The sequence below is a fragment of the Marivibrio sp. genome (assembly GCF_040218065.1).
GTDB lineage: Bacteria > Pseudomonadota > Alphaproteobacteria > UBA8366 > Aestuariispiraceae > Marivibrio.
Genome location: NZ_JAVJQE010000015.1, coordinates 225,191 through 280,418, shown reverse-complemented (window position 1 = coordinate 280,418; position 55,228 = coordinate 225,191). Strand labels below are relative to the sequence as shown.

Genomic DNA, 55,228 nt, shown 5'->3' with positions numbered 1-55,228 from the left:
GTGCGGCGGCGTCCCGCCGGCGCGCCGGGCGCGAAAGGCTGAAAGGTCGGCGAAGGGCGGCAGATCGATCTGTCGGGCGGACGGCTTCATCACACGCGCGGCGCCCGGCCGGTCCGCTGGATTGGGCTGCAGGACGAGGTCGGCCGCGCCGATCGCCTCGGCCGCGGCCCGGGCGAAGCGCGCCCAGGGTCCGCTCAGACGCTTGGCCGCATGGCTCGCCTCCGCCAACGCGTAGGGCAGGCCCAAGGCGGCGGCGACCCGCGGACCGATCAGATCGGGCGCCTTGTAGTGGCAATGGTAGGTCAGCCAAAGGTCAGGCGGATCCGGACGGAGTTCGGCGGCGATCCGCGCCGCCTCCGCCTCCGCCGCGGCCGACAGATCGACCTGACGGGCCGCGTCGCCGGTCATGTCGAGGCTCTTGAACGCGCTCGGCCGCTCGACCGTGCAGCCGCCGGCCTCCAGCGCCGCCAGCAGCGCGCGCGCCATCCGCCGATCGCCGCTCGGTCTGGGGTCCTCCGGGGGCTTCATCGGGGCGTAGAAGGCGATGCGGGGTCCGGCGGTCACGGCGCCCTCCGCGCGCCCGACGCGGTCGGCGCGACGGGATCGCCGCCGGCCGCCAGACCGAAGCGCTGCGCCAGCGCGTCGAGACAGACGCCCGCCTCGAACCGAGCGGCCACCCGCGCGGCGCCGGCCGCGCCCAGCCGCCGGCGCTGCGCGGCGTCGCGCAGCAGCTCTTCCAGCGCGGCCGCCAGCGCCGGCGGATCCTGCGGCGGAACGAGCCGGCCCGTCTCCCGATCGAGGATCAGCTCCGGGATCGCCGAAACCGACGTCGCCAGCACCGGCAGGGCCTGGCTCTGCGCCTCCATCAGCACGTTCGGCAGACCGTCGCGGTCGCCGTCGGCGGCGATGCGGCTGGCCAGCACGAACAGGTCGGCGGCGCGCAGCGCCTCGAGCACGGCCTCTTGCGGCTCCGCGCCGCGCCACTCGATGCGCTCGGCGACGCCGGCGTCGGCCGCCCGGGCCGCGAGCGTCTCCCGCAAGGCGCCGCCGCCGATATGGACGAAGCGCCAGGCGAGATCCTGCGGCAGGCGCGCCAGCGCGTCGATCAGATCGTCGTACCCTTTTTTCTCCACCAACCGCCCGACGGACAGGATGACGACCGGCCCCTCGCCGTCGCGCGTCCGCGGCCCGTCCGGGGCGGAGGACGGCGGCGGGGGGAACCGGGAGAGATCGACGCCGTGATAGATCAGCGGCACCGCATCCGCCCGCGGCGCCAGGGCGCGCAGGCGCTCGGCGCCGCTTGCGGTGCAGGTCGCGACCCACTCGGCCTCCGCCAGCTTTTCGGACAGGTCCCACTCGGGCGTGGTCCAGATGTCCTTGGCGTGGGCGGAGCCGCTGAGCGGAAGGCTGCGCATGCGCGCCGCATAGCGCGCGACGCTGGCGGGCGTGTGCAGGAAATGGAAGTGCAGCCGCGCGACCTCCGCGGGCGCCTCCGCCGCCAGCACGCAGGCCTGGCCGAACCGCCGGGCGCGGCTTGCGCTGGGATCGCGCCGCAGGTCCTTCAGCCACTGCGCCCGCGCCGCCTTGTAGCCGGGCAGGCGCCGGGCGCGCCGCCAGCCGGCCAGCACGCGCGCCGGCTCGTCCCTCAGATATTCCGGCAGATAGAGGATCGGCGCGCGGATCTCGTCATGCACCGGATGGCGCGCGTCGTCCGTCGGATGGCGCAGGCTGACGAGGCGCACGTCGAGCCCGCGGCGCTCCAACCCCAGGATTTCCTGGGCGATGAAGGTCTCGGACAGGCGCGGATAGCCTTTGAGAACGAACGCGACCGCGGCCATCGAGAGAATCGCTCCGCTTGCAGAAGTCGGCCCCGGCCCGGGCGCCCGGGCGGGACGGATCAGGCCCGCCGCTCGACCACCTCGAACGAGGCGGGGCGGCGCGGCCGGTCGATGAGGCGGCGCGCGAGCCGGTCGACGTTATCGAGCCCGTCGAGCAGCCCCGGCACGATCCGGGTCGAAGGTTTGGCCTGTTGCGGCAGATGACGCAAGGCGGTCGCCATCCGTTGGGGGTCGGCCGCCTCGGCGTCCGGCAGCATCGCGACGAGGCCGAGTTCGGCCGCGCGGCTTGCGCGGATCAGCTGTTCGCGCCGCGGGGCGGAGCGCGGCACGATCAGCGCCGGCTTGTCGAACGACAGGATCTCGCAGAACGTGTTGTAGCCGCCCATGGCGACGACGCCGAGCGCCCGGTCCATCAGGCTTTCCATGTGCGCGTCGAAGGTCAGGCATTCCACGTCGGGCAACCGTTCGGCGCGGGTCACGAACTCGGCCTGTCGGTCGCTGTGCATGAAGGGTCCGAAGACGATCAGCGCCGGGTGCGGCAGGCCGCGGTCGCGCTCGTAAGCGGCGATCACCCCGTCGACCAACGCCTCGCCGTCGCCGCCGCCGCCCGGCGTCACCAGGATGTAGGGCGCCTCGATCTTGGCGGTCGGCGGCGGACCGGCGTAGTCGCGCGCCACCTTGCGCTCCAGATAGCCGGTGTAGCTCATCTTGCGGGTGACGGAGGCCGGAATGTCCAGGCCCGCCAGCGGCTCGCAGATCTGCGGCAGTCCGTAGACCCAGATATCGTCGTAGAGCTCGCCCAGCGCGGGCAGCGCGTTCTTGCGCTCCCACTCCGGCGCCAGCAGATCGGGGTCGTCCATCACGTCGCGCAGACCGAGCGCCCGCGGCACCCCGCGCGCCTTGAGCATCCACAGCGTCTCCTCCACCTCGCCGCGCAGGCCGAGCGGCTCCTTGTCGACGATGAAGAGGTCGGGATCGAAGGTGTCGGCCGTGTGCTGGATGATCGAGGCGCGCAGATCCAGCGTGTCCTCGATGTCGATATGGAGTTTCAGCGAGGTGTAGTCCCCGTTGCGCAGCTTGATGACGCCCGGGATGCGGACGAAGTCGACCCGCGCCCGGAAGTCGAAGCTGCCGATGATCGGGGAGCCGGACAGAATCAGGACGGAGACGTCCTTGTTGCGCTCGACCAGCGCATGCGCGATCGCGCGGCAGCGCCGAAGATGGCCGAGGCCGAAAGTGTCGTGGCTGTAGAGCAGCACGCGCGCAGCACCCTGCGCGCCGCCCGCGCCGCGGTCCCGTTCGGCCCGTCGGCCGAATTTTGTGAACCGCGTCGGTCCGGGGGGATGGGCCCCTCTGTCGGATGGCGCCGTCATGATCTGCCGCAGACCTCCCGAAAGACCTCCCGACCCGGCTTGCCGACCCGGCTTCCCGACCCGGCTTGCCGACCCGGCTTGATCGGACCCGTCGCGCCGGCCGCGACGGGGCCGTCGACGAAGGGGCGGCCGGCTCTCCCCGAAACCGGCCGAACGGCCGGACTATGGCACAGTTCCCGCGCCCGGCAAACGCGGATTGCGTTCACGTCCGGTTGAGCCTATGGCTTGGAGCCATGTCGCGCCTCGATTCCGTGATCCGCCGCCTGAAGGCCCAACGCGCCTGTCTCAACGCCGCCGCCGAGCGCGTCGCGGGGCGCGAGGGCGTCGTGCTTGAGCTGGGGCTCGGCAACGGACGCACCTACGACCATCTGCGCGAGATCCTGCCCGAGCGCCAAATCTTCGTCTTCGAGCGCGAGGTGCGCGCCCACCCGGACTGCATCCCGCCGGACGATTACCTCTATCTCGGCGACGTGCGCGACACGCTGACCCGCGCGGCGGCCGATCTGGCCGGGCGCGCCGTGCTGGTGCACAGCGACATCGGCACCGGCGAGGCCGCGCGCAACGCCGCGCTGGCCGCCGAGATCAGCCGGCTCTTACCCGGCCTGCTGGCCCCCGGCGCCGTGATCGTCAGCGACCAGGCGCTCGCGCTGCCCGGGACGCGCCCGCTCGACCCGCCCGAGGGCGTTCGGCCCGGGCGCTATCACATGGCGGTGAAGGGGTAGGCGCGCGCCGCCGTCCCGCCGTCCCGCCGGCCCGCCGTCCCGACGCCCCGACGCCCCGACGCCCCGACGCCCCGCGCGCTCCCGCGCCTCTCAGACGTCCAGATCGACCACAACCGGCGCGTGATCGGACGGCTTCTCCCAGCCGCGCGCGTCTTCGATCACCCGCATGTCGCGCAGCGTCCCCTCGAGGCCCGGCGACAGCCAGACATGGTCGAGCCGCCGGCCGCGATCGGCCGCCCGCCAGTCCTTCGCACGGTAGCTCCACCAGGTGTAGAGCCGCTCCGGCGCCGGGGTGTGGGCGCGCATCGCGTCGATCCAGCCGAAGGCCTCCTGCGCGGCGGTCAGCCCCTCGGTCTCCACCGGGGTGTGGCTGACGACCTTCAGCAATTGCTTGTGCGACCAGACGTCGGAGTCGAGCGGCGCGATGTTGAGGTCGCCGGCCAACAAGATCGGCCGCTTGGGATCGCGGGCGCCGGGGAACCAGGATTTCATTTCGCTGACGAAATCTAACTTGTGGCGGAACTTGTCGTTGACCTCGGGATCAGGTTCGTCGCCCCCGGCCGGGACGTAGAGGGAATGCACCTCGACCCCGTTCGGCAACGTCGCCAGCACGTGGCGCGCGTCGTCGCGCCCGACCCAGTCGCGCGTGTCGGGATCGCTGAGCGGATGCTTGGAGAGGATCGCAACGCCGTTGTAACTCTTCATGCCGCGGATCGCGCTATGCGCCAGACCTAATTCTGCGACCGCGTCATGGGGAAATTGCGAATCCTGCACCTTGGTTTCCTGGAGCAGAACGAGGTCGGGATCCGTCTCCTCGACCAGCCGGCGCAGCAGATCGATGCGCAATCGAATCGAATTGACGTTCCAGGTGACGACGCGCATGAGGCGAAATCCTTTTGTTTTTCGCACAACGGCAGACTAGGCTCGGGACCGGGAACCGGACGGCCTGCGCCGCCCGGTCGGGTCGAGGAAGCATGAGGGGAGCCGCCATGACAAGCAAACTCCGCAGTCTGGCGCTCGCCGGCTGTCTGGTCGCCTCCTCCGCGCTCGCGCCGCCGGCCGCGGCTGAAGAAGAAGGTCAACCGTCGGACGCCTATCGCGCCGAGGTCGCAAAGTTTCTCGACCTCGCAAACATCGCGCAGCTGTTCGACGAGGTCATGCTGCAGATGTGGGCGACGCAAAAGGCCGCAATCGAGGAGCTCGTGCGGCGAAACGCGGCGGCCGAGGGCGAGACTGTCGACGAGGAGCGGCTGTCCCAAAGGCTGTCGCGCTTGGGCGAACTCTTTTTGGCGGAATTCAGGAAAGCGGAACTGCCGCTGGTCGACCTCTACACGGCGCTTTACACCGATCACTTCACGTTGGAAGAGATCAAGTACCTGAATTGGGTCTACAGCCGGCCGACGATGAAGAAGTTCAATCGCCTGCAGCCGCAAATCATGCAGGAAAGCGGGCCGGCGCTCGGCGCCTGGGGCGCGCGGGTGGGAGAACAGGCGATGACGCGCGCCCTTGAGAGGTTGGAGGCGGAAGGGGCCGCCCCGTTGATCGAACAGCCGAGCTGACGCGGCCGCCCGCCGGGTCCTGTCACGCCGCGCGCGCGCCGGCGCGGTGGCGGGCGTAGACCCGGGCGGCCTCGCCGAAGGCCGCGAACATGGCTTTCGACAGGGGCCATTCCAGCGCCGTCTTGTGCTCCGGATGCCACTGGACGCCCAGCGCGAAGCCGGGCGCGTCCTTGACGCTGACGGCCTCGATGATCCCGTCGTCGCTGACGGCTTCGACGACCAGACGTTCGGCCGGGCGGTCGATGCCCTGGCCGTGCAGGCTGTTCACCATCACCTCGCCGGCGGCCCCGTTGATGCGGGCCAACAGGCCGCCTTCGCGGATCGTGATCGGATGCGCCGCGCCGTAGCGCGCGTCCATCGGCAGGTCGCGCTGCATGCGGTGGTCGCGCTTGCCCTCCAACTCCTCGACATGCTGATGCAGCGAGCCGCCGAGCGCGACGTTCAGCTCCTGATGGCCGCGGCAGACGGCGAACAGCGGCAGCCCGCGCTCAAGCGCGCCGCGGATCAGCGGCAGGGTGGTCGCGTCCCGCGCCGGGTCGCGGGCGACGCCGTCGCGCGCGGGCGGGCCGTCGTAATGATGCGGCTCGACATTCGACGGGCTGCCGGTCAGGAACAGCCCGTCCAGGCGGTCCAGCAGGCCCTCGACCTCCTGGGCGCCGGCCAGCGGCGGGATCAGCACGGGCATCGCGCCCGAGGCCTCGGCCACGGCGGTGACGTACTTCTCGCCGACGCGGAAATAGCGCCCGCCCTCTTCCGTCTCCTGCACGCAGGCGGAAATGCCGATCAGCGGCGCGGGCTGGGCGGGAGCGGCGTGGACGGGCGGCTGATGGGTCATGGCGTGGGTCATGGCGGCGGATCGTCCCGAGGTTCGAGCGCCGTCGGCGCAGGCGCGCGCGCCGCGGCTCACAAGCATTTGAGCGGGCGCGACCCTACGCCGCTTGCCGGGGGCCGACAAGCCGGCCATATGCTGACCCAGCCGTCGCCCGTCGCGTAGAGGAGCCTCGCCGTCTGATGGAAGAGATCGTGAAGCAACTGCTCGCCTTCAAGGGCGTCGCGGTCGCCTGTTGGGTGGCGCTGTTCTTTGCGGCCGAGCGGGTGAAGCCCGCGGCGGAGACCGAGCCGACCGGCCCGGCGCGCTGGCGGCGCCTCGCGCGCAACGGCGGGCTTTTCGGCGCCAACGTCGTTTTGTCGCTGGCGGTCGTGATCCCGCTGAGCGCGGCGGCCGCAGCGGCCGCGCCGGCCTGGCGGGACGCGGTCGCGCCCTGGTGGGACGGCTGGCTCGGCCTCGCGCTCGATCTCGTGCTGCTGGATTTTCTGATCTATTGGTGGCACCGGGCCAATCACGAGATTCCGTTCCTCTGGCGGTTTCACGAGATCCATCATCTGGACGAGCATCTCGACGTCACCTCGGCCTTGCGCTTCCACTTCGGCGAAGTGGCGTTGTCGGCGGCGGCGCGAGCCTGCTTCATTCTGGCCTTCGACATTCCGCTCGCGAGCGTGCTGGTGTTCGAGGCGATGGTGCTGTTCGCCGCGATCTTCCACCATTCGAACCTGAAGCTCCCGGCGGGCTTCGAGCGCGCGCTGTCCCGGGTGATCATCACCCCCGCCCAACATTGGGTGCACCACCACAAGATCCGCCGCGACACGGATTCGACCTACGGCACCACCTTCAGCTTCTGGGACCGGCTGTTCGGCACGACGAGCGAGACGGTGCGCTGGCCCGCCATGCCGATCGGCGTCGAAGGCTTGGCCGAGCGCGACCTGCCGCGGCTGATGCTGAAGCCGTTTCAACGCGGGCGCCCCAAGGCGGACCCGCCCCCCCGAGCCGCCTGACGGCGCTTAGCGGTCGTTTGAGTTCCTACCCGGGCCGTAGGGGTTGCTGAACTCGAAAGTTTCGGGATCGAACCGAACGCCGAAGCGCGGGTCGAGCAGCGTGACGCGCGTGAGCCGGCCTTGGCTGTCTTCGATCACCCATTGGCGCAGCTGCATCGGGTCGGCGTTCAGCGTCACGGTGACGGCGCCGACATCCTCTTCGCCCGCACGTTTCAGCGTCAAACGCACCAGCCCCGCCGCCCGGTCGACCGCATTCACCACGATTTCCTCGCCCAGGGTGAAATCGTCGCGCAGAAGCAGATGCGCCGGCGTGGCGTCGAGCGGCAGATAGGTCACCGACTCCAGCCGGTGGTCGACCAGAATGAAGAAGGTTCCGTCGGCGATCACCTCGAGGCCGCTGTCCGGCGCATATTCGATGTGCATGCGGCCTGGGCGTTGCAGCTTGATCGTCCCGTCGACATAGGAGCCGTCCGGATTGGTCTGCAGGAAGCGCGACTGCAGGGTCTCGATCTCGTCGAAATAGCGCTCGGCCCGCGCGACGAGGTCGGCCTCGCTCTCGCTCGGATCGCCCGTCTCCTGCGCCGCCGCGAAAGCGGCGGGGGGCAGAATCAACCCCGCCCCGGCCAACCCGGCCAACCCGGCCAACCCGGCCAGATCGAACGCCGCGCGCCGCCGGCCGCGATCGAGGGGGGCCTCGGCCTCACCGGCTGTGGTCGCCGACCAGGACTTCGCGCTTACCCACGTGATTCGCCGCACTGACGACGCCCTCCTTCTCCATCTGCTCGACGATGCGCGCCGCGCGGTTGTAGCCGATCTGCAGGTGGCGCTGGATGAAGGAGGTGGAGCATTTGCCCTCCCGCGCCGCCAGAGCGACCGCCTGATCGTAGAGCGACTCCTCGCCGCCGCCGCCTTGGCCGCCGAATCCTTGGGCGGCGCCGCTGACGTCGGTGTCGAAACCGCCCGTCATGTCGTCCTCGTCGGTCACCGCGTCAAGATAATCGGGCTCGGCCTGGTGGCGCAGATAGCTGCAGACCGCCTCGACCTCGCTGTCGTCGACGAAGGGGCCGTGGATCCGGGTGATCCGGCCGCCGCCCGCCATGTAGAGCATGTCGCCCTTGCCGAGCAGCTGTTCAGCGCCTTGTTCGCCCAGGATGGTGCGGCTGTCGATCTTGCTGGTCACCATGAAGCTGATGCGGGTCGGAAAGTTCGCCTTGATGGTGCCGGTGATGACGTCGACCGACGGGCGCTGGGTCGCCATGATCAGGTGGATGCCGGCCGCGCGCGCCATCTGGGCCAGCCGCTGGATCGAGGCCTCGATGTCCTTGCCGGCGACCAGCATCAGGTCGGCCATCTCGTCGACGATCACGACGATGTAGGGCAACGGGGTGAGGTCGAGGGGCTCTTCCTCGAAGATCGGCTTGCCCGTCTCCTGATCGAAGCCGGTCTGCACCGTGCGGGTGATCACCTCGCCCTTCTTCGCGGCCTCGGTCACGCGCTTGTTGTAGCCCTCGACGTTGCGAACCGAGAGCTTCGACATCGCGCGGTAACGATCCTCCATCTCGCGCACCGTCCATTTCAGCGCGACCACCGCTTTCTTCGGATCGGTGACGACCGGCGAGAGCAGATGCGGGATGTCGTCGTAGACGCTGAGCTCCAGCATCTTGGGGTCGATCATGATGAAGCGGCACTGCTCCGGCGTCAGCTTGTAGAGCAGAGAGAGGATCATCGCGTTCAGGCCGACCGATTTGCCCGAGCCCGTCGTCCCCGCCACCAGCAGATGCGGCATCGCCGCGAGGTCCGCGATTTCGGCCGCGCCGCCGATATCCTTGCCGAGGACCACCGGCAGCTTCGCCTTCGACCCCTCGTAGGCGTTGGCGGCCAGGATTTCGCGCAGACCCACCATCTCCCGCTTGCCGTTGGGCAGTTCGATGCCGATGACCGACCGGCCGGGCACGGTCGCGATGCGCACGGAGACCGCGCTCATCGAGCGCGCGATGTCGTCGGACAGCCCGATCACGCGGCTGGTCTTGGTTCCCGGCGCCGGCTCCAGCTCGTACAAGGTGACGACCGGGCCGGGGCGCACCTTCACGATCTCGCCCTTGACCCCGAAATCCTCCAGCACGCCTTCCAGCATGCGCGCGTTCTGCTCCAGACCCTCGCGGTTCTGGGTCTGCGCCTGGGCGTCGACTTCGACGTCCTCCAGCAACTCCAGGGTCGGCAGGTGGAAGGCCCCGTCGGTGGGCGGCAGATCGAGCGTGCGCTGGCGCTCCGCGCTTTGACGCTTGGAGGGGCGCGTCTTCGTCGGGCTTTCGACCCGATCGGCCCGGGTCGGGCGCGGCTCCGGCGCGACGCGCGGGCCGCCCTCGGCCGTCTTCGCCTTGGGCTTGGGGTCGAGCGTCGGCTCGACCCGGCCGTCGCCGCGTCCGCGCACCAGCGCCAACGCCGCCGGGGCCAGACCGCCGGCGCCGCGAATCGCGCCCCGCGCCGCCCCGGAGGCGGCGCCGACCCCGCCGGCCGCGCCGCGGCCAAGCCGCAGCCATTCGCCCGGCGTGATCCCCATCGCGTAGAGCAGCAGCACCGCCGCCGCCAGACCCAGGCCTGCGGCGCTCCACCCGAGCGTCGCCGGCGGCAGCAGGCCGGCCGTCCGGTCCAGCAGCAGCGATCCGACGAAGCCGCCGCCGCCCGCGCCGGTCGGCCACGTCTCCCAGCCGGCCGCCGAGAGCGCCGCGGCCGCCAGCAGCGCCATAGGCGGAACCAGCGCGAGGCGCAGCCAGATCCGCGTCACGCGCCGATCCACAACCAGCCGCCAGCCCCACGCGGCCGCCAGCGGCGCGAACAGCCCCGCCGCCGCCCCCAGGCTCTGCAGCGCCAGATCCGCCGCCGCCGCGCCCGGCGCGCCCAAAAGATTGCGCGGCGCCGCGTCGGTCGCGACATTGAGGGACGGATCGGCCGCATGGAAGGTCAGGAGGGCGGCCAGATAGGCGAGCGCGGCGGCGATGAGCGCCACCCCGCCGGTCTCGATCGCGCGGCGCTTCAGCGTGTCGGCGACGCCTTCCGGCAGGAAGGCGGGCTTGCGGCGGCTGTCGGCGGTCATGGCCTCGACCCTCTCGTCGTCATCTCAGGCGGCTCGTTCGGCCGCGGCGCGCGTCAGACAGGCGCGGATCCGGCGGCAGGCTTCGGCCGTCACGGCCTCCTCATGCACCAGGGCGATGCGGATGCAGCCGTCGCCCGGCGTCGCGTCGCCGCCCGAGCCGTCGGCCTGCGCCATGTATCGGCCGGGCAGCGCCTTCACGCCCTCCTCCGCCCACAGGCGCTTGGCCGCGGTCTCGCCGTCGCCGGCCGTCTCGCGGACGTCTAGCCACAGAAAAAAGGCGGCCTCGGGGCGCCGGTAGCCGGGCAGGCCGCCCAGCATATCATCCGCCAGCTCGACCAGCCGGCGGTAATGCGCGCGGTTGGCCTCGACATGCGTCTCCTCGCCCCACAGGCGCGCGCCGGCGGCCATCAGCGGGCCGGGCAGCGTCGCCCCGCCGTAGCTGCGCACCCGGGCCAGCGCGGCGATCAACTCCGCGTCGCCCGCGACGATCCCGCAGCGTAGGCCCGGCGCGCCGGAGCGCTTTGAGAGCGAGTTGAACGTCAAGAGCCCGCGGAAGTCGCTGTCGGGCCCGTCGAGCGCGACCGCGGCTTCGAGCCCGCCGGTGGGCGGCCGGTCGAACCAGATCTCGGAATAGCACTCGTCCACCGCCAGCACGAAGCCGTGCCGGCGCGCCAGCGCCAGCATGTCTGCCAGGTCCTGCGCGCCCGTCACCGTCCCCGTCGGATTGCCGGGGGTGCAGAGATAGACCAGCGCCGTGCGGTCCAGCACGTCGGGCGGCAGGGCCGAATAGTCGGGCGTGAAATTGTTGTCCGGGGTCGCGGGAACCGGGATCAGATCGCAGCCGGCCATCACGCCCGCCCCGAGATAGACGTGATAGTGCGGGTTGGGCGTCAGGATCGCAGGCCGCACGCCGTCGGCCAGCTGCGGCTCCTTCAACGCGGCCGCGACGAGCGCCGCCTGGAACAGCGCCTCGCGGCTGCCGCTGGTGGCCAGGATCTGCGTCGCCGGATTGATCGCTCCCGGCTTCAGGGCGTAGCGCCGTTCGGCCCAGGCGGCCGCGGCCCGCCGATAGGCCTCGCTGCCCGCCGGCGGCGGATAGCGCCCGAAGAGGTCGAGGTTGGCCGAAATATCGTCGAGCACGCTTGTCGGAACGGCCGCCTGCGGCTCGCCGATCTGCATCAGGATCGGGGCGCGCCCCTCGGGCGGCTCGACGCCCTCCAGCAGAGCGGCCAGCCGCGTGAAGGGGAAATCCCCCATCCGGTCCAATTTGCTGTCGGCCATGGGCGAGGGCCCTTCCGTCGAAACCGTTGCGCTCCGCACAGCTATGCAAGCCGCGCGCCGTGAACGCAAGATGTGGATAACTATACAGGATATAGCGGAGTCGCGCACGTCCCACACCCTCTATTCGCGTCACGCGCTCCGATAGACGGTCGCCCGAGAAACCCTCCGCACAAAGAAAGAGCCCGGAGGGACGAACCCTCCGGGCCAAGTTTGCGGGGTGGAACCGTGTCGGGTTCCGGTCTTCTTGTCAGCGGCGAGATTACATCCGCTGCGAGCCGGACCCGAATTCCGGATAGGCCTCCATGCCGCAGTCCGCCTTGTCGAGGCCGTCCATCTCGGACTCCTCGTCGACGCGGACGCCCATGATCGCCTTGATGATGAACCAGACCGCGAGGCTGGCGACAAAGGTGAAGACGCCGACCGAGACGATGCCGACGATCTGCGGGCCGAAGGAGGCGCCGTCGTTCGACAGCGGCACCGCCAGCGTGCCCCAGATGCCCGCGAACAGGTGGACGGGGATGGCGCCGACCACGTCGTCGATCTTCAGCTTGTCCAACAGCGGCACCGTGAAGACCACGATCGCGCCGCCGATGGCGCCGATGATGATCGCCAGACCGGGCGACGGGGCCAACGGCTCCGCCGTGATGGCGACCAGACCGCCGAGCGCGCCGTTGAGCGCCATCGTCAGGTCGATCTTCTTGTACAGCACCTGCGTCAGGATGGTGGCGACGACCACGCCGCCGGCCGCGGCCAGGTTGGTGTTGATGTAGATCGTGCCGATGTCGGTCACGTCCTGCATCGTGCCCATGGCCAGCTGCGAGCCGCCGTTGAAGCCGAACCAGCCCATCCACAGGATGAACACGCCAAGCGTCGAGAGCGGCAGGTTGGCGCCCGGCATCGGGTGGACCTTGCCGTCCGAGCCGTACTTGCCCTTGCGCGCGCCGATGACGATGGCGCCCGCCAGAGCGGCCCAGCCGCCGACCGAGTGCACGATGGTCGAGCCGGCGAAGTCCGAGAAGCCCATCTCGGCGAGCCAGCCGCCGCCCCAGCTCCAGGAACCCTGGATCGGGTAGATCAGCGCCGTCAGGATCACGACGAACAGGAAGAAGCTCCAGAGCTTCGTGCGCTCGGCGACCGCGCCGGAGACGATCGAGGCCGTCGCGGCCACGAACACCATCTGGAAGAACCAGTCGGAGCCGGCGGAGTACTCGCCGCCCTCAAGCGCCTCGGCCGCCGGGACGTCGCCCGCGCTCCAGAAGAAGCTGAAGCCGCCGAAGAACGGCGACGCACCGCCGTAGAGCATGTCGTAGCCCAGGAAGTAGAACATGATGCCCGCGATGGAGTAGAGCACGATGTTCTTCAGACACTGCGCCGTGGTGTTCTTCGTGCGCACGAGACCGGCTTCGAGCATCGCGAAGCCGGCGGCCATCCACATGACCAGGAAGCCGTGCATCAGGAAGGAGAGCGTGTTGAAGATGTATTGCGATTCAAGCGACGGGGCCGCGACGGCCGGCGTCGCGACGAGCGCGACGGCGCCCGCGCCGCTTCCCAGCAGCAGGACGCGCTTCAGCGCGGTGAAGGACAGCAAGGATTTCATGACCATCTCCCTCCTCAAAGCGCCTCGCCGTCGGTCTCGCCGGTGCGAATGCGCACCGCCGAAGCGACGTCGATGACGAAGATCTTGCCGTCGCCGATCCGGCCGGTGGCGCCGGCCTTCTGGATCGCCTCGACGACCTTCTCGGTCATCCCGGCGTCGACCACGACTTCGATTTTGACTTTGGGCAGGAAGTTCACAGAGTACTCCGCCCCTCGGTAGATTTCCGTCTGCCCCTTCTGACGGCCGAAGCCTTTGACTTCGCTGACCGTCAGGCCCTGGACGCCGAGCCCGGTGAGGGCCTCGCGCACGTCGTCGAGCTTGAAGGGCTTGATGATCGCCATAACGAGTTTCATCGCATGGGCTCCCCTTTCGTTGCGTCACATCGCGAGCGTCGATCCGGTCTTCCGGCGACGGCTCGCGACACCCAGTCGGCCCGGCCGCTCGCCGCCGCGCGGCTCCCCCTACCGCACCGCTCCGACAGGCGCTGTGCTGTTGTGCGATGCACAAACACCCGGCTCTGTTAGATCAAGATGCGTGCCAGAGTCGCGACTGGCATATTTTTCTATTTAAAACAGAAGGTTAGGAGTTTCGCCTCCTTCGGGCGCCGTGGTGCCGGTTTATTTTTTTGCCCAAAAAATAATCATGGATCCCGAAACGCCTAAATTTTAATCAAGTCTTAACCCATTCGGTCAGAGGGCGGGGCGGTGCGTCGAAACGCGCCCGAACGTCCGGCGCCGCGGCCTGGACAGACCGGCCCGATCGACCGATCTTTCCCGGCGACGTTTCGTTTTTTCGCAGGAGACGCCCGATGGCCCGCCCCGACGACCTCGCGCCCGCGACCGCCGGATCCGCCGCCGACCCGACCGATCCCGGGTCGCGCGCGCCGACGGCTCGCGCGGACGTGCTGTTCGCCGGCGGCGGCATGGTCGGTCTGACGTTGGCTTGCGCGCTGGCCCGCGCCGGCCTTGAGGTGGCGGTGATCGACCGCGAGACGCCGGCGGAAGTCGCCTCGCTCTCCTACGACGGCCGCGCGTCGGCGATCGCGCTCGGCTCCAAGCGGGTGTTCGAGCAGATCGGGTTGTGGGCGCGGATCGAGGAGGAGGCCTCGCCGATCTGGGACATTCGCGTGGCGGACGGCCATCCGTTGCGCGGCGTCTCGCCGCTGTTCCTGCACTACGATCATGCGGAGGTCGGGACCGACCCGTTCGGCTGGATCATCGAGAACCGCGTGATCCGCCAGGGGCTGCACGCGCTGGCCGCCGATCTTTCCCGGCAGACGGGGCGCCTGCACCTCATGGCGCCGGCCGGCGTGGAGCGGATCGAGCGCGGACCGGCGGTCGCGCGCGCGCATCTCGCCGACGGCCGGGTGGTCGCGGCCGATCTGGCGATCGCCGCCGACGGCAAGTTTTCGCGCCAGCGCGAAGCGGCGGCGATCAAGACCACGGGCTGGACCTACGACCAGGTCTCGATCGTCTGCACCGTGCGCCACGAGCGCAGCCATGAGGGAACGGCGGTGGAGCTGTTCCTCCCCGGCGGCCCCTTCGCCATGCTGCCGATGACGGAGAACCGCTCGAACGTCGTCTGGTCGGAGAATAAGGACCTCGCCCCCCGCTTTCTGGCGATGGACGACGCGGCCTTCCTGTCGGAGTTGAAGACCCGGTTCGGCGACTGGCTGGGCGAGATCGAGCTCGCGGGGCCGCGGTTCTCCTATCCGCTCAGTCTCAGCCACGCCGAGACCTACACCGCCCGGCGTTTCGCGTTGATCGGCGACGCGGCGCACGCCATCCACCCGATCGCGGGTCAGGGCCTCAACATGGGGCTGCGCGACGTCGCCGCGATGGCGGAGGTGCTGGTCGACGCCCGCCGGCTCGGCCTCGATGTCGGGTCGGCCTCGACGCTCAAGGACTATGAGCGCTGGCGGCGCTTCGACAACGTGCTGCTGGCGGGCGTGACCGACGCGCTGACGCGGCTTTTCTCCAACGACGTCGCGCCCTTGCGCCTCGCCCGAGACGTCGGGCTGGCGGCCGTCGACCGCACCCCGCCGGCCAAGCAGTTCCTGATGCGCCACGCCATGGGCGTCGTCGGAGACCTGCCGCGCATGGTGCGCGGCGAGCCGCTCTGAGGGCGCGCGCCGGGGCGCCCGGTCACGGCGTCTCCAGCTGCGCCGGGGTCTCCAGATCGAGAAAGGCGCCGTTCCAGCGCCGCACCCAGCCGCGCACCCGCACGACCCGCCCCTCAAGCGCGTCGAGATCGACGCCCGCGCGCTCGAAGCGGCGCGCGGCCCCGGCGTCCAGGCCGGCGGTGAAGTCGCGGCGCCAATCGGCCCCGAACTCCAAGAAGACCCGACGACCGGCGCGCCCGACCCGCGCCACCACCCCCTCCACGATCGCAAAACCGTCGAGCGGCCCGTCGTAAGGCTCGGCGGCCGCGACGCGAAAGAAGCCGTCCCGCCAGAAGCCGGCGCCGGCCGCCCGCGCCTCCGCTTCCGCCGCCAACAGCGCGGCGAGGCGCGCCGGCGGGGCGTCGGGCTCCGCCAACGTCACGGCGCGCCCGGCGGCGAGCATCGCGACGGCCAGGTCCGTCCCGTCGGCCAGGCGCAGACGCCCGCGCAGCCGAGCGTATCGGTCGCGCGCCGCGGCGGCGAGATCGACCCGCACCGTCGCGCCCAGCGTCCGATCGGCCAACGCCGCGGCGGCGGCCCGCTCGGCTTCGATCGCGCCCGGACGCCAAAGACCGGGGGAGAGCAGATGCGGCAGGACGAACTCGCGCCCGCCCGCAAGGCGCACGCGGTCGACGGCGATCGCGGCCTCGACGCGGGCCTCGAAGCTTTGCGGCAGGCCCGCCTGAAGATCGAGCGGGGAGGAGGCCTCGTCCTCGGGGGGCGGCGCGGGGGCGGGCGGCGCGGCGGCGTCGAGTTCGAGCGGCGGTTCGGGCGGCGGTTCGGGCGTCTGGGCGCGCGCGTTCGGCCCCGGCGTCCCGCCGCAGAGCGCCGCAAGCGCGAGCGCGCCGGCCCAGACCCCCGCCCTCGCCGCGCGCCGTGCGATCATTCCTCTCCTCCTCGCTAGCCTGCGGAAAGCGCTGGCCATTTCCGCTTTGCGCGCGCCGGGCTCGCCCCGCATACTGCCGGACGGCGGCGCGACCGCCGCCAGTTGCATCTTAACCGAAGGCGCGATCATGCCGCGAGACCGGCTTTACCCCACCCTCGACGCCCGCGCCAGCGGCCGCCTCAAGGTAGAGGCCCCGCACGAGATCTACTGGGAGGAGGCGGGCCATCCGGGCGGCGTGCCGGTTTGCTTCCTGCACGGCGGGCCGGGCGCGGGCTCCAGCGCGGGCCATCGGCGTTTCTTCGATCCCTCGCATTATCGCATCGTGCTGCACGATCAGCGCGGGGCCGGACGCTCCTCGCCCCAGGCCGAGATCGAAAAAAACGACACCCAGCGCCTGATCGCCGACATCGAGGCGCTGCGCGCGCATTTGGGGATCGAGCGTTGGATCGTCTTCGGCGGCAGTTGGGGCTCCAGCCTCGCGCTCGCCTATGCGCAGGCCCATCCGGAGCGCGTGATCGCGCTGGTGCTGCGCGGCGTCTTTCTGTGCCGCCAGGCGGAGGTCGACTGGTTTCTGCACGGCATGGGCCGCTTCTTCCCCGAAGCGGCGGAGGCCTTTCTCGGCTTCCTGCCGGAGGCGGAGCGCGGCGATCCGCTGGCCGCCTATTACGCGCGGCTGTGCGATCCGGATCCGGCGGTGCACGGTCCCGCGGCGACCGCCTGGAGCCGCTACGAGGCCGAATGCTCCACCCTCATGCCCAATCGCGAAAGCGTGCAGTCGCTGACCCGATCCGACGTGGCGCTGCCGTTGGCGCGGCTCGAGGCGCATTATTTCGTCAACCGGCTGTTCCTGGAGGAGGGGGAGCTGCTGGCGAAGGCCGAGCGCCTGCACGGCATTCCGGGCGCCATCGTCCAGGGGCGCTACGACGTCGTCTGCCCGCCGCACTCGGCCCATGAGCTTGCGGCGGCTTGGCCGGACGTGCGCCTGACGCTGGTCCCCGACGCCGGCCATTCCGCCACCGAGCCGGGGGTCGCCATCGGCCTGGTCAACGCCATGGAGCGGTTCAAGACGCTCGGCGCGTAAGGCGCCGAGCGGGGGCGCGGCGCCCGCTCACCCCTCCGCCCGCACCCGCCGCGGGAACAGCCGGCGCACCCCCATCGGGGCCAGATAGCCGACGAAGAAGCCGACGAAAGCGTGGAACAGCCCGGAGAGGCTGAGCGGCGCGGCCGGGACGTAATCCTCCAGCGCCGCCGAGGCGACCTCGGGCTCCAGATTGAGGACGATCTGGACGACGTGCAGATAGGCCGGCGCGTCCTCGATCCGCGCGATCGCCGTCTCCAGCCGCCGCTTGCGGCTGACCAGATCCAGCAGCGCCTCGCCCTCGCGCACGACGATCGGATCGGGGTTGCCCAGCAGCCGGCGCAGATACGCGTAGCGCTCCAGACCGGCGGCCTGCGCGCGCTCGTCGAGCGCCGCCACCTGGCGCGTCACCTCGTCGAGCGCCCCGCCGAGGCGCTGCAGATACTGTTGACGGAACTCCGGAACCTGCGAGGCCAGAAGGGCGACGATCAGCGCGAAGGCGGTCAGCAGCGTGCGTTTCATGGGCGCGGCCTCGTGTGACGGAACGGACGCTCAGGCGTCGGCCTTCAGCGCCTGGTCCAGGAAAGACGTCGTCCGATCCCAGGCGCGGGCCGCCGCCTCCGCATCATAGGCCGGGTCGGCCGGGTTGGCGAAGGCGTGATCGGCGTCATACCAATAGACCGTGAGCGCGCCGCCCGCCGCCGCCGTCGCGGCGATGAAATCCGCCACCATCGCGCGGTCGATAAAGGGGTCGCGCTCGGCGAAATGGCCCAGCACGGGGCCTTGCAGCGCGGCGAGCTCCGCGGTCGGGCGGTTGACGCGGCCGTAATAGACGACGCAGGCGGCGAGCGGCGCGGCGAGCGCCGTCGCCAACGCCCATCCCCCGCCGAAGCCCCACCCGAGCGCGCCGACCGGCTCGCCGGCCGCCGGACCGCGCGCCAGCCAGTCGGTCCAGCCGATCAGCGCCTCCCGCGTGCGCGCGGGATCCAGCCCGTCGATCAGGGCGCGCGCCGCTTCCGGCGTCGTCGGCCGGCGCCCGTGCGTCAGATCGACCGCCAACGCCGCATAGCCCCGCGCCGCCAGATCAGCCGCCGCGGCGGCGACGGCGTCGGTCAATCCCCACCATTCGGGAAGCAGCAGCACCCCCGGCGCGGGCGCGCCGTTCGCCGGCCGATGCAGCAGCGCCGCGACCTCGGCCCCGTCGGAAAGGGTCAGCGTGACGCGCTCTCCCGACGGCGGGGCGGGCGCCTGCGCCGCGGCCGAAGCCGATCCCCCGCGAACGAGGGCCGCCGCGCCCAGCGCGGCGCCGGCCAGCGCGCCCGCCGCCTCCCGGCGCGAAAGGGGGCGCGAAAGGCGGGATCGGGCGCTCACTTCGTCCCGAACAGCCGGTCGCCCGCGTCGCCCAGGCCCGGGACGATGTAGGCGTTTTCGTCCAGCTTCTCGTCGAGCGCGGCGGTGTAGACCGCCACGTCCGGGTGCGCGTCGGCGAAGACCTTCACCCCTTCCGGCGCGGCCACGAGGGAGAGGAAGCGGATGTTCTGCTCCTCCGCCCCTTCGCGCACCAGCACGTCGACGGCGTGGGCGGCCGAATGGCCGGTCGCCAGCATCGGATCGCAGAGGATGAAAAGGCGGCCGCCCGGCGCCGGCAGCTTGACGTAATACTCTTTCGGCCGCTTGGTCTCAGGGTCGCGGAAGAGGCCGATATGGCCGATGCGGGCGGAGGGCATCAGCTCCACCAGCCCGTCCGCCATGCCGAGGCCCGCGCGCAGGATGGGCACGATCGCCGGCTTGCGGCCGGCCAGCACCGGCGCGTCCATGTCGGTGAGCGGCGTTTCGATGGACTGCGTCGTCATCGGCACGTGGCGGGTGATCTCGTAGCCCATCAACAGCGCGATCTCGCGCAGCAGGCCGCGGAACATCGCGGTCGGCGTCTCCTTTCGCCGCATCCAGGACAGCTTATGCTGCACCAGCGGGTGGTCGACGATGTGCAGCGTGGGGAAGTCAGGGTGGCTTCGCATGGCGGGGACGGCCTCTCGATCTTATTTCGCAGCGGGCGCAGCGTCTGGCGGTGCGGCGGAAGGCGCGCCCGCGCGCGACCTCGACCGGCGCCGCCGGCCCGGGATCGGGCGGGGACGTCGCGCGGCGCGCTCGGTTTCGCTTTCTCGCTAAGCCGCCACCATAGACGCGGCCGCCCCGCCCCACAACGCCGCAGGCGCGCCGCCGACCGCCTTAAGCGGCTGCACCGGCGGCGGAATCGGGGTAAGGTCGAGCCTTCACCGTCAGCGCCAGACCGACAGGACGCCCATGACCGCGAAAGTGACCCGCCTGCCCTCCGCCGACCGCCCGCGCGAGGAGGTTCGAGCCGAGGAGATCGAGGAGGCGCGCCGGCGCGCCGATCGCCGCGCCAGGACCGCCGGCTGGATCGCCGCCGCCGCCACCGGCGGCTGGGTCGCACTGTGCGGTTGGTATTTCCAGACCATGGGCGGGCTGATGCTGCTCGAAGCCCTGCTGCCGCACGAAATCGGCGCGATGCTGGCGGGCGCGCTGTTCCCGGTGCTGCTGGTCTGGCTGATCGCGCTGTACGTGCGGCGGGCGGAGGATGTGCGGCTGCACACGGAGACGCTGCGCCGACAGCTGGCCTTGCTGACCTATCCGGCGGACGAGCAGGACGCGCGCGTGCGAAGCGTGGCCGACGCCCTGCAGCGTCAGACCGACCGGCTGACCCAGGCCGGCGACGTCGCGGCCGCCAATCTGGGCGAGCTGGCCGAGACGCTGCGCCTGCAGATCGAGGCGCTGGAGAGCGCCAGCGGCTCGACCGAAGGCCGCGCCAAGAGCCTGCGCGAACAATTGAGCCACCAGACCGACCGGCTTGAGGCGATGGCCGACCGCCTGGAGCGCCATCAACGCCAGGTCGAAGCCTCGGCGGAGGAGACGGCGAAGGCGCTGGGCGAGGCGAGCGAATCGGCCCTCGCCCGCGCGCATGAAATCGAATCCGCGCTGCACGCCCAGGCCGAAGATTTGGTCCAGGCGGCCGCCCGCGCCGCCGAGCAGGCGGATCTGTTGGGCGCCCGTTTCGAGGAGAGCGCCAAGCGGCTCGACGTCGCCGGCGCGACGAGCCAGGGCAAGGCGGAGGAAATCGCGGCCAACCTGAAAGCCGGCGCCGCGAGCCTGAGCGAGGCCGGCGGCGCGGCCGAGGAAAGCGCCCGGCGCATCGCCGAGCGCTTGCGGGCCGAGACCAAGCGCCTTTCGGACGCCCTGTCCCAAAGCTTCGGCGAACAGCAGGGGGCGCTTGACCAGTATCTCGCCGACAGCCGCCAGCGGATCGAGCGGATGAGCGAACTGCTGGCCGAGCGCAGCCGCATGCTGGGCGACGGCGTCGCCGATCGGCTGAACAGCCTGACCGAAGGGCTGGAGGAGAGCTTCCAAGGGGCCGATCGCACGGCCGACCGGCTGGGCGAAAAGTTGGAGGATCAGGCCGAACGCTACGCCGGTCGGCTGGACGAAGCGCTGGAGGCGCACGGCAAGGGGTTGGAGCGGGCCTTGGAGCGGAGCGCCGAAGAGGTCGCCGCCATCGTCGAGCAGTTGAAGAGCCAGACCACGGCCCTGGAGACCGCCAGCGAGCGCTCGGCGACCCAGGCCTCCGTCGTGCGCGGCGCGGTGGCGCGGCAGGCCGAGGATCTGGCGGCGCTGGCGGAGCGCCTGACGCGCCAGACCGACGCCTTGCAGGCGGCCCAGGGCGCCAACGCCGACGCGCTGGCCGAGACCGCCGAGACCGCCGGCGCCGAGATCCGGCGGGCGAGCGCCGCCCTGATGCAGGAGGCCGAGCAGCTGGGCGACGCCGGAAGCGACGCCGCGAAACGCGCCGACGGCGTGCGCGCCGCGCTGGCGCGCCAGACCGAGGCGTTGATGCAGGCCGCCGAGGCGACCGCGGCCCAGGCCAGCGCGCTGGACCGGCAGATCGAAGACCGCCTCGGCCAAGTCGCCCAGCGTCTGCAGGAGGGCGGCGCGGCCCTGACCCGGGATTTGGATCCGACGCTGGGCCGCGCGGAGGAGACCGCCAAGAGCCTGCGTCAACAGTCCGAGGCGCTGCGCGCCTCGGCCGAATGGAGCGCCGAGCGCGCGCGCAGCGTCGGCGCGGCCCTGGCCCGCGACGGCGAAGCCCTGCGCCAGGCCGCGGACGCCGCCGCCGAGGGCGTCGGCGCGGTGCGCGCGGCGCTGGGCGAGGGGACGGAGGCTTTGAGCGTCGCGAGCGCGGAGGCCCGCGGCGCGGCCGAGGGCGTGCGCGAGCGTCTGCGCGCCGACGCCGACGCGCTCGCCGCCCTGGCGGGCCAACTGAGCGACCAGGCCGAGGCGATCGACCGCGCAGTCGAGCGTCAGACGCAGTCGTTGGCCGGCGCGGCCAAAGCGGCGGTCGACGGCGGCGCGGATTTGGACGCGACCCTGACCGCACGCGTCGGCGAGCTGCGGCAAGCGGCGGATCAGGTGGCCGAGCGGCTGGCCAAGGCCGGCGGCGCCTTCCGCGCCGAGCAGGGGGCGCTTCAGACCGCGCTGGAAAGCGCGCTGAGCCTGATCGAACAGGTCGGCGCCAAGTTCGCCGAGCAAAGCGAGAAGGTCACCACCGCCTCCGTCCAAGCCGGCATGCAGGTCGCCGACAACCGCGACCAGCTCAAGGCTCAAGCGGCGGGGCTGGCAGCCGCCGCGGAAGAGTCGGAGAAGGCGCTGCGCCTGGTCTCGGACGCCTTCGCCGCCCAGGCGGCCCATGTCGACGGGCAGACCGCGACCTCAGGCGAGCGGATCGAGCAGCTGATCGAACTCTTGCGCAAGCAGGCGGGCGAGGTCGCCGCGGCCGGCGATCTGGCCAATCAGCAGATCGCGACCGTCGGCAAGACGCTGGACGAGCGGCTGGAGGCTTTGGAGAAGGCGGCCGGGGTGGCCGACGGCGCGCTCAAGGGCTTCGCCGAGCGGCTGACCGACAAGGCGGCCCAGCTGGAGAGCGCGAGCGAGACCGCCCGCGCCAAGACCGAAGCCGCCGGCGCCGTGTTCGACGACAAGGCGGAGCGCCTGACCCGCGCGGCCGACGCCGCCGCCGAACAATCGAAACAACTGGCGCAAAAGGAGATGGAGGCGCGGCGCAATCTGTTCCTGAAGACCGCGCGCTTCATCGTGGAGGACCTGAACTCGATCTCGATCGACTTGACCCGCATGTTGCAGGGCGAGGTGCCGGAGGCCGACTGGAAGCGCTACGTCAAGGGCGACCGGGGCGTCTTCACCCGCACCCTGCTGCGCCAGAAGCAGGGCGCCGCGGTGCGCCGCATCGCCGAGAAAGTCCAGGAGGATCCGGAGGCCCGGAAATACGTCACCCGCTACGTCGATCAGTTCGAGCGGCTCTTGAGCGAATCCGAAAGCGCCGATCCGGAGCACCTGCTGCACTCGACCTTCATGACGGCCGACGTCGGCAAGCTCCACATCCTGTTGAACCGCGCGCTGGGGCGCGAGGACTAGCGCGGGCGTCGCCGGGTCGCGTCACCCCTCGTCCAACAGCTTGGCCATCAGGATCTCGTCGATCAGGCCGCGTCCGGGCAGCTCGACCGAGCGCCGCTTGGTCCCTTCGCGCCCGTAGCCCAGCCGCTCATAGAGCCGCTGCGCCCGGTCGTTCGGTTCGAAGACGGTGAGCTCGAGCCGGATCAGGCCGGCGGCCTGCGCCCGCCGCTCGACCGCCGCCATCAGCGCCCGCCCCAAGCCGCGGCCCCAATGCGCGCGCAGCACGCCGACGCCCACCACGGCCGTTCGTCGGGTGCGTTGCAGACGGCCGGGAATCAGCACGCCTTCGCCGACCGGCGGCCCCTCCGATCCGTCCGCCCGCACGACCCAGGCGTTCATCATGGCCGCGCCCGACGCCCCCTCGAAGCTGCGGATGACGCCGGCCATCTCCGCGTCGTCGGCCGCCCGCTCCTCGGGGCCGCGCAGAAAGAAAGGGGTCTCGTCCAGCAACTGCGCGCCGAAGCGGCGCAGGACGGCGGCGTCGGCCGGGCGGGCGGGACGAATGCGATAGCCGGGCGGCGCCGGATCCTGATCCGCGCTCACGGCCGCGCCTCCCGCTCGAACACCGGCGCGAGGGCGACGGTCACCCGCACCGACCCGATCAGCCGGAAGCGCGCGGCCAACGCGTCCAACGCCTGGAGATCCGCCGTCGCCGCCTTCAACAGCAGCGAGCCCGCCCCCGCGATGCGGTGACATTCCAGGATCTCCGGCGCGCCCTCCGCCGCGGCGAGCGCGGCGCGCATCCGATCGCCGGGGACGTCGATCTCGAGGAAGGCGGTCACCCGTCCGCCCAACGCCGCGCGATCCAGGCGCGCGGCGTAGCCGCGAATGACGCCCGCCCGCTCCAATCGACGCACCCGCTCCGCCGCCGCCGGGGTCGACAGGCCGACCGCCTTCGCCAGGGCGCGAAAGCTCAACCGCGCGTCCTGTTGCAGGGCGACGAGCAGTTTGCGGTCGAAAACGTCAAAGGTGCTTTCCATTTGTAAATTTTTATATCAGTTTGCCTTCTAAATAAAGTCTCAACCGCCCGGCGGCGGGGCGGCTGCGCCCGTCCGACCGACGGCGGCGGCGAGACTTTCTCATGGCCTGCCCCGTGCGGGCGCCGTATCGTGCGGAAAAGCGTCGGGTAAGACCAAAGTCGGTGGAGGGAAATCGCGGCCGGGGGCGGGGGGCTCCACGGCCTCGTCCACCGTTTTCTGCGGGGCCGTTCGATGAGCGAGGCGCATGCGCGCGACGGCGCGAGCAAGCTTCCTGAAACCTTTCAGCAGCGCGGGATCGCCGCGCCTTTCACGACGCGGATTCTGAGCTTCGCGCGCTACCGCCGGTCGCACGGAGCGGCGGACATTCTGGTGCCGGGGCTGGGCGCGGGGACGGAAGTCTACGTGATCCCCTTCAAGACGCTGCCGGGCGTCTTCTCCATGACCGTTTTCGACCGCGCCCTGCACGAACAATTGGGCCGTCTGCACATGGTCACGCCGCTGGCCATGCGTCAGGCGGCGATGGAGGTCGCCGCGACCGGTCTCGCCGGTCCGCAGCCGATGCGCCGCGCCCGCAGCTGGCGAAACCGTCAGGGCGCGCTGCGCAACAAGGTGCTGTTCGGTCTGATCAAGTCGGCGGTCGAACAGCTCGGCGGGGCGGGCGAAGAGGCCAAGACCATGGACGAGCGCGCGCTGATGACGCCGGAAGGTCTCGCCGCCGCCCGGCGGGCGTTGCGGGGCTTCGCCGAGCAGGCGGGGGTCAACGGCGGCGAGATCATCAAGCGGCTGGAGATCTGGTCGGATCTGGTCACGCCGGTCGGCGCGCACGAGGGCGACGGGCTGGAAGGCCCGCTCGCCGAGCGCGTCGCCGCGGTCGAGGACCTCGCCGCCGACCTGTCGAAATGGCTGATTCCCGAGCCCCCCGACACCGCCGAAATGGCCCAGCGCACCGCAACCGCCGGCCGGGCCATGGCCAAAGAGGCCCGCAGCGTCATCGATCGTCTGCACGGGATGGCCCGGGCCATGAGCGGGCCGTTGCACGATTGGGACAAGGCGAAGGTGCAGATCAACCGCCGGGTCGAGCGGATCGCCTATCTGACCGACGGCTGGCGGCGCATCCTGGACATGTGGGAGATCGCCCAACGCTCGGACCGCAACGAGCAGCGCGACGTGCTCGAGACCTTCGCCCAGCACATCCCCATCCTGCCGTTGGAGGCCGTCGGGGCGGACGCGCTGTGGATCGAGTTGCGCGAAAGTCAGGCCCGCTGGATTCGAAACAGCCGTCAACGGGTCGATTCCGATCTCGACGACGACACCCGCGACAAGCTCAATCAGTTCCGCCAGGAGGCCGCATGAGTGCGGACGCGGGCGAACAGTTGCAGCAGTTCGTGCAATCGCTGCCGGAGCCGTCGCTGAAGAAGCTGGCGGCGACGATCGAACTCGATCGCGGCGAGAACCGCTACGGCCTGCCGCACGACGCCATCATGCAGATCCTGCGGCCCCGGCTGGCGGAAGTCCGCGCGCCGCGGGTCTTCACCGCCCAGCGCATGCTGTGCGTGCCGTTCGAGGACATGCTGGTCGTCAAGGATCCGGGCTACAAGGAGACGGGTCACATCCTGCGCCGCTCCATCATGCCGATGTGGACGCTGCTGACCGAGACGCTGATTGCGGATGATTGGCCGCCGCTCGCCGACGCCTTCACGGCGGCGCAGAAAGCGGGCGACGAGGCCCGCGCGGCCGCCGCCGCCTCCGACATCTGGTCGACGGCGGCCGACGCGCTGATCGCCTGGCTCGTCGAACAGGAGGCCGATCCGGACCAGCTGCGCAAGGCGGCCAAGCGGCTCGGCGGAACCCGCGCCCTGGAGGACGCGAAGGAGATGGCCTACACGCTGCGCATCGCCGACATCCTGGAGTCGGCGAAGGCCAGCCTGCCGCGCAAGCCGATCTTGAACCTCAATCAGGAGCAGGTGAACGTCCTGAAGCGCCATTACGATCAAGTAGCCGAACAGCACTCGGGCTTGGAGCTCTATTTCCTGACCGCGATCATGGGTCGGCTGTTGCAACCCTTCCCGATCTTGAAGCTGGTCCGCGCCGTGACGCCCAAGCTGGACGACACGCTGGCCAGCCGTCCCGACCTGGCCACGGCCGGCAATATGGTGATCCGCGCGTTGGAGGCCGACGCCGAACGGGTCTCCGCCGTCGCCGAGGAGGAGGGCGCGACCGAGGAGGAGATGATGAGCCGGGTGCGGCGCTTCGCCGCCGCCTTCAAGGGCATCACCAGCGACATCGGCGTGCGCCGGGACGGCGAATGGGGCCGGCGCATGTTTCAGTGCCGGGCCCAGGTTTCGGATGCGGTCGAGCGCATGATCTTGCGCGACGCGGATCAGGTCGTGCTGCTGGTGCTGCCGAAATCGGGGACGCGGCCGGTGGCGGATTTCTCCGACCTGCCCGACGAGGCGCGCTTCGACCGCTCGGAGCGCCGCGCCCGGGCGCTGGGCGAGACGATGGCGATCGCCGAGGAGATCGGCCTGCAGTCCGCCTGCGCCTCGACCATCAACTCGCTGCGCAAGGACCTCGACAATTACGCGGCCCGCATCATCGCAAAGCTGCCCAAGGCCGAGAGCGAAGACGAGATGGAGCGCGCCCGCGCCCATCTGGCCGCCGCCGTGCGGTTGATCGAACTGATCTCCAACTCCGACGAAGCCGACCTGCTGCGCCGGCGCGGCAACGCGGCGCTCGACCGAAAGGCGATGAGTTGAGCGCTTCCGCCGCCCCCCGCCGCCGCGCTAGACTGCAGCCATGATCGGCAAGATTCTGCGCTTCGCCTTCCTGGAGAAGGACGCCCGAAAACGCTGGGAGGAGTCCGCGGCGAAGAAGGCCGCGGCCGGAAAGCCGGCCGGAAAGCCGGTCGGAAAGCCGGTTGGACAGCCGATCGGCAAGGCGGCCGCCCGAAAAGCGGACGCGCCGCGCGGCCCGGGCGCCGTCGAGCGTGCCGGCGACGAGGGCGCCGCCGGGGTCGAGGGCGCCGCCGGGGTCGAGGGCGACCTGCAGGCGATCCGTCAGGCGATTGACGCGGCGCACGCCGAGATGACGCGCGGCGCAGCGGCCGGGACCCCCGCGCCGAGCGGCGACGGCGGGCGCGCGGCCGAACGCCGACAGTTGATCCGAAGCGCGCTGACGGTGCATAAGCTGAAGCAGTCGGCGCTCGACGATCTCGACCCGGAGCAGCGCGCCCAGCTGCGCCTGATGGCCGAGAAGATGTTGGGCGTCGACAAGCGCGGGCGTTGACCGGCCTGTCGCCCGCCCCCCGCCACGCAAGCGTCGGAGTCCCATGCCCCGCCCGATTCCCACCGCCGAGGAGCTGGCCGACCGACTGGCCGCGGGCGAACGGCGGGCGTTGGCCCGCGCCATCACATTGGTCGAAAGCGCGCGCGCCGACCACCGCGCCGTGGCCGAGGACCTGCTGGCCCGCCTCATGCCCAAGACCGGGGCCAGCCTGCGCATCGGCCTGTCCGGCGTTCCGGGGGTGGGCAAGTCGACCTTCATCGAAGCCTTCGGCCGCACGGTGACCGAGCGCGACCGCAAGCTCGCCGTGCTGGCCGTCGATCCGTCGTCGAAACGCAGCGGCGGCTCGATCCTGGGCGACAAGACCCGGATGGAGGAGCTCGCGCGGAACCCGGCCGCCTTCATCCGCCCCTCGCCGGCCGGCGGGACCTTGGGCGGCGTGGCGCGGCGCACGCGCGAATCGCTTCTGCTGTGCGAGGCGGCCGGCTTCGACGTCATCCTGGTGGAGACCGTGGGCGTCGGCCAGTCGGAGACTGCGGTCGCCGAGATGACCGATCTGTTCGTGCTGATGCTGCTGCCGGGCGGCGGCGACGAGCTGCAGGGTCTGAAGAAAGGCGTGGTGGAGATCGCCGATCTGTTGCTGGTCAACAAGGCCGACGGCGCGCTGGAGCGCGAGGCGCGGCGCGCAGCCGCGGAGTATCACGGCGCGCTGAACCTGCTGTCCGGCGGTCCCGATCGGGTCTGGGCGCCGCCGGTGCAGACGTGCTCGGCCGTCACCGGCGCCGGGATCGAGGAGGCCTGGGAGACCATGCGCCGCTTCGAAGAGACGATGCGCGAGGCCGGCCGCTTCGAGGATCGCCGCGCCGAGCAGGCGAAAAGCTGGCTGCATGACGAACTCGCGGCCGGTCTGATCGAGGCGCTGAAGCGCGATCCCGCCACGGCCGACCGTCTTCCGGCGGTCGAGGCCGAAGTGATGGCGCGCAAAAGCCCGCCGACGGTCGCGGCCAAGCGGCTGATCGAGGCGTTTCTGGCGGGCGGGCGGTAGCGATCGGTCGCCTCTAGCCGTCCACCGGCGCGCCGACGCCGAGCCCGAGCGCTTCGGCGGCGGACCCCTGATTGACCGCGATTTCGGCCAAACCCGCCGAATTCTCGTACCAGAAGAGCTCGCCCGCGCCCGCCTCCGCGAAGGTCCGCCGGCGCGCGAAGTCGAGGTGCGCGCGCTCGGCGCGCAGCCCGGTCATGCAGTTGCCGTAGGCGTCGACATAGACGATCTCCGCCAGATCGTCCGGCCAGTCGAGGCCGACAGGCGCGGGGCCGTCGAGCGGGCGGCTCTCCAGCGGATCGCCCGCCGCCCAGCGCGCCGCGGCGGGCGCGAAGAGATCGCGGCCGTGGAAACTGGCGCTGAGACGCGGCGGGACCCAGACGATCTCCCGCCAGGCGGTCCGGGTCGCCCGCTTGGCGACGATCGCCAGCAGCCCGTTGTCGGGGCCGACCAGCTTGCGCCCGTCCGCCTCCAGCATCAGCGCGCGCCGCCCGGTCCCGACGCCGGGGTCGACGACGGCGCACAGCGCGGCGTCGCGCGGCAGAGCGGGGGCCAGCGCCGCGAGCAGGTAGGCCGCCGGCTTCGGCCGGAAGGCGGGCGCGTCATGCTGCAGATCGACGCGCGCGAGGCCGGGCGCGACGGCCTCCGCGGCCGCGTGCAGTTGACCGACATAAGGGCCGGTCGCGCCGAAATCCGTGAAGAAGCACAGCATCGCCATGACGCGCACTATGGCGCGTCGGGCCTCCCGGCGTCCACCGCCGGGGCGCCGCTCAGCCGATCTCCTTCAACAGGTCCGGAATCGTGCGCCGGTCGCCTTCGCCGGGCCGCAGACACAAGACGCGCTTCGAGCCGGTGCGATGGGCGTCCTGCTCCTTCAGACACTGGGCCTCGGTCGCCTGGTAGAAATTGTAGCTGATCGGCGCGAACTCGCCGTCCACCGGCGAGGTGAAGCCCACCAGCACGATCATCGTCAGCAGTTGAGCCGTCTCCATCGGTTCGTCCCTTCGGTGCGACGTTTCATGACGAATCGATGAAAGCATGGCGCACACTGTGCGCCCTGTATAGCCCTTATGTGCACAAAGTGCGCTTTTGACGCGTCGCCCGCCCCGTGGTTGCCGCCGCCGCCGCGTTTTCCTAAAGTGAAACACGCTGAAGGCGAGCGGCGACGGGGCGCAGACATGGACGACGGGGCGACGCCGGGCGCGGGCGCGGGCGCGGCCCAGGGCTGGGACGCGCTGGCCGATTTGGCGGCGAACGAGGCCGTCGCGGCGCTGTTCGACGATGCGGACGCGCGCGCGACCCTCTTGGCCGCGATCAAGGACGCGGGCGCGCCGGCGCCCCTTCATCACATCGTCTTCTTTTGCTTGAAAAAGGCGGTTTTCGGCGCCGCCGGCTTCCTCGGCGGCCGGGCGACCGCGCGGCTGGCCGCCTTCGCCCAAAAGTTCCCGGCCCTCAGATCGCTGCGCGACAAGCTGCTGGGCCTGGCCGAACAGGCGCGCAGCCGGGGCGAGGCGCGCGCGGCCCTGCGCGCCGGCCTGTCGGCGGAGGCCCTGGCGGGCGCGGGCGAGGACGCGGATCTTTCCGTCCTGCAAGCGCTCTATCTGAACGAGCGGCTCGACGATTTGGTCGACGAAGAGGGCCTGCGGGCTCTGCTGGACGAAATGCGCCACGGCGTGCGCGACGACCTAAAGCAGGCGTTGGACGCGCGCGAGGAGCCGGCGCTCGCATGGGTGATGCAGGAGAACGCCGCCGCGTCGGACAGTCCGGTCGACCGCATCACCTACACCGCCGGGATCTTTGACCTGCACGGCCGCGAGGATGTGCTCGCGCTGTTGCACGCCTTCCTCGGCCGGCCGGCGGCGGCGATCGGGACGGACGGCTTCCGCTGGCTCCTGATGACCGGCGAGGCGGGGGAAGGCAAGACGCGCCTCGCCGTCGCGCTGACGCAGCAGGCTCGAGACGGGGGTTGGGCCGCCGGGCCGCTGACGCTAGACGATCTGGCGCGGTTCCGCGCCGATCGGTGGCGGCCGTCGCGGCCGACGCTTTTGATCATCGACTATCCGGCGCTGGCGGCCGGGCGCTTGAACCGCTTGCTCATCGATCTGACGCGCCGCGCGCGGGACTTCGATTTTCCGGTGCGCCTGCTGCTGCTGGAGCGCGCGGCCGACGGCGAATGGTTCAAGGCCATGCTGCCCGCGGACGCAAGCCGCGCCTCCCTTATCGAAACCGCCTTCGCCGTCGAGGGGTCGCCGCGGCCGAAGGAACAGGGGCTGGCGCTGCCGCCGCTGGCGCACGCGGCGATCGTCGCCCTGATGCAGGAGCGGCTCGACGCTTTGGGAGCGCCGCCGCCAGACGACCCGCGTGCGCTTGTTGTGGCGGCGCACCGCGTCGATCCGCGCCGGACGCCGCACGACGACGGCGGCATTCCGATCCCCCGCGCCCTGTTCGCCGCCGCGGCGGCGGAGGTCGTGGGCAAAGCCATGGTCGAGGAGGGGCTTTCCTTCGATGAGGCCGCGGCGCGGTTCGGCGCGCAGGAGGACATCCTCGCCTATCTGATCGAGCGCGAGCGGGAGAAGCGCTGGGCGCCGGCCGCCAAAGGCAAGCACCCGCACACCCTGCCGGCGCATGAGGCGTTGTTGGCCCTCGCCACCGCCTGCCTCGGCCTGCCGCACGCCGACCTCGCCAAGGCCGACGCGGACCTCTGGGCGGCGGCGCGACTGCCGCAGGAGGCGTTCGGAGCCCCGGTCCCGCTGGATGACGGTCTCTACAACGTCATGGCCGGCGCGGACGCGACGGCCTTTCCGGCGTTGGAGCCGGATCTGCTCGGCGAATATTTCGTCCTCGATACGCTGCAGCGCCTCAAGGCGGGGGGCCGCGCCCCGGCCGCCCAGGCGCTGATCGACCTCGCCTTCGCCCTCGGCGGCGATCGAACGGCCGTGTTCCTGCTGCGCTGCCGACGCGATCTGCCGCAGCGCCTTGCGGCTTTGGATCATCTGGCGCCGTCCCCCGCGGGGGGCGCGGCGACCACGTTCTTCTTCGCGCGGGCCGCGGTGGATCTGGCGGCCGCCCTGGCTAAAGGCGCCGACTGGTCCGCGATCGACGCCGTCATGGCGCGCCTCGCCGCGTTACAGGCGGCGTCCCCGCAGGCCGCCGACATCGCGCTGACGGAAGCCGAGGCCGCCTTCAACGTCACCAGCGCCGCCGGCGCCGCCGGCGACTGGCCGCGGGTCGAGGCCATGCTGGACCGCCTGGACCGCCTGCGACGCGCCTTTCCCGACAGCGCCGACATCGCGCTGGAGGAGGCCGCGGCCGCCTTCAACGTCACCAGCGACGCCGGCCGCGCCGGCGACTGGCCGCGGGTCGACGCCATGCTGGACCGCCTGGACCGCCTGCGACGCGCCTTCCCCGACAGCGCCGACATCGCGCTGAGGGAGGCCAAGGCCGCCGTCAACGTCACCCACCACGCCGGCGCCGCCGGCGACCGGCCGCGGGTCGACGCCATGCTGGACCGCCTGGACCGCCTGCGACGCGCCTTCCCAGACAGCGCCGACATCGCGTTGGAGGAGGCCAAGGCCGCCGTCAACGTCACCCACCACGCCGGCGCCGCCGGGGACCGGCCGCGGGTCGAGGCCATGGCGCGGCGGAGCGCGGCGCTGGAGACGGCCTTTCCGCAAAGCGCGGAGATCCACGCGTCTGTCGCGGCGCAGCGGGTGGCGGCGCATCACCATCGCCGGACGCAGGGCGAGGACGCGACCGCGGCGGCCGGCGCCGCGGCGGCGCAGGCGGCCGGCCGGCGGCTGGCGGCGTCCCAGCGCGAGGGGTCGGACTTCGCGGTCGGCGCGTGCCTGATGATCATCAAGGACGCGCGGCGGCTGGCGCCGGCGGATGCGGACGTCGCGGCGCTTTATGCGGCTTTAGAAAAAGCGGGCGTCGATTTCGCGCAGCTTCCGGACTATCCGGACGCCGCGTGAGGCGGCGGCGCGGTCGGCGTCCGCCCTCAATGCCGGAAATGGCGCATGCCGGTGAAGACCATGGCGACGCCGGCCTCGTCGGCGGCTTGGATCACCTCCTCGTCGCGCATCGAGCCGCCGGGTTGGATGGCGGCCGTCGCGCCCGCGCCGACCGCGGCCATCAGGCCGTCGGCGAAGGGGAAGAAGGCGTCGGAGGCGACGACGCATCGGTCCGTCCCCTGATTGTCGCCGGCCTTGGCGGCGGCGATCTTGGCGCTGTCGACGCGGCTCATCTGCCCCGCGCCGACGCCGACGGTCGCCTGGTCGCGGGCGTAGACGATGGCGTTCGACTTGACGTGCTTGGCGACCCGCCAGGCGAACATCAGGTCGGCGAGTTCCTTGTCGGTCGGCTGGCGCTTGGTGACGACCTTGAGGTCCTGCTCCGTCAGCACGCCGTTGTCCCGGCTTTGAATCAGCAACCCGCCGGAGATCGAGCGCACGATCGTCCCCTCGTCCGCCGGGTTCGGCATGGCGCCGGTCGCCAACACGCGCAGGTTCGCCTTCGCGCTCAGGACCTGCTTGGCCTCGTCCGTCACCTCCGGCGCGACGACGACCTCGAGGAACAGTTCGGTCAGCTTTTCGGCGGTCTGCGCGTCGAGCGGCCGGTTGACCGCGACGATGCCGCCGAAGGCCGAGACCGGATCGCAGGCCAGCGCCGGGCCCCAGGCGTCGACCAGCTTGGGCGCGCTGGCGACGCCGCAGGGATTGGCGTGCTTGACGATCACGACGCTCGGCTCCGTGAACTCGGAGGCCAGTTCGAAGGCGGCGTCGGCGTCGTTCAGATTGTTGAAGCTGAGCTCCTTCCCCTGGAGCTGCTCGGCCCGCGCGACGCCCGGACGGCGGTCTCCGGCGCGGTAATAGATCGCGGCCTTCTGGTGCGGGTTCTCGCCGTAGCGCAACACCGACTTGCGGCGCGAGGCGACCGTGATCCGCTTCGGCCAATCCTCGCCCTGCTGCTGGGCCAGCCAGTCGCTGATCGCGCTGTCGTAGGCGGCCGTGCGGGCGTAGGCCTCGCGCGCCAGGAATCGGCGCAGCTGTTCCGAACAGGCCCCGGCGTTGGCGTCCATATCCTCCAGCACCGACTGGTATTCCGCCGGATCGGTGATGACGGTCACGTGGGCGTGGTTCTTCGCCGCGGCGCGGATCATGGCCGGACCGCCGATGTCGATGTTCTCGATGCACTCGTCATAGCCCTTGCCGGAGAGCATCGTCTCGACGAAGGGGTAGAGATTGACAACCACCATGTCGATCGGGGCGATGTCGTGGCTTTCCATCGCGACGCGGTGCTTGTTGTCGTCGCGCTTGGCGAGGATGCCGCCGTGGATCGCAGGGTGCAGCGTCTTCACCCGCCCGTCCATGATCTCCGGGAAGCCGGTATGGTCGGACACCTCGGTCACCGCCAGGCCGGCCTCCTTCAACGCCTTGGCGGAGCCGCCCGTCGACAGGAGACGCACCTTGTGGCGGGCCAGCCCCTGAGCGAACTCGACGAGGCCGGTCTTGTCGGAGACCGAGATCAGGGCGCGGGCGATCGGCGTTTCAGCCATGGAGGATCCTTCTGTCAACGTCGAGACGGTGGGTGACGGGACGCGGCCGGCCTACTCGGCCGCGTCGGAATTCGGCGCGGCGTCGGCGCGCGCGGCCTTGAGCGTTTCCGGATCGGGCGTGAACTCGGGCACCAGCGCCGCGAGCCGGGCGAGCGCGTCGGCGCGCGCGCGGCCTCGGGCCGCAGCCTCCAGCGCGTCGAGCGCCGCGCCGAGTTCGAGCGCGTCGCCGGCGCGCGGCGCGGCCAGCGTCATGCCGGGCGCGCGGGTCGGCAGCTGCGATTCCTCGTCGTGCAGCAGTTCTTCGAACAGCTTTTCGCCCGGGCGCAGGCCGGTGAACTCGATCCGCACGTCGCGGTCAGGCTGCAGCCCGGCGAGATGGATCATCTGTCGCGCGAGATCGAGGACCTTCACGGGCTCGCCCATGTCGAGGACGAAGATCCGACCGGCGGCGTCCTGGTCCTCCACGCCGACGACGGAAGCCTGGAGCACGAGCTCGACCGCCTCGCGCACCGTCATGAAATAGCGGGTCACGTCGGGATGGGTGACGGTCAGCGGTCCGCCCGCGGCGAGCTGGCGTTGGAACAGCGGCACGACCGAGCCGGTCGACCCCAGCACGTTGCCGAAGCGCACGACGACGAAGCGGGTGGCGCCTTCGCCGCGGCTCACAGGGTCGAGGGCCTGGATATAGGCCTCGGCCAACCGTTTGGTCGCGCCCATCACGTTGGTCGGGTTGACCACTTTGTCGGTCGAGATCTGCACCATGCAGGCGACGCCCGCCTTGCGGCAGGCGTCCGCGACGATGCGGCTGCCGAGCGTGTTGGTGAGGATCCCCTCCAGCGGGTTCGCCTCCACCATCGGCACGTGCTTGAGCGCGGCGGCGTGGAACACGAGCTCAGGCGCCAGACGCGTCATGACGTCCTCGATCCGCCCGCGATCGCGCACGTCGCCCAGGACGACGTGGCGGGGCAGATCCGGCGCGCGCTCGGCCGCCTCCAAGTCGATCAGGTAGAGCTGGTATTCGGACGCGTCGAGCAGCGCGATCTCCGACGGCCTGAAGTCCAGGATCTGGCGGACCAACTCCGAGCCGATGGTCCCGCCGGCCCCGGTGACCAGAACCCGGCGGCCTTCGATCAGCCCCTTCATCGCCGCGCGGTCCAACGGGATCTGCGGGCGCCCCAGCAGATCCTCCACCGCAATCGGCCGCACCGAGAGCGCGCCGCCCGAGAAACCCCCGGCCTTCAGCTCCGAGAGCTTGGGCAGCCGCGCCAGCGTCAACCCGTGCGTCTCGCCGATTTCCAGCACCCGGCGCACGGCCGCGCCGTCCAACCGCTCGCGCGTCAGCACCAGGCGCTCAGGCCGGCCGTCCTTGCCGCGCCAGCGCTCGAGGATCGCGTCGAGATCGTCGATCGACCCCATGACCGGGACGCCGTGCATCTCGCGCCCGACGCGTCCGCCCTTCTCGTCGATGATGCCGACGGGCTTGTAGGGCGCGCCGGGATCGCGCTGCTGTTCGCGAATGAAAAGCTCCGCCTCGTCGGCCGCGCCGATCAGCAGCACAGGCACGCGCCGAACGCCCTGACGGGAGAGGACGTTGCCGAGATGGCGGTCCTTCATGATGCGGTAAAGGAAGCGCGGCCCCCCCAGCATCGCGATCAGCAGGAACCATTGGATGATCGGGGCCGAACGCGGCACCATCTCAAGCCGCGTCAGCAGAAAAAGCAGCGGCACGAACAGCAGAACCGCCAGCGTCACCGCCTTCGTGATCGCCACGAGATCGTTGAGCGAGGCGTAGCGCCAGATGCCGCGATACATCGGCACCGTCGAGAAGGCGAGCGCCGCGCACAACGCGAACAGCGCCGTTCCCTCCCAGAGATAGTCGCGGGTGAAATAGGGCGTCGCGTCGCCGAGGCGCAGATAAAGCGCGAGCGGAAACGACGCCGCCGCCATCGCGACGTCGTGCAGGAACGCCACCCGCGCCCGGCGCACTCGGAGAAGCTGCGTCATGGCTGCTGTTTAATCCCGGGCGGGGCCGCGTGCAAGCGCGCGCCCCGCAGCGCGCGGCCCGGAAGGCGGGGCTATCCGCGCCCCGCGACCGTGCGCGCCAACCCCTCGTCGGTCGAAATCGGCGGCCGCCAGCCGTCCATTTCGCCGTCGACGCTCAGACTCTGGGTCAGACGCTCCACCTCGGGATAGCGACGCGTCAAGATTCCGGCCGCCTTCAGCGTCCAAATCGGGGCCGGGAACAGCCGCGCCGGCCGCCCCATGGCCCGCGCCAGCCGGCGAATGAGCTCCGGCGTCGAAAGATCTTCCGCGTCCTTGGGGTGGAAGGTGTCCGGACGGCACGTCAGCGCGTGGCGCACGGCGTCGGCGAGATTTTCGACGTAGATCAGGCTGCGTTCATTGTCGATCGAGGCCAGCGGCAGCGGCGTTCCGCGCGCGACCAGACGCATCAGACGGGCGAAGTTCCCCGTCACCCCCGGCCCGTACACCAGCGGGGGCCGCAGCACGACCGCGTCCATGTCGGGTCCTTTGAGATCGCGCAGCGCCAACTCCGCTTCGATCTTGCTGACCGCGTAGGGGTCCTCCGGCATCGGCTCGGCGTAGGGATCGAGCTTCCAGCCGCGATCGCCCATCACCTTGATGCTGCTCATCAGCACGAGCCGGCGTACGCCCGCCGCGCGCGCCTGGGTCGCCAGGGCCGCGGCGCCGTACAGATTGACCTCGCGAAAGGCCGCCGCCGGATCGGGGCTGCGATCGTCCATGACGTGAACGCGGGCCGCCAGATGCACCACCGCCTTGGCCCCGTCGAGGACCTGCGACCAGTCGGTGCCGCGATGGATCTCGCCGACCTCCGCCCGGCCGACCGGACGCACCCGATAGCCGGCCGCCTCGAGCGCGGCGACGGTGAAGCGGCCCACGAAGCCGGTCGCGCCGGTCACCACGACAGGCCCGTCGCCGACCGGGCGGCCGGCGCCGTCGTGATTGGGCTCGGGGCGGGGACCCCCGCCCCCGGTCAGGCGCGCGTCATCCATACCAGCAACAGTCCCACGATCCCGGCCGCGGCGCCAAGCGCCGGCCAAGGGTGCAGCGTCGCAGCCAGAGCGGCCGCGACCAGGCCGGCGTTCGCGAGGGCGACCGCGCGCGCCACGGCCGCATGGTCGCCCCGGGCGGCCGCGGCGCGCTGGTAGAAATGGCTGCGATGCGCTTCCCACACCCGCTCGCCCTTGAGCAGGCGGCGCAACAGCGTGATCCCGGCGTCCGCCAGGTAATAGAGCGGCAGGATCACGGCCGAGGCCCAGAAGCCGGCGCCGGCCAGCGTCAACAATAGACCGCCGAGCAGAAAGCCCAGCGGCACGCTGCCGACGTCGCCCAGGAAGATTTTCGCAGGTCGCCAGTTCCACAGCAGGAAGGCCGCGCCGGCGGCGCCCAGCGCCGCCCCGGGGCCGAGCCACACCCACGCGCCCGAGAGCGCGCCGATCGCCGCCAGCCCGAGGCCGATCGCCGCCGTCTCCACCCCGGCGATCCCGTCGATGCCGTCCATGAAATTGAAGAAATTGACGAAACCGATCCAAACAAGCGCCGCCAGGCTCAGATCCAGCCAAGCGGGGAGCAGGCCTTGGAACGCCGGGCCGGCGGCCGCGATCGCCGGCAAGGCCGCCAGCACCGCGATCGCCTGCGCGCCCAATCGCACCGCAGCCGGCAGCGGGCGCACATCATCGCGAAAAGAGATCGCCGCGAGCATCAACGCCGCCGCCAGCCAAACCGCGGGCAGGGCGGGCGGGGCCGGGCCGAAGGCCGCGGCCGCCGTCATCGCCGACAGAACCGCGAGCGCCGATCCGACCACCGCGATTCCGCCCCCGCGCGGGGTCGGCGCCGTATGGCTGGAGCGCGCGTTCGGATGATCGATCACCTGGCGACGCAGCAGGATCGTCCGCACGACGCCGGTCAGCGCCGCGCTGCCGAGCGCCGCGGCGAGGGCGGCGAGCCCCGCCTGAGCCAAGACGACGCCGGAGGCGGCGACCTCAGGAAGCGGCACGGATCTGGTCTCCGCGCACCCGAACCGGGACCTCGCGCCCCAGAAGGCGCATCAGCACGACGACCCGTTTACGACCGTCGGCGGCCTGGAACAGCCCGTCCGCTTCGGCCAGCGGTCCGTCGGCGATCGCCACCCGATCGCCGGGCTTGTAGCGCGCCGCGGCGTCGCCCGCATCCAGTTCGACCAGCCCGTCGGCGCCTTCGCGGGCGCGGACGCCCTCGATCACGCCGTCGGGCAGCGGGGAGGGGCGCGGCCCGAAGGAAACCAGCCCGATCGCCCCGATAGTGCCGTTGATCGAACGCCAGGCCTGGCGGGTGACGTCCAGCTCGACGAACAGATAGCCGGGGAACAACGGAACGGGGACGGTGATCCAGCGTCCCCCGCCAGCCTTACGGCGGCTTTTCAGCCGCGGCAGGTAGGCGCGATAGCCCTGGCGCAGCAGATTGGCCTCGGCCGTCCGCTCCTGACCCGGCTTCGCTTGGACGACGTACCAGCGTCTCATTCCGAACGCGCCTCCCGGCCCGACGGGAGCGGCGCCGGCGAGGCGGCCGGGCGCGGGTTCGGATTGACGTGCAGCAAGGCGGGCGCGAAGACCCGCTCCGCCCCGTAGCGCGCGACAAGCCGGTCATAGACCTGCTGGGCGCGTTTAATGTCGGTCACCAGCAAGGCGTCGTGCTTCGGCAGGCCGGCGGCGTCGGGCGCCACCTGGACGCCGGCGAAATGGCGCGGGCGCACGCTCGGCTCGACGATGCCGACGACGCTCACCTTCGCGTCGCTCTGGCACAGGATGGCGATTTCGGCCAGTTCGCTGAGGCCGGCCAGGGCGATCGTGCGATAGCCGCGGGCCTGGGCCTGCGCCATCGTCTCCGCGCATTGCGCGCGCGCGCGCCGGTAAAAGGTGAAGGAGCCGGAGAGATATTCCCCCGTCAGCCGCGCCTTCTCGGCGAAGCCGTGCGGCGTCAGGTAGTACGCGTAGCGGTTCGGCGGGATCTGGTTGACCTTGATCAGCCCCTTGCGCACGCACCGCTTGAGATAGGAGTTGGCCAGACCGAGCGCGATGCCGAGCTCGTTGGCGAGCGTGCGCTGCGTCAGCGGCTCGCCGCGCTCGACCGCATTGAGCAGACCGAGCGTAATCGCGGTCTCCGAATCAACCGTCTCGTCCATCTTGCCGCGATCGTCCACGCCGAAGCCCCCTCGCCGGCCGAACTCCCGGTCCAGCCCTGCTGTTCACGGCGCGAACATAGTCCGTTCACAAAATGAACGTCAACCCTTGCGAGGGCGTCTCAGGGGCGCGCGGGCGCGTCGGTCGGGTCGCTCGGGTCGGCGTCGTCCGACGCCAGAACCTCGTGCAGGAAGGTCGTGAGATCCTCGGTCACATGATGGATGTAGGGGGCCGGGGCGCCCTCGTCGGCCGCATCCGCGTCCGCGACGCCGACGCCCGGCTTGGACCAGGCGTGTTCGGTGCGCACCCACACGGTGCGCATGCCCATGGCGTGCGGCGTCTCGAGATTCTGGGCGATGTCCTCGACCATGACGGCGGTCTCCGGCGCGACCGCGAAGCGCTCCACCATCGTGCGGTAGGGGGCGGGCTTCGGCTTGGGCGTGTAGTCGGCGGCGTGGATGTCGAAGATCTCGGCGAAGTGACGCTCGACGCCCAGCCGATCGATCACCGACTGCGCGTGCGCGACCGTGCCGTTGGTGAAGATCACCTTGCGCCCGGGCAGCCGGTCGAGCGCGTCGGCGAGCCGCAGATCGGGCTCGATCGGCGAATAGTCGATGTCGTGCACATAGGCCAGAAAATCGTGCGGATCGACGTCATGCCGCGCCATCAGGCCGCTCAGAGTCGTGCCGTAGTCCCGAAAATAGCGTTTCTGGATCACACGCGCCTCGTCGTGATCGACCGACAGCGCCTCGGCGATGAAGCGTCCCATGCGCTGGTCGACCTGATCGAACAGATTGCAGCGCGCCGGGTAGAGGGTGTTGTCGAGATCGAAGATCCAGGTCTGCGCCTGCGCCAACAGTCGCGGGTGATTGAGGTCGGACCCCGCGCCGGAGCCGGGCGCAGGGTCGGAGGCGGGGGTCTTCGGAGTGGTCATGAGCCGTCGGCCTGTCGTTTCGAGGGCGAAGCGACGGGGCTCGCCCGCAGCGCTTCGCCTGATTCGCGGCGCCAGATGTGCGTCGCCTGATGCGCGGCGCCTGAGTCGCGCCGCCTGAGTCGCGCCGCCTGAGCCGCGCCGCCTGAGTCGCGCCGTATGGTGCGCGCGGCGACGGGCGCCGGCGCGCTCTCGCGCTGCGGGGAGATTCACGCTATTGTCAGCGACCGGGCGGCGCAAGCGTCGCCGGCGCGTTTACCAGTTGGTAAGGCCCGTAGCCGATAGTGACGTCTGACGCGGGGAGACGGACGACGCGTTCGATCGCCTCGCGGCGCCTGGAACGCGGGCGCCCGGGAAAACTGCGTGAGCGGCGATGACAAAGGTCAAGCAGACCGCCGGAGGCGGAGACGACGACCGGGACGACGCGGCGAGCGGCGCCTTCGATGAGGCGCTGGCGCTGATGCGTCGTCTGTTCGCGCACCATCCGGGCCCGGCCGTGCTGTTCGATCGCGCCGCCGTCGGGCATGGTCTGAACACCGCCGGCGAGCGCCTAGCGGATCAGCTGGGCGGCGACGGCGGCGTCACCATGATGCCGCAGCTGGTGCAGCTGGCGGTCAAGGCCCGAATCGCCGGCAAGGGCATGGCGCGCGAGGTGCCGATGCCGGGCGGGCGCGCACGGCTTGAGGCGACCGTCCTGCCCCAGGCCGACGGCACGCTCTTGATGCTCGGCCGCGACGCCACGCTGGACGCCAGCATCCGCACGGCGCTCGCTGAATCCCGCACGCGCTTCAAGGATCTGGTCGATCTGGCCGCCGATTTCGCCTGGGAGACGGACGAAAGCGGCGCGCTCACCTTCGTATCGGCGCAGGGCGCGCTCGGCTACCCGGCGGAAACGTTGATCGGCCGCGATCCAAGCGATCTGCTGGTCGATCCGGACAGCGCCCCGACGCCGCTTCCCTTCGCCGCCGCAGAGCCGGCGCGCAATGTGGAGCTTTGGATGCGCGCGGCCGACGCAGAGAGCCGCTGTCTGTTGGTTTCGGCCGCCCCGGTGCGCGCGGCGGACGGCCGACGCACCGGCGCGCGCGGCATCGCCATCGACGTCACCCAGGAACGCCGCCAGCAGACCGAGCTGGCCCAGCTGAAGACCCGCGAGCAGTTGGTGCAGTACATCCTAGACGCGCTGCGCGGCGAGGTCGAGCCGGCCGACATGCTTCATGCGGCCGCCGCCGCGCTCGCCCGCGCGGCGTCGGTGGGGGCCTGCGCGCTCACCATCCTCGAAGGGGAAGGCCAGATGCTGGAGGCCCATTTCGGGGTCCCGCCGGACGCGGCCGCGATCGACGCCGTCAGCCGCCGTCTGCTTCGCGAGGCGGGGCTGGCGGAAGGCTCCACCGAGGATCGGCGCTGGCTGGGCGTCGCCGCCCGCCACGGCGGCGAGATGGTCGGCGCGATCACGCTGTGGCGCGACGCCGACGCCGGCCCGTGGAGCGAGGACGACCGCCGCCTCTTGGAGGCGGTCGAGCGGCATTTCGGCATCGCGTTCCGCCAGATTCTGGATCAGCTGCAGCTCGAAAGGCTCTCCCGCACGGACGAGCTGACCGGGCTGATGAATAGGCGGGCCTTCTTCGAGGACATGCGCCGCAGCCTGCAGCGCTGCAGCCGGCGCGGGGAAAGCGGCGCGCTGCTCTATATCGACCTGGACAACTTCAAGCCGATCAACGACACGCTCGGTCACGAGGCCGGCGACCGACTGCTGCGCCAGCTGGGCGAGCGGCTGCGCGGGGCGACGCGCGGCTACGACCTGACCGCGCGGCTCGGCGGGGACGAGTTCGCGGTTTGGCTGGAGGGCGCCGACCGCGCCATCGCCGAACGGCGCGCCCGCGAAATGCAGCGCGAGATCGCCGATCTGGCCGAGCCGCCCGCCGCCGGCGCCGATCCGCTGGGCGCGTCGGTCGGAATCGCCATGCTGGAGGCGGGTCGCGACGGCGCCGGGCAGCCGATCGAACAGCCGGACGTCGGGGATCTGCTGGCGGCGGCCGACGCCGCCATGTACGGCGCCAAACGCGCCGGCAAGGGCGGCGTGCGGTTCGCCGACCAGGGCGCGAGCGCGGCGGAGGACGAAGGGTGAGCGCGCAGGACTCGACCATGCCGGCGAACCGTCCGGCGCCGCACGTCTTGCCGGAGCGCTTGAGCTACGAGCAGACGCGCGAGCTGGCGCGCAACGAGGATCCGAGCGTGCGCGCGGCGCTCGCCCGGCATCCGGACGCGCGGCCTGAAATCCTGTATTTCCTCGCCGAGGACGCCGAGCCTGAGGTGCGCCGCGCCGTCGCGCGGAACGAGCGCACCCCGCGCCAGGCCGATCTGGTCCTGACGAAGGACGACGAGGCGTCGATCCGAACCGATCTCGCGGCCAAGGTCGCGCGCCTCACGCCGGATCTGGAGGAGGATCAGCGCTCCACCCTCTACCGCTTGACGGTGCAGGCGCTGGAGGTGCTGGCCGAAGATCAGCTGGTCCAGGTCCGCCGCATCCTGGCCGACGCGCTCAAGGACGTGGCGCATGCGCCCGCCAACGTGATCCTGATGCTCGCCAACGACAAGGAGCTCTCGGTCTCCGAGCCGGTGTTGCAGTTCTCGCCCGTGCTGAGCGACGAGGACCTGCTCTCCATCATTCGCAGCGGGCCGATCCAGGGCGCGCTCGCCGCGATCTCCCGGCGCTCGGGCGTGGCCGCTTCGCTGTCGGCGGCGATCGTCGACAGCGGCGACGAGTCGGCGATCGCCTCCTTGCTGGCCAATCCGTCGGCCCAGATCCGCGAGGAGACCCTGGACGTCATCCTCGAACAGGCGCCGGGGGTCGAGAGCTGGCACGAGCCGCTGGTCGTCCGTCCGAAGCTGACGCCGAAGGCCGCGCGACGGATCGCCAGCTTCGTCGCGATGCATCTGCTCGACCGGTTGCAGCGGCGCATCGATCTCGACGACGACACGCTGGTCGCGGTGACGGAGGCGGTGGAGACCCGGATCGAAAAGGAGAGCAAGGCGCTCTCCGATCCCGATTGGGCCGAGAAGGACGACGTGGGCGATCAGGTCGCGCGGCTCGCGAAGGCCGGCAAACTGGACTCCAAGGCGATCGAAAAGGCGCTGGGCAAAGGGGAGCGGCGCTTCGTCGTGGTCGCGATCGCCCAGCTCGCGAAGCTGCCCAGCGACGTGGTGGGCGAAATCGTCGCCCGCCGCGCGGGCAAGGCGATCGTGGCGGTCACCTGGAAGGCCGGCCTGCGCCCGCATCTGGCCAAGCAGCTGCAAAGCCAGCTGGCCGGCCTGTCGCCGGACGCGATGATCCGGATGGACGGTGACCGCTGGCCGATGACGCCGGACGACATGGAGTGGCAGATCGAATTCTTTCAGGAGCGGCCGAAGCGCTGACGGCGTCGGGAGACCCTTCCCGCGACCCGGCGGCGCTGCTAGGCTTTCGCCCATGAGCACCTCGCCTTCAGATCCGAGCGACCTGCGCGGCGCGATCGACGCCGGGCGGCGCCATCACGACATGGGCGGGCTTGACGCCGGCCCGGTCGATCGCAGCCAGCACGCGCTTGCGCCCTGGGAGCACAAGACGGATGCGATCCTGCGGCTGCTGGCGGACCCCAAGCGCGGACCCGTCATGCGCATCGACGAATTGCGCCGCGGGATCGAGGAGATGGGGCCGGGCGTCTATGACGAGCTCAGCTACTACGAGCGCTGGATCGGCTCGATCGCCAACATCCTGATGGAGAAGGGCGTGCTGGAGGCCGAGGCGCTGGGCGCGAAGATCGAGGCCGTCCAGGCCCGCCACGCCGCCGCGCCGCCGCGGCGCGAGGGGGCCGGCGGGGGCGGAAACCTGTGAGCGCGCCCGCCTATCCGCCCGGCGCGCGGGTGCGCGTCGTCGAGCGCTTTCCGCCGGGCCACATCCGCACGCCGCACTATTGCCGCGGCCGTGTGGGACGGGTGGAGCGGTTGTGCGGCCGCTTTCCCAATCCGGAGAAGCTGGCCTACGGCCGCGGGACCGACGACGTGCGCGCCCTCTACCGCGTGCGGTTCCGCCAGCGCGAGCTGTGGCCGGACTACGCCGGACCGGCGGAGGATACGGTCGAGATCGAGATCTACGAGCATTGGCTGGAGGACGCCTCATGAGTCCGCATGACGGGCCGCATGATCACGGCTCAGAGGAGCACGGACCCCATCCCAACCAACCGGATCTGGAGGACGCGCCGCTCGGCTACTATCCCGCGATGGCGGAGGCGATCGCCGAATTGCTGGTGGAGAAAGGCGTCTTCACGGCCGACGATCTGCGCGCGACGATCGACGCCATGGCCAGCCGCACGCCCGCGCTGGGCGGCACGCTGGTCGCGCGCGCCTGGGTCGATCCGGCCTTCAAGCGCCGTCTGATCGCCGACAGCAAGCCGGCCGCCGCGGAACTTGGGATCGACACCGGCCCTGCGCCGATCCTGGTGATGGAGAATACGGACGCCCTGCATAACGTCGTCGTCTGCACGCTGTGCTCCTGCTACCCGGTCTTTCTGCTCGGCAAGTCGCCCGACTGGTACAAGTCGCGCAATTACCGCAGCCGCGTCGTACGGAACCCGCGCGCCGTGCTGGCCGAGTTCGGCACGATCGTCGAGGAGGGCCGCGAGGTGCGCGTCCACGATTCGACGGCCGACATGCGCTACATGGTGCTGCCGCGCCGCCCGACCGGAACCGACGGCTGGTCGGAGGAAGACCTGGCCGAGATCGTCACCCGCGACTGCCTCGTCGGCGTGACGGAGCCGCGGGTCTGAGCCGCAAGTCTGAGCCGCAAGTCTGAGCCGGGGATCTGGGCCGCCGCGTCCCGCTGCCGGCGCGGCGCGCGGCGACGCTAAACCCCCCAGCGTCCCGCCAGCCGCTGCATCGTCTCGAAGGCGAGACGCCGGGCGACGTCCTCGGGCGTCGGCGCCTTGTCCGCGCGCGGCTGGAAGCCCGAGCCGGTCGCCACCCATTCCCGCCGCGCGCCGGTTCGCGCCGGCGCTTCGCCGCGGCTCAGGAAGGTGATCACCAGCTCGCCCGTGCGCACGTCCTTCACCTGCACCCGGAAGGCCGCGCCCAGATCGGCCTCCGGATCGCGGACCATCAGGATCTCGGCGATCAGGTCGGCGTAGTTGATCAGGGCGTCGGTCTCCACCAGCTGCGCGTCCGGCCGGTAGGTCAGCCCCTCGTCGTTGCGCATCTCGGACTGGGTGAGGCGCATCACCGTCGCGCGGTCGATGATCCGCGCGCCATTGGCTTGAATCGGCGTGACATAGGCGCTCTCGAAGGCCATGTCGGCGCGCTCGGTCTCGAAGCCCGCGCGGGCGCTCTCCGGGGTCAGCACCTCGACCTGGGCCGTCTCGTTGCCCTGGATCAGCGCGTTGTTCTCCGTGTCGAACAGCGTGCCCGTTATCCGGCCCTGCTCGGAGGCGACCGCCCGCGTGAGCGCGGTCCACTGGCTCAACCGATCGCTGAAGGCGCGGTTCCAGAAGACGGCGATGCGCGGCGCGCCCTCCGCCTCATAGGCGGCGGAGAACGCGGCCCCGACCGCGCCTTCGTCGAGCGCCCCCTCGGCCGGCCCTTGGGGCGGGGCGGTCAGCACCTGCGGCTGACCGTCGCGGTACAGCGACGGGTCGCTCACGTCGGTCGACTGCGCCGCCGCAGGCCCCGCGAGGAGCGCGAGCGCGGCGAGCGCCGTCAGGCCGGCCACAGCCGGCGCGACGACGCCGAAGCGCCGGACCCTCACTGCCCCTCCCGGATCTCGACCAAATAGGTCGCCACCTGATCGGTCGCGATCGATTTGGCCGAATAGGTCCCGATCGAGCGCGCCGGCAGCATCACCCGCGTCCACGCGGTCGGCTGTTCGGCCGGGGCCTGGGAGGCGGTCAGGAAATTGGTGCGGCCTTCGACGTGCAGCGGGAAATCGGTGCAGTTCACAAGCCGGGCCCAGACCTCGACCGTTCCGGTCGGCGTGCGGCCGGCGTTGCTGGCCTGGACGATCACCTTCTGGATGATCGCCTGATCGGTGACGTTGACGGTGTTCAGCGGCATCGGGGAGACCGAGCCCGGAACCGGCGGCACCAGGACCTCGCCCTCCGGCGCGTTGGCGAAGGACTGCTTGTAGGCCTCCATGTCGCAGACCGGGCGCGGTTCGATCTTCGGCTGCGCGCAGGCGGCGAGCAGCGCGAGCGCGCCGCCGGCGGCGGCGAGGCGCGCGGCGTTACTGATAGACCACATCGTCCTGCGCCCCCTTGCGGAACTCGTAGAAATTCGACCAGACGATCAGGCCGTTCTCCAGGTCGATCATCTCGAAATTGATCAGATTGTAGCGGTCGATCACCCCGTCGGAGCGTCGCGCTTCGGTCGAGCTGATGCGCCCGGTCAAGCGGTAATCCGCCCCCGCTTGCGCCTGGGTCAGACCGGTCGTGCCGACGTCGGTGACGCCCTCGCGCTTAAGTTGGCGTTCTTTCTCGACCATCTCGGCGGCCTCGCGGCTGACGAACAGCATGCGGCCGTTCGCCGCGCGCAAGAGCCCGCTGCGCAGCCGGTCGACGATGGTGTTGAGGTTGAGGCGCTGCGCCGACTGATTCTGAAAATACTGCGAATCCAGGATCACGCGCGGGGAGGGCTGACGGTTCGCCAACTGCGGATTCGACATCATGTCGCGCATCATCACGTCGGTCATCGAGACGATGTCCTGCGCCTCGATGCCGACGCCCTGGACGAGGCCGGGCGAATTGACGTCCTGATAGGCGGTGGGCGTGCCCGACGCGTTCTCAACCTGCGCCGTGGTCTGACAGGCGCCCGCCGCGACAAGCAGCAGCCCCGCCGCCGCGAGCCGGCCTGTCAGCCGACGCGCGCTGCGCGTTTCGATCATGAATACTCCCCTCTCGACAGAATCCCAGGATGGTCGGGTCGACGCGCTCGGGCGGCGGCCGCCGGCTGGATCGTAGCCCAGCCCGTCGCGAATTTCGCGGAAAAAAAGTCCGCCGACGACCGCGCGACGTATCTCCTTGCAATCGGTGACGCGACGCAAGGGCGAAAGACGGTGCGAGAGGCGGTGATCGGCGCGGCCCTGCTGTTTTTCCTGCTGGGCGGATTGTTCCTGGCCGGGCCGGAGGAGCGCGCGATGATGCGCGCGCACCCCTGCTGGGATCAGCCGTGCAACTGGTGAACGCCCCGCCGACGAAAAGACCGAGCTAGGGATCGAGGGCGGCGCGCACCGAGACCTCGACCGTCGCGCGCGCCTCCGGCGATCCGCCGTAGGTGACGCCGCGTTCGGCGCAGGCCTCCAGGAAGGCGCGGCGCGCGTCGAACGAGGCGACCCCGAAGGTCCCGTCGAGCGAGCGGGTCGCCGTCAAGTCCGGCGCAAGGCGCAGGGTGCAGCGGGGCGAGGCCTCGCGGATCGTCACGCTGCGCGGCCGCTCGCCGCGCCGCGCCGTCCAGTTGTCGAAGCCGTGCAGGCCGTCTTCGATCTCCGTCAGCGTCACCGCCGCGCCGGCCGCGCTCAGATCGCGCATGAAGGTTCGGCAAAAGTCGATCGGCGTCCAATCGTCGGCGGTTCCATGCAGAATCGTAATCGGCGTCTCGGCCGGAATCTCGCCGCGGAAATTGCAGTAGGGATAGAACAGCACCGCGGCGGCCAGCGCCGGCGGCTCGAAGCCGGCCAGCCGCTGCACGGGATCGAAGGCGGCCAGCAGACCCGCCGTGCCGCCTTTCGACCATCCCATCACGCGCACCGATCCGGGGGCGACGTCCGGGTGGCTCTCCAACAAGCGAACCGCATTCAGAATGTCGAGCGCCATCTGCTGTTCGGTCACGCGCACTTGCGCGTGCAGCGTGTTGATCACCTCGCGCGGACTGAAATGGTCGAGCGTCAGGGTCGCATAGCCCCACCCCTGGAGCGTCCGCGCCCACCCCCGATGCAGCGCGCCGACGCCGGCGGAGCCGTGCGAGAGCACAACGGCCGCGCCGTTGTGGGGGTCGGGGATCGTCAGATCGCCCTCGACCGCAATCGGCGGGGCGGCGCCGTCCGTCGTGAAATCATAGGCGTCGACGCTTTCGAACCAGACGGTCCCGCTCTCCGCGCCGCTCAACCGTTCGGACAGCGGACCCGGCTCATAGGCGCAGCCCGCGAGGACGAGAAGGACGACGGCGGCGATGCGGGCGGCCCGGTTCATATCGACCCCTCTTTCGGCGCGCGGGTGCGGGCGCGGGCGGGCGGGCGCGGCGGCGACGCTTTACTCCTCGAGCGTCACCGCCGTGCCGTTGGCGACGACCATCAGCATCGAATTGGTCTCGCCCAGCACCTCATAGTCGAGGTCGACGGCGACGATCGCGTTGGCGCCCATCGCCTCCGCCTTCTCGCGCATGGTCTCGATCGCCATCTCCTTGGCGTCGGCCAGCACCTTTTCATAAGAACCGGAGCGTCCGCCGACGATGTCGCGGATGCCGGCGAAGAAATCGCGAAAGACGTTCGCGCCCAGGATCGCCTCGCCGCTGACGATGCCCTTGTACTCCAGGATCTGGCGGCCCTCGACGCCGTCGGTGGTGGTGATCAGCATGTCTGCCCCTCGGAACTGGTCGTGATGGCTGTGGCGGGCTGCGCCCGGCCCGGTTACTGTGACCCGACCCGGCGCGAAAGGCCAGCCGGAGCTGGACCCGAGGAGGCGGAAAATGAGCGAAACGGGCGCCCCGCCGCCGGATCCCGTCCGCGCCGACCGCAAGGCGGTGCTGGGCTGGTGCCTGTACGACTGGGCCAATTCCGCCTTCCCGACGCTGATCGCCACCTTCGTCTTCGCCGCCTACTTCACCCAAGGGATCGCCCCCTCGAAGGAGGAGGGGACGGCGCTGTGGGGCACGATGACCGGCCTCTCGGCCTTGGCGATCGCGCTGATGGCGCCGGTGCTGGGCGCGATCGCGGATTTCGGGCGCCGCCGCAAGCCGTGGCTCGGCTTCTTCACCGCGCTGACGGCGCTCGCCACCGCGCTGCTCTGGTTCGCGGAGCCGTCGGAGGCCTGGATCCTCTACGCGCTGGTCTTCGCCGGGCTGGGGACGATCGGCTTCGAGCTCGGCATGGTCTTCTACAACGCCATGCTGCCGGCGATCGCGCCGAAGGCGATGCTGGGGCGCGTCTCCGGTTGGGGCTGGGGGCTCGGCTATATCGGCGGGCTCGCCGCGCTGGGGGTCAGCTTCGTCGGCTTCGTCGGCGCGGACGACCCGTGGTTCGGCGTCTCGACCGAGAATGCGGAGAACATCCGCGCCGTGCCCGTCGTCGCCGCGGTCTGGATCGCCGTCTTCTGCCTGCCGATCTTCCTGCTGACGCCCGACGCGCCGCCGAAGGACGCGCTGCCGCTCCGCCAGGCGGCGCGCGCCGGCCTCAAGGCCGTCTGGGGGACCCTCAAGCGGGTGCGCGAATATCGAACCATCGCGCGCTTTCTGCTCGCGCGCATGCTCTACACGGACGGCCTCAACACGCTCTTCGCCTTCGGGGGCATCTACGCCGCCGGGACCTTCGGCATGGCGCAGCAGGAGGTGCTGATCTTCGGCGCCAGCCTGAACGTCACGGCGGGGATCGGCGCCCTGATCTTCGCCTTCCTGGACGACCGATGGGGGCCGAAGCCGGTGATCATGATCTCGGTCGGGACGATCACCGTGCTGGGCGCGGCGATGCTGTTCGTCGAGGACAAGGCGGTTTTCTGGGCGCTGGGCCTGGGCCTGGGGGCCTTTCTCGGCCCGGCGCAGGCCGCCAGCCGGTCGCTGATGGCGGATCTGGCCCCGCCCGACTTGCGGGCGGAGTTCTTCGGCCTCTACGCCCTCTCCGGCAAGGCGACGGCCTTTCTCGGGCCGTTGCTCGTCGGCTGGGTCACGGCGCTGGCGGCCAGCCAGCGGGTCGGCATGGCGACGATCCTGATCTTCCTGGTCGCCGGCCTGGTCCTGATGCGGCCGCTGAAGGCGGGAATGAAAGGGCGGGGGCGAGCCCCCGCGCTCGGCCGAGGGGGCGGTTAAGAAAACCCCCTCTCCCGCGGGGAGAGGGGGTTCGGGTGAGGGGCCGCGCCAGGCGGTCGGGCGTTACGCCGCCTTCAGCTGACCCTCGCGGACCAGCTTGTCGGTGACCGTATCGACCGCCTTCTTGGTGCGGGCCACGATCTCGTCGACGTCGTCCTCCTTCACGATCAGCGGCGGGGCGAAGCCCAGGATGTCGCCGTGCGGCATCGCCCGGCTGATCAGCCCTTCAGAGACGCAGGCCGCCGCCAGCTGCGCGCCGACCTTCATCGACGGGTCGAAGCGGGTCTTGGAGGCCGGATCGGCGACGAATTCGATCGCCGCCAGCAGGCCTTCGCCGCGCACCTCGCCGACCATCGGATGGCCCTCGAAGCTCTCCTTCAGCTTCTTTTGGAAGTAAGCGCCGGCGGTCTTGGAATTCTCCACCAACCCCTCGCGCTCGATGATCTCCAGATTGGCGAGCGCCGCGGCCGCGCCGCAGGGGTGCGCCGAATAGGTCAGGCCGTGGGCGAAGGGCCCGTACTTGTCCGATCCCTGCTCCAGCACGCGCCAGACGCGCTCCCCGACGATCGAGCCGGAGAGCGGCTGGTAGGCGCTGGTCAGCCCCTTCGCCACCGTCATCAGATCCGGCTTCATGTCGTAATGCAGCGCGCCGAACTCCGAGCCGAGCCGCCCGAAGCCGCACACCACCTCGTCCGAGATCAGCAGCACGTCGTGCTTGTCCAGGACCTTCTGGATCTCCTCCCAATAGCCCTCCGGCGGCGGCGTGATGCCGCCGGTGCCCAGCACCGGCTCGCCGATGAAGGCGCCGACCGTCTCCGGCCCCTCCGCCTCGATCATGGCGTCGAGGTCGGCGGCGCATTTCTTCGAGAACTCGCGCTCGCTCATGCCCGGCTCGGCCTGCCAGTAATGATGCGGCGTGGTGGTGTGCAGCACCTGGGGGACCGGCAGATTGAAGGCGGTGTGGAAGATCTCGAGGCCGGTCAGGCTGCCGGAGAAGACCGTGCCGCCGTGATAGCCGCGCTTGCGCGCGATGATCTTCGTCTTCTCGGGCAGGCCGCGGACGTTGTTGTAGTACCAGACGATCTTGACGTTGGTCTCGTTCGCGTCCGAGCCGCCGAGGCCGTAGAAGATCTTCGACATGCTCTGCGGCGTCTTGCGCAGAATCTTGTCGGAGAGACGGATCGTCGGCTCGTTCGAATGGCCGGCGTAGGCGTGGTAGTAGGCGAGCTTTTTCGCCTGCTCGTAGATCGCCTCGGCGATCTCGGTCCGCCCGTAACCCACATTGACGCAATAGAGCCCGGCGAAGCCGTCGATCAGCTCGTTCCCCTTCGTGTCCCGGATGCGGACGCCCTGGCCGCCGTCGACGATGCGCGGGCCGCCCAGGTCGCCGGCGGCGAACTGCTTCAGCTGGGTGAAGGGGTGGAGGACCGACTGCCGGTCCATCTCCTCAAGCGACAGATTGTGGGTCGCATCCGCCATTTTTTCGCTCCTTATTGTTCACGCCGCCGCACGGGCCGCTTCGCGTCGGGCCTCAGTCGGCGACGCCGCCGAAGCAGACGTATTTGATTTCGCTGTATTCGTCGAGGCCGTGACGCGAGCCCTCGCGCCCCAAGCCGCTTTCCTTCACCCCGCCGAAGGGCACCGGCGGGCCGGTCATCTTGGGCGTGTTGACCGCCACCATGCCGTAATCCAACGCCTCCGAGAGGCGGTGCGAGCGGTTGAGGCCCTCGGTATAAAGGTAGGCCGCCAAGCCGTAGTCGGTGTCGTTGGCGAGCTCGATCGCCTCCTCCTCGGTCTCGAAGGCCATGACGGGCGCGACCGGGCCGAAGGTCTCCTCCTTCCAGATCGCCATGTCGCGGGTCAGATCCGCGATCACGGTCGGCTGGAAGAACAGCGCGCCGGCCTCGTGCCGGCCGCCGCCGGTCAGGATGCGCCCGCCCTTGGACTTGGCGTCCTGGACGTGAGCGACGCATTTCTCGACCGCGCCGGCGTTCATCAGCGGACCCAGCTCGACCCCTTTCTCGAAGCCGGAGCCGACCTTCATCGCGCCGATGGCCTCGGCGAACTTCTTGCAGAATTTCTCGTAGAGACCCTTCTGGACCAGGATCCGGTTGACCGCCAGGCAGTCCTGCCCGGTCGTCGCCATCTTGGCCTTGACGGCGCCGTCGACCGCCTTGTCGAGGTCGGCGTCGTCGAACACGAGGAAAGGCGCGTGCCCGCCCAGCTCCATCGACACCTTCTTGACGGTGCGGGCCGCCTGCTCGGTCAGGATCTTGCCGACCTTGGTGGACCCGGTGAAGCTGATCGCGCGCACCGATTTCGCGTCCATCAAGGCGCCGGCGATCGGCTCCGGATCGCCGGTGACGATCTGGAAGACGCCGGCGGGGACGCCCGCCTCCTCGGCGAGCTTGGCCAGCGCCGTGGCGCTGAAGGGCGTCTCGTCGGCCGGACGCACGATCATCGGGCAGCCGGCGGCGAGCGCGGCCGCGGCCTTGCGGGTGATCATGGCGCTGGGGAAATTCCACGGCGTGATCGCCGCCGTGACCCCGATCGGCGCGCGCGTCACCTGCAGGCGCGAGCCGGTGACGTGGGTCGGGATCATCTCGCCGTACTGGCGTTTGCCCTCTTCGGCGAACCAATGGAGAAAGCTGCGCGCGTAATCGATCTCGCCCTTCGCCTCGTCCAGCGGCTTGCCCTGCTCGAGCACCATGATGGCGGCCAGATCGGCCTTGTGCTCAGCCATCAGATCGCCCCAGGCGTTCAGAACGTCGCCGCGCTCCCAGGCGGTCATGCGCCGCCAGGAGGGGAAGGCCCGTTCCGCCGCCTCGATCGCCTGTTCGGTCTCGCGCGCGCCCATATTGGGGATGGAGCCGAGCGGCCGGTCGGTCGCCGCGTCGATCACGGTGCGCCGACGGCCGTCCAGGGCCTCGACCCACCGGCCGTCGATATAGGCGTCCTGCACGAAGAGCGATGGGTCCTCGACCCGCTTCAGCACGTCCTCCGCCAGGGTCCGGCCGGTCGCGCCGGCAGTCTTGCGATCGCCGCTCATGGAAACCTCCTCGAAAGTTCGAAATCCGGGTGACGGGCGTTAGGCCCTCCGCCTGACCATGTCGGCCGGGGGGCGCAGTCTTCAACCCGTCCGTCTGCACCCCGCCTGTCCCAAACGGCCGGCACTGTGGGGGAAAGCGCGCCGAAAGTGGCGCCGAAGTCCGGCCGCGCCGCAGCAAGTTCCACGGCCGCCCGGCGCCCTGCGCAGAAGAAATCACCGCAGCCTTTCGGGCGCCGCAAGGCCCGGGCGCGCGGCGGCGGATTGACGGCTCGCAGGGGCGGCGCGCGGCGCCCGCCTCAACGCGGCGCCGCGCGCGGGTTCGTCTGCGCTCTGCGCGCCGTCCTCGCGGCCCGCGCGCTCGGCGAGGCAAGCCCTTCATCCGCGCTTGACAGCGCGCGTCGATCTCAACATATTCCGCGCGCTTCCCGCCGGGCCCACGGCCTGCGGAGGCCGCGACGGGGCTGTAGCTCAGTTGGGAGAGCGTCGCGTTCGCAATGCGAAGGTCAGGGGTTCGAATCCCCTCAGCTCCACCATGAAAACCCCCGGGGACGACCCGGGGGTTTTTCTTTGGCGAACGGGGCCGGGCCGAAGGGGGCTGGTCCGAAGGGGGCTGGGCGAGCCGAAGCGGCTGCGCTACCGTCGCGGCGACGGGAGGACGGTCATGACGATTTTCACACAACGCGTTCGGACCGCCGCGGCGGCCTGCGCCCTGCTTGTCGCCGCCGCCCCGGCGGCCTCGGCGGAGGACGGGCGCTCGAACTCCTCGGCGCTGCACGAGGTCTCTGTCGGCCTGCTGGATCACGACACCGACGGCTTATGGAGCAATTTCAATCGGGAAGAGGGCGTCGACGTGAACGCCGAGCTATTGTTCGCGCCCCTGGCCGAGGTGATCGGCGGACGGCTGCATCCGGCGCTGGGGCTCTCGATCAACAGTTCGGGCGACACCTCCAAAGCCTATGCGGGCGTACGCTATCGCTACGAGACGGTGGGCGGGCCGTTCTTCGGCCTCGGCTTCGGCGCGGCCGTGCATGACGGCGAGACCGAGGCGGTCGCCGCGGACAAGAAGGCGCTCGGCTCGCGGGTTCTGTTCCACAATGTCGCCGAAGCCGGCTGGCGCTTCACAGAGCGCTACGCCGCCTCGATCTATTTCGACCACGTCTCCAACGCCTCGCTGGCGGACGAGAACGAGGGGTTGGACACGCTGGGCCTGCGTCTCGGCTACCGGTTCTAATCCGGGTCCCCGTCTGCGGCGCCGGCGGGCGGTCGGGAGGCGGCTAATCCGCGGGCGACAAGCTCGCGATGGAGGGCGGCGCTCCTCCCCTCGGCGGCCCGCGCGACGGCCATGTCGCGCGACTGGATGTGCGCGCCCCACCACCCGCGCAGAAACTGCTGCAGGCGTCGCCGGGTCGCGGATCCGGGATCGGCGCGCCAGGCGCGGACAAGAGCCTCCGCCTCGGCCTCCAGCGCGCGGTGCTCGGCCTCGTGCGGCGCCCGATCCGGCAGGTCCAGCGCGTCCATGATCGCCTCTTCCCGGCGGAAATGGCGGCGGGTGAAGGCGACCATCTCGTCCAGGATTTCGCCTGTCCGGTCCGGCCCCAGGCCGGTGTGCGACGATCGGTTTATCAGGGCGAAGAGCTCTTGGTGGTCCTTGTCGATGTCGTCGACGCCGACCCGCAGCGCGTCGTCCCAGATCAAAACGTCCTCATTGTCCTCAAGCGGCGCGGCGAACCAGAAGTCGCTGCCTTCGCCGGGCCTGCTGCGATAGTCGATCCATCCGCCCAGCCGCTCGATGATGTTCTTCGAGACCGCCAGCCCCACGCCGACCCCGCCGCCGGCGAGTTCGGGGCGCCGCACGCCGCGCCCGAACAGCGCGAAGACCTGCGAGCGCACGCCCGGCGCGATGCCGATCCCGGTGTCTGAGACCCGCACGGTCACGTAGCCGGCGCCCGGCGGGTCGGCGGCGACCACGATGCGCCCGCCGTCGACATTGTAGCGCAGGGCGTTCGACAGGAGGTTGGAGAGCACCTGGCCCAGTCGATCGCGGTCGGTCTTCACCCGATAGGTCGGGCCGCCGCTCAGACGATTCTCGATGGTGATGCGGCGTTTCTCGCAGGCGTCCTGAAGCAAGGCGATGCGGTCCGCGACCAGCGCGTTGAGGTCGACCGTCTCGATTCTGACGTCCATCTGGTTCGAT

52 protein-coding genes and 1 tRNA gene (2 of these 53 cut by a window edge) are annotated in these 55,228 nt (G+C 70.8%); 20 read left to right on the top strand and 33 right to left on the bottom strand.

What is annotated here, in order from left to right; genetic code table 11:
- The 3 genes in view from RIB45_RS17160 to RIB45_RS17150 are tightly spaced (at most 59 nt apart) and all read right to left on the bottom strand, a layout consistent with a single transcriptional unit that may run on beyond the window.
- Nucleotides 1-564: the beginning of a glycosyltransferase gene (locus RIB45_RS17160; protein ID WP_350051770.1), read on the bottom strand. The gene continues 570 nt to the left of window position 1, outside the view; 564 of the gene's 1,134 nt are visible here — the first part of the coding sequence; the start codon lies at nt 562-564; its stop codon lies beyond the left edge, outside the window.
- Nucleotides 561-1,838, bottom strand: a complete 1,278-nt coding sequence (locus RIB45_RS17155; protein ID WP_350051769.1) for a glycosyltransferase — start codon at nt 1,836-1,838, stop codon at nt 561-563. Before RIB45_RS17155 ends, RIB45_RS17160 begins: the two co-directional genes overlap by 4 nt.
- Nucleotides 1,839-1,897: 59 nt before the next feature.
- Complete coding sequence (locus RIB45_RS17150; RefSeq protein ID WP_350051768.1) at nt 1,898-3,097, bottom strand: glycosyltransferase family protein; 1,200 nt, start codon at nt 3,095-3,097, stop codon at nt 1,898-1,900.
- Between the two features lie 347 nt (nt 3,098-3,444).
- On the opposite strand from RIB45_RS17150, the gene RIB45_RS17145 reads away from it, so the two are divergent.
- On the top strand, nt 3,445-3,933 hold the full coding sequence (locus RIB45_RS17145; protein WP_350051766.1) for a class I SAM-dependent methyltransferase: 489 nt from the start codon (nt 3,445-3,447) through the stop codon (nt 3,931-3,933).
- A 90-nt stretch (nt 3,934-4,023) separates the two neighbouring features.
- Here RIB45_RS17145 and RIB45_RS17140 read toward each other — a convergent pair whose 3' ends face one another.
- On the bottom strand, nt 4,024-4,815 hold the full coding sequence (locus tag RIB45_RS17140) for an exodeoxyribonuclease III (protein WP_350051765.1): 792 nt from the start codon (nt 4,813-4,815) through the stop codon (nt 4,024-4,026).
- Nucleotides 4,816-4,922: 107 nt separating this feature from the next.
- Between RIB45_RS17140 and RIB45_RS17135 the strand changes: the two genes are divergently transcribed.
- Entirely contained in the window at nt 4,923-5,492 is a 570-nt protein-coding gene (locus RIB45_RS17135; RefSeq protein WP_350051763.1) for a DUF2059 domain-containing protein, read from the top strand.
- Between the two features lie 22 nt (nt 5,493-5,514).
- Here the strand turns inward: RIB45_RS17135 and RIB45_RS17130 are convergent, their stop codons facing one another.
- Nucleotides 5,515-6,339: a gamma-glutamyl-gamma-aminobutyrate hydrolase family protein gene (locus RIB45_RS17130; protein ID WP_350051762.1), complete on the bottom strand. Its 825-nt coding sequence runs from the start codon at nt 6,337-6,339 to the stop codon at nt 5,515-5,517.
- 164 nt (nt 6,340-6,503) lie between these two features.
- On the opposite strand from RIB45_RS17130, the gene RIB45_RS17125 reads away from it, so the two are divergent.
- Complete coding sequence (locus RIB45_RS17125) at nt 6,504-7,325, top strand: sterol desaturase family protein (RefSeq protein ID WP_350051761.1); 822 nt, start codon at nt 6,504-6,506, stop codon at nt 7,323-7,325.
- Nucleotides 7,326-7,331: 6 nt separating this feature from the next.
- Here RIB45_RS17125 and RIB45_RS17120 read toward each other — a convergent pair whose 3' ends face one another.
- From RIB45_RS17120 to RIB45_RS17100, 5 genes are all read right to left on the bottom strand, one after another.
- Nucleotides 7,332-8,081 carry a LolA family protein gene (locus tag RIB45_RS17120; protein ID WP_350051760.1) on the bottom strand — a complete coding sequence of 250 codons (750 nt, stop codon included), beginning with the start codon at nt 8,079-8,081 and terminating at the stop codon, nt 7,332-7,334.
- Nucleotides 8,026-10,419: an FtsK/SpoIIIE family DNA translocase gene (locus RIB45_RS17115; RefSeq protein WP_350051759.1), complete on the bottom strand. Its 2,394-nt coding sequence runs from the start codon at nt 10,417-10,419 to the stop codon at nt 8,026-8,028. The genes RIB45_RS17120 and RIB45_RS17115 overlap by 56 nt, the downstream gene beginning before the upstream one ends.
- A 24-nt stretch (nt 10,420-10,443) precedes the next feature.
- Entirely contained in the window at nt 10,444-11,700 is a 1,257-nt protein-coding gene (locus RIB45_RS17110; RefSeq protein WP_350051757.1) for an aminotransferase class I/II-fold pyridoxal phosphate-dependent enzyme, read from the bottom strand.
- Nucleotides 11,701-11,959: 259 nt separating this feature from the next.
- Nucleotides 11,960-13,297, bottom strand: a complete 1,338-nt coding sequence (locus RIB45_RS17105; RefSeq protein WP_350051756.1) for an ammonium transporter AmtB — start codon at nt 13,295-13,297, stop codon at nt 11,960-11,962.
- Between the two features lie 14 nt (nt 13,298-13,311).
- Complete coding sequence (locus RIB45_RS17100; RefSeq protein ID WP_350051755.1) at nt 13,312-13,650, bottom strand: P-II family nitrogen regulator; 339 nt, start codon at nt 13,648-13,650, stop codon at nt 13,312-13,314.
- A 455-nt stretch (nt 13,651-14,105) separates the two neighbouring features.
- Here RIB45_RS17100 and RIB45_RS17095 point away from each other — a divergent pair, with 455 nt between their 5' ends.
- Nucleotides 14,106-15,419 carry a UbiH/UbiF/VisC/COQ6 family ubiquinone biosynthesis hydroxylase gene (locus tag RIB45_RS17095; protein ID WP_350051754.1) on the top strand — a complete coding sequence of 438 codons (1,314 nt, stop codon included), beginning with the start codon at nt 14,106-14,108 and terminating at the stop codon, nt 15,417-15,419.
- A 22-nt stretch (nt 15,420-15,441) separates the two neighbouring features.
- On the opposite strand, the gene RIB45_RS17090 is transcribed toward RIB45_RS17095, so the two are convergent.
- Nucleotides 15,442-16,344 carry a thermonuclease family protein gene (locus tag RIB45_RS17090; RefSeq protein WP_350051753.1) on the bottom strand — a complete coding sequence of 301 codons (903 nt, stop codon included), beginning with the start codon at nt 16,342-16,344 and terminating at the stop codon, nt 15,442-15,444.
- A gap of 127 nt (nt 16,345-16,471) precedes the next feature.
- Here RIB45_RS17090 and pip point away from each other — a divergent pair, with 127 nt between their 5' ends.
- Complete coding sequence (gene pip, locus RIB45_RS17085) at nt 16,472-17,425, top strand: prolyl aminopeptidase (protein WP_350051752.1); 954 nt, start codon at nt 16,472-16,474, stop codon at nt 17,423-17,425.
- Nucleotides 17,426-17,452: 27 nt separating this feature from the next.
- Here pip and RIB45_RS17080 read toward each other — a convergent pair whose 3' ends face one another.
- The 3 genes from RIB45_RS17080 to upp are packed head-to-tail and all read right to left on the bottom strand — an operon-like array spanning nt 17,453 to nt 19,440.
- Nucleotides 17,453-17,944, bottom strand: coding sequence for a DUF2937 family protein (locus RIB45_RS17080; protein ID WP_350051751.1), 492 nt, complete (start codon nt 17,942-17,944; stop codon nt 17,453-17,455).
- Between the two features lie 30 nt (nt 17,945-17,974).
- Nucleotides 17,975-18,793: a dienelactone hydrolase family protein gene (locus RIB45_RS17075; protein ID WP_350051750.1), complete on the bottom strand. Its 819-nt coding sequence runs from the start codon at nt 18,791-18,793 to the stop codon at nt 17,975-17,977.
- The gene (upp, locus tag RIB45_RS17070; RefSeq protein WP_350051749.1) at nt 18,790-19,440 is read right to left on the bottom strand and encodes a uracil phosphoribosyltransferase; all 651 of its coding nucleotides are present in this window, start codon (nt 19,438-19,440) and stop codon (nt 18,790-18,792) included. The genes RIB45_RS17075 and upp overlap by 4 nt, the downstream gene beginning before the upstream one ends.
- Nucleotides 19,441-19,726: 286 nt before the next feature.
- On the opposite strand from upp, the gene RIB45_RS17065 reads away from it, so the two are divergent.
- Nucleotides 19,727-22,924, top strand: coding sequence for a coiled-coil domain-containing protein (locus RIB45_RS17065; RefSeq protein ID WP_350051748.1), 3,198 nt, complete (start codon nt 19,727-19,729; stop codon nt 22,922-22,924).
- A gap of 21 nt (nt 22,925-22,945) precedes the next feature.
- Here RIB45_RS17065 and RIB45_RS17060 read toward each other — a convergent pair whose 3' ends face one another.
- A complete protein-coding gene (locus RIB45_RS17060) occupies nt 22,946-23,506 on the bottom strand; it encodes a GNAT family N-acetyltransferase (protein WP_350051746.1) in 561 nt (186 codons plus the stop codon).
- Nucleotides 23,503-23,943 (bottom strand): Lrp/AsnC family transcriptional regulator, encoded by a 441-nt coding sequence (locus RIB45_RS17055; RefSeq protein WP_350051745.1) that lies wholly within the window; start codon nt 23,941-23,943, stop codon nt 23,503-23,505. Before RIB45_RS17055 ends, RIB45_RS17060 begins: the two co-directional genes overlap by 4 nt.
- Before the next feature lie 231 nt (nt 23,944-24,174).
- Between RIB45_RS17055 and RIB45_RS17050 the strand changes: the two genes are divergently transcribed.
- From RIB45_RS17050 to meaB, 4 genes are read left to right on the top strand one after another with little or no spacing between them, the layout of a single operon-like run.
- Nucleotides 24,175-25,296, top strand: coding sequence for a hypothetical protein (locus tag RIB45_RS17050; RefSeq protein ID WP_350051743.1), 1,122 nt, complete (start codon nt 24,175-24,177; stop codon nt 25,294-25,296).
- On the top strand, nt 25,293-26,699 hold the full coding sequence (locus RIB45_RS17045) for a hypothetical protein (protein WP_350051742.1): 1,407 nt from the start codon (nt 25,293-25,295) through the stop codon (nt 26,697-26,699). The genes RIB45_RS17050 and RIB45_RS17045 overlap by 4 nt, the downstream gene beginning before the upstream one ends.
- Before the next feature lie 40 nt (nt 26,700-26,739).
- A complete protein-coding gene (locus RIB45_RS17040) occupies nt 26,740-27,228 on the top strand; it encodes a hypothetical protein (RefSeq protein WP_350051741.1) in 489 nt (162 codons plus the stop codon).
- Nucleotides 27,229-27,271: 43 nt separating this feature from the next.
- Nucleotides 27,272-28,270: a methylmalonyl Co-A mutase-associated GTPase MeaB gene (meaB, locus tag RIB45_RS17035; RefSeq protein ID WP_350051740.1), complete on the top strand. Its 999-nt coding sequence runs from the start codon at nt 27,272-27,274 to the stop codon at nt 28,268-28,270.
- 13 nt (nt 28,271-28,283) lie between these two features.
- On the opposite strand, the gene RIB45_RS17030 is transcribed toward meaB, so the two are convergent.
- On the bottom strand, nt 28,284-28,985 hold the full coding sequence (locus tag RIB45_RS17030) for an SAM hydrolase/SAM-dependent halogenase family protein (protein ID WP_350051739.1): 702 nt from the start codon (nt 28,983-28,985) through the stop codon (nt 28,284-28,286).
- Nucleotides 28,986-29,037: 52 nt separating this feature from the next.
- Entirely contained in the window at nt 29,038-29,259 is a 222-nt protein-coding gene (locus RIB45_RS17025; protein ID WP_350051737.1) for a hypothetical protein, read from the bottom strand.
- A 186-nt stretch (nt 29,260-29,445) separates the two neighbouring features.
- On the opposite strand from RIB45_RS17025, the gene RIB45_RS17020 reads away from it, so the two are divergent.
- Complete coding sequence (locus RIB45_RS17020; protein ID WP_350051736.1) at nt 29,446-32,238, top strand: hypothetical protein; 2,793 nt, start codon at nt 29,446-29,448, stop codon at nt 32,236-32,238.
- Between the two features lie 26 nt (nt 32,239-32,264).
- Here the strand turns inward: RIB45_RS17020 and purH are convergent, their stop codons facing one another.
- The 7 genes from purH to RIB45_RS16985 all read right to left on the bottom strand — a co-directional run bounded on the left by purH (nt 32,265) and on the right by RIB45_RS16985 (nt 39,953).
- Nucleotides 32,265-33,821 (bottom strand): bifunctional phosphoribosylaminoimidazolecarboxamide formyltransferase/IMP cyclohydrolase, encoded by a 1,557-nt coding sequence (purH, locus tag RIB45_RS17015; protein WP_350051734.1) that lies wholly within the window; start codon nt 33,819-33,821, stop codon nt 32,265-32,267.
- Between the two features lie 51 nt (nt 33,822-33,872).
- Complete coding sequence (locus tag RIB45_RS17010) at nt 33,873-35,825, bottom strand: polysaccharide biosynthesis protein (RefSeq protein ID WP_350051732.1); 1,953 nt, start codon at nt 35,823-35,825, stop codon at nt 33,873-33,875.
- A gap of 71 nt (nt 35,826-35,896) precedes the next feature.
- Nucleotides 35,897-36,853, bottom strand: a complete 957-nt coding sequence (locus tag RIB45_RS17005) for an NAD-dependent epimerase/dehydratase family protein (RefSeq protein WP_350051730.1) — start codon at nt 36,851-36,853, stop codon at nt 35,897-35,899.
- Entirely contained in the window at nt 36,835-37,857 is a 1,023-nt protein-coding gene (locus RIB45_RS17000) for an MraY family glycosyltransferase (RefSeq protein WP_350051729.1), read from the bottom strand. Before RIB45_RS17000 ends, RIB45_RS17005 begins: the two co-directional genes overlap by 19 nt.
- Nucleotides 37,844-38,359 carry a transcription termination/antitermination protein NusG gene (nusG, locus tag RIB45_RS16995; protein WP_350051728.1) on the bottom strand — a complete coding sequence of 172 codons (516 nt, stop codon included), beginning with the start codon at nt 38,357-38,359 and terminating at the stop codon, nt 37,844-37,846. Before nusG ends, RIB45_RS17000 begins: the two co-directional genes overlap by 14 nt.
- A complete protein-coding gene (locus RIB45_RS16990) occupies nt 38,356-39,039 on the bottom strand; it encodes a winged helix-turn-helix transcriptional regulator (protein WP_350051726.1) in 684 nt (227 codons plus the stop codon). Before RIB45_RS16990 ends, nusG begins: the two co-directional genes overlap by 4 nt.
- A 101-nt stretch (nt 39,040-39,140) precedes the next feature.
- Nucleotides 39,141-39,953: a pyrimidine 5'-nucleotidase gene (locus tag RIB45_RS16985; RefSeq protein ID WP_350051725.1), complete on the bottom strand. Its 813-nt coding sequence runs from the start codon at nt 39,951-39,953 to the stop codon at nt 39,141-39,143.
- Between the two features lie 370 nt (nt 39,954-40,323).
- On the opposite strand from RIB45_RS16985, the gene RIB45_RS16980 reads away from it, so the two are divergent.
- From RIB45_RS16980 to RIB45_RS16960, 5 genes are read left to right on the top strand one after another with little or no spacing between them, the layout of a single operon-like run.
- Complete coding sequence (locus tag RIB45_RS16980) at nt 40,324-42,075, top strand: sensor domain-containing diguanylate cyclase (protein WP_350051724.1); 1,752 nt, start codon at nt 40,324-40,326, stop codon at nt 42,073-42,075.
- Nucleotides 42,072-43,364, top strand: coding sequence for a DUF2336 domain-containing protein (locus RIB45_RS16975; RefSeq protein WP_350051723.1), 1,293 nt, complete (start codon nt 42,072-42,074; stop codon nt 43,362-43,364). Before RIB45_RS16980 ends, RIB45_RS16975 begins: the two co-directional genes overlap by 4 nt.
- Nucleotides 43,365-43,416: 52 nt before the next feature.
- Entirely contained in the window at nt 43,417-43,821 is a 405-nt protein-coding gene (locus RIB45_RS16970; protein WP_350051721.1) for a hypothetical protein, read from the top strand.
- Nucleotides 43,818-44,108 carry an SH3-like domain-containing protein gene (locus RIB45_RS16965; RefSeq protein ID WP_350051720.1) on the top strand — a complete coding sequence of 97 codons (291 nt, stop codon included), beginning with the start codon at nt 43,818-43,820 and terminating at the stop codon, nt 44,106-44,108. Before RIB45_RS16970 ends, RIB45_RS16965 begins: the two co-directional genes overlap by 4 nt.
- Nucleotides 44,105-44,752, top strand: coding sequence for a nitrile hydratase subunit alpha (locus RIB45_RS16960; RefSeq protein WP_350051719.1), 648 nt, complete (start codon nt 44,105-44,107; stop codon nt 44,750-44,752). The genes RIB45_RS16965 and RIB45_RS16960 overlap by 4 nt, the downstream gene beginning before the upstream one ends.
- A gap of 77 nt (nt 44,753-44,829) precedes the next feature.
- Here RIB45_RS16960 and RIB45_RS16955 read toward each other — a convergent pair whose 3' ends face one another.
- From RIB45_RS16955 to RIB45_RS16945, 3 genes are read right to left on the bottom strand one after another with little or no spacing between them, the layout of a single operon-like run.
- Nucleotides 44,830-45,723 (bottom strand): hypothetical protein, encoded by an 894-nt coding sequence (locus RIB45_RS16955; RefSeq protein ID WP_350051717.1) that lies wholly within the window; start codon nt 45,721-45,723, stop codon nt 44,830-44,832.
- A complete protein-coding gene (locus tag RIB45_RS16950; RefSeq protein WP_350051716.1) occupies nt 45,720-46,214 on the bottom strand; it encodes a hypothetical protein in 495 nt (164 codons plus the stop codon). The genes RIB45_RS16955 and RIB45_RS16950 overlap by 4 nt, the downstream gene beginning before the upstream one ends.
- Nucleotides 46,198-46,854 carry an LpoB-related protein gene (locus RIB45_RS16945; RefSeq protein ID WP_350051715.1) on the bottom strand — a complete coding sequence of 219 codons (657 nt, stop codon included), beginning with the start codon at nt 46,852-46,854 and terminating at the stop codon, nt 46,198-46,200. Before RIB45_RS16945 ends, RIB45_RS16950 begins: the two co-directional genes overlap by 17 nt.
- 171 nt (nt 46,855-47,025) lie before the next feature.
- Here RIB45_RS16945 and RIB45_RS16940 point away from each other — a divergent pair, with 171 nt between their 5' ends.
- Nucleotides 47,026-47,151: a hypothetical protein gene (locus tag RIB45_RS16940; protein ID WP_350051714.1), complete on the top strand. Its 126-nt coding sequence runs from the start codon at nt 47,026-47,028 to the stop codon at nt 47,149-47,151.
- A 25-nt stretch (nt 47,152-47,176) separates the two neighbouring features.
- Here RIB45_RS16940 and RIB45_RS16935 read toward each other — a convergent pair whose 3' ends face one another.
- Both RIB45_RS16935 and RIB45_RS16930 read right to left on the bottom strand, forming a co-directional pair.
- Entirely contained in the window at nt 47,177-48,157 is a 981-nt protein-coding gene (locus RIB45_RS16935; RefSeq protein WP_350051713.1) for a dienelactone hydrolase family protein, read from the bottom strand.
- 60 nt (nt 48,158-48,217) lie between these two features.
- The gene (locus RIB45_RS16930) at nt 48,218-48,541 is read right to left on the bottom strand and encodes a heavy metal-binding domain-containing protein (protein ID WP_350051712.1); all 324 of its coding nucleotides are present in this window, start codon (nt 48,539-48,541) and stop codon (nt 48,218-48,220) included.
- 112 nt (nt 48,542-48,653) lie between these two features.
- On the opposite strand from RIB45_RS16930, the gene RIB45_RS16925 reads away from it, so the two are divergent.
- On the top strand, nt 48,654-49,985 hold the full coding sequence (locus RIB45_RS16925; RefSeq protein WP_350051711.1) for an MFS transporter: 1,332 nt from the start codon (nt 48,654-48,656) through the stop codon (nt 49,983-49,985).
- A 63-nt stretch (nt 49,986-50,048) separates the two neighbouring features.
- On the opposite strand, the gene RIB45_RS16920 is transcribed toward RIB45_RS16925, so the two are convergent.
- Both RIB45_RS16920 and RIB45_RS16915 read right to left on the bottom strand, forming a co-directional pair.
- Complete coding sequence (locus RIB45_RS16920) at nt 50,049-51,464, bottom strand: aminotransferase (RefSeq protein ID WP_350051710.1); 1,416 nt, start codon at nt 51,462-51,464, stop codon at nt 50,049-50,051.
- A gap of 52 nt (nt 51,465-51,516) precedes the next feature.
- Entirely contained in the window at nt 51,517-53,034 is a 1,518-nt protein-coding gene (locus RIB45_RS16915) for an NAD-dependent succinate-semialdehyde dehydrogenase (RefSeq protein ID WP_350051709.1), read from the bottom strand.
- Between the two features lie 457 nt (nt 53,035-53,491).
- Here RIB45_RS16915 and RIB45_RS16910 point away from each other — a divergent pair.
- Nucleotides 53,492-53,567, top strand: a tRNA-Ala gene (locus tag RIB45_RS16910).
- A 128-nt stretch (nt 53,568-53,695) separates the two neighbouring features.
- Nucleotides 53,696-54,265, top strand: coding sequence for an acyloxyacyl hydrolase (locus RIB45_RS16905; RefSeq protein WP_350051708.1), 570 nt, complete (start codon nt 53,696-53,698; stop codon nt 54,263-54,265).
- On the opposite strand, the gene RIB45_RS16900 is transcribed toward RIB45_RS16905, so the two are convergent.
- A protein-coding gene (locus RIB45_RS16900; RefSeq protein WP_350051707.1) for an ATP-binding protein crosses the window boundary here: on the bottom strand, nt 54,262-55,228 show its 3' portion. The gene runs 695 nt beyond the window's last position; 967 of the gene's 1,662 nt are visible here — the last part of the coding sequence; the start codon falls outside the window, past its right edge; the stop codon is at nt 54,262-54,264. The two genes, RIB45_RS16905 and RIB45_RS16900, sit on opposite strands and share 4 nt — an antisense overlap.

Excerpts from the sequence above, each read along its gene's own strand:
- RIB45_RS17040 (WP_350051741.1), top strand. The coding sequence starts at position 26,740 with ATGATCGGCAAGATTCTGCGCTTCGCCTTCCTGGAGAAGGACGCCCGA.
- RIB45_RS16920 (WP_350051710.1), bottom strand. The coding sequence starts at position 51,464 with ATGGCGGATGCGACCCACAATCTGTCGCTTGAGGAGATGGACCGGCAG.
- RIB45_RS17115 (WP_350051759.1), bottom strand. The coding sequence starts at position 10,419 with ATGACCGCCGACAGCCGCCGCAAGCCCGCCTTCCTGCCGGAAGGCGTC.
- RIB45_RS17045 (WP_350051742.1), top strand. The coding sequence starts at position 25,293 with ATGAGTGCGGACGCGGGCGAACAGTTGCAGCAGTTCGTGCAATCGCTG.
- RIB45_RS17080 (WP_350051751.1), bottom strand. The coding sequence starts at position 17,944 with ATGAAACGCACGCTGCTGACCGCCTTCGCGCTGATCGTCGCCCTTCTG.
- RIB45_RS17105 (WP_350051756.1), bottom strand. The coding sequence starts at position 13,297 with ATGAAATCCTTGCTGTCCTTCACCGCGCTGAAGCGCGTCCTGCTGCTG.
- RIB45_RS16980 (WP_350051724.1), top strand. The coding sequence starts at position 40,324 with ATGACAAAGGTCAAGCAGACCGCCGGAGGCGGAGACGACGACCGGGAC.
- RIB45_RS17100 (WP_350051755.1), bottom strand. The coding sequence starts at position 13,650 with ATGAAACTCGTTATGGCGATCATCAAGCCCTTCAAGCTCGACGACGTG.
- meaB (WP_350051740.1), top strand. The coding sequence starts at position 27,272 with ATGCCCCGCCCGATTCCCACCGCCGAGGAGCTGGCCGACCGACTGGCC.
- RIB45_RS17030 (WP_350051739.1), bottom strand. The coding sequence starts at position 28,985 with ATGGCGATGCTGTGCTTCTTCACGGATTTCGGCGCGACCGGCCCTTAT.
- RIB45_RS17055 (WP_350051745.1), bottom strand. The coding sequence starts at position 23,943 with ATGGAAAGCACCTTTGACGTTTTCGACCGCAAACTGCTCGTCGCCCTG.
- pip (WP_350051752.1), top strand. The coding sequence starts at position 16,472 with ATGCCGCGAGACCGGCTTTACCCCACCCTCGACGCCCGCGCCAGCGGC.
- RIB45_RS16935 (WP_350051713.1), bottom strand. The coding sequence starts at position 48,157 with ATGAACCGGGCCGCCCGCATCGCCGCCGTCGTCCTTCTCGTCCTCGCG.
- RIB45_RS16930 (WP_350051712.1), bottom strand. The coding sequence starts at position 48,541 with ATGCTGATCACCACCACCGACGGCGTCGAGGGCCGCCAGATCCTGGAG.
- RIB45_RS17090 (WP_350051753.1), bottom strand. The coding sequence starts at position 16,344 with ATGATCGCACGGCGCGCGGCGAGGGCGGGGGTCTGGGCCGGCGCGCTC.
- RIB45_RS16925 (WP_350051711.1), top strand. The coding sequence starts at position 48,654 with ATGAGCGAAACGGGCGCCCCGCCGCCGGATCCCGTCCGCGCCGACCGC.
- RIB45_RS17065 (WP_350051748.1), top strand. The coding sequence starts at position 19,727 with ATGACCGCGAAAGTGACCCGCCTGCCCTCCGCCGACCGCCCGCGCGAG.
- RIB45_RS17130 (WP_350051762.1), bottom strand. The coding sequence starts at position 6,339 with ATGACCCACGCCATGACCCATCAGCCGCCCGTCCACGCCGCTCCCGCC.
- RIB45_RS17110 (WP_350051757.1), bottom strand. The coding sequence starts at position 11,700 with ATGGCCGACAGCAAATTGGACCGGATGGGGGATTTCCCCTTCACGCGG.
- RIB45_RS17050 (WP_350051743.1), top strand. The coding sequence starts at position 24,175 with ATGAGCGAGGCGCATGCGCGCGACGGCGCGAGCAAGCTTCCTGAAACC.
- purH (WP_350051734.1), bottom strand. The coding sequence starts at position 33,821 with ATGGCTGAAACGCCGATCGCCCGCGCCCTGATCTCGGTCTCCGACAAG.
- RIB45_RS17135 (WP_350051763.1), top strand. The coding sequence starts at position 4,923 with ATGACAAGCAAACTCCGCAGTCTGGCGCTCGCCGGCTGTCTGGTCGCC.
- RIB45_RS17025 (WP_350051737.1), bottom strand. The coding sequence starts at position 29,259 with ATGGAGACGGCTCAACTGCTGACGATGATCGTGCTGGTGGGCTTCACC.
- RIB45_RS17095 (WP_350051754.1), top strand. The coding sequence starts at position 14,106 with ATGGCCCGCCCCGACGACCTCGCGCCCGCGACCGCCGGATCCGCCGCC.
- RIB45_RS17145 (WP_350051766.1), top strand. The coding sequence starts at position 3,445 with ATGTCGCGCCTCGATTCCGTGATCCGCCGCCTGAAGGCCCAACGCGCC.
- RIB45_RS16985 (WP_350051725.1), bottom strand. The coding sequence starts at position 39,953 with ATGACCACTCCGAAGACCCCCGCCTCCGACCCTGCGCCCGGCTCCGGC.
- RIB45_RS16960 (WP_350051719.1), top strand. The coding sequence starts at position 44,105 with ATGAGTCCGCATGACGGGCCGCATGATCACGGCTCAGAGGAGCACGGA.
- RIB45_RS17005 (WP_350051730.1), bottom strand. The coding sequence starts at position 36,853 with ATGGATGACGCGCGCCTGACCGGGGGCGGGGGTCCCCGCCCCGAGCCC.
- RIB45_RS17140 (WP_350051765.1), bottom strand. The coding sequence starts at position 4,815 with ATGCGCGTCGTCACCTGGAACGTCAATTCGATTCGATTGCGCATCGAT.
- RIB45_RS17125 (WP_350051761.1), top strand. The coding sequence starts at position 6,504 with ATGGAAGAGATCGTGAAGCAACTGCTCGCCTTCAAGGGCGTCGCGGTC.
- RIB45_RS17020 (WP_350051736.1), top strand. The coding sequence starts at position 29,446 with ATGGACGACGGGGCGACGCCGGGCGCGGGCGCGGGCGCGGCCCAGGGC.
- RIB45_RS16915 (WP_350051709.1), bottom strand. The coding sequence starts at position 53,034 with ATGAGCGGCGATCGCAAGACTGCCGGCGCGACCGGCCGGACCCTGGCG.
- RIB45_RS16950 (WP_350051716.1), bottom strand. The coding sequence starts at position 46,214 with ATGTGGTCTATCAGTAACGCCGCGCGCCTCGCCGCCGCCGGCGGCGCG.
- RIB45_RS16945 (WP_350051715.1), bottom strand. The coding sequence starts at position 46,854 with ATGATCGAAACGCGCAGCGCGCGTCGGCTGACAGGCCGGCTCGCGGCG.
- RIB45_RS17010 (WP_350051732.1), bottom strand. The coding sequence starts at position 35,825 with ATGACGCAGCTTCTCCGAGTGCGCCGGGCGCGGGTGGCGTTCCTGCAC.
- RIB45_RS16905 (WP_350051708.1), top strand. The coding sequence starts at position 53,696 with ATGACGATTTTCACACAACGCGTTCGGACCGCCGCGGCGGCCTGCGCC.
- nusG (WP_350051728.1), bottom strand. The coding sequence starts at position 38,359 with ATGAGACGCTGGTACGTCGTCCAAGCGAAGCCGGGTCAGGAGCGGACG.
- RIB45_RS17155 (WP_350051769.1), bottom strand. The coding sequence starts at position 1,838 with ATGGCCGCGGTCGCGTTCGTTCTCAAAGGCTATCCGCGCCTGTCCGAG.
- RIB45_RS16970 (WP_350051721.1), top strand. The coding sequence starts at position 43,417 with ATGAGCACCTCGCCTTCAGATCCGAGCGACCTGCGCGGCGCGATCGAC.
- upp (WP_350051749.1), bottom strand. The coding sequence starts at position 19,440 with ATGCGAAGCCACCCTGACTTCCCCACGCTGCACATCGTCGACCACCCG.